The 43,849-nt window shown below is 70.4% G+C and carries 45 protein-coding genes; 35 read left to right on the top strand and 10 right to left on the bottom strand.

Annotated elements, in window-relative coordinates:
• The 3 genes from ACZ58N_RS37715 to ACZ58N_RS37705 form a co-directional block, all read left to right on the top strand.
• A partial coding sequence (locus ACZ58N_RS37715) for a hypothetical protein (protein ID WP_471169799.1) occupies positions 1 to 251 on the top strand: 251 nt, incomplete at its 5' end.
• A gap of 940 nt (positions 252 to 1,191) precedes the next feature.
• Positions 1,192 to 1,908: a hypothetical protein gene (locus tag ACZ58N_RS37710; protein ID WP_319198739.1), complete on the top strand. Its 717-nt coding sequence runs from the start codon at positions 1,192 to 1,194 to the stop codon at positions 1,906 to 1,908.
• Positions 1,905 to 2,378, top strand: coding sequence for a MarR family transcriptional regulator (locus ACZ58N_RS37705; RefSeq protein ID WP_471169796.1), 474 nt, complete (start codon positions 1,905 to 1,907; stop codon positions 2,376 to 2,378). The genes ACZ58N_RS37710 and ACZ58N_RS37705 overlap by 4 nt, the downstream gene beginning before the upstream one ends.
• A 109-nt stretch (positions 2,379 to 2,487) precedes the next feature.
• On the opposite strand, the gene tpg is transcribed toward ACZ58N_RS37705, so the two are convergent.
• The 6 genes from tpg to ACZ58N_RS37675 all read right to left on the bottom strand — a co-directional run bounded on the left by tpg (position 2,488) and on the right by ACZ58N_RS37675 (position 9,494).
• Positions 2,488 to 3,045, bottom strand: a complete 558-nt coding sequence (tpg, locus tag ACZ58N_RS37700) for a telomere-protecting terminal protein Tpg (protein ID WP_471169793.1) — start codon at positions 3,043 to 3,045, stop codon at positions 2,488 to 2,490.
• 3 nt (positions 3,046 to 3,048) lie between these two features.
• Positions 3,049 to 5,274 (bottom strand): telomere-associated protein Tap, encoded by a 2,226-nt coding sequence (tap, locus tag ACZ58N_RS37695; RefSeq protein ID WP_471169805.1) that lies wholly within the window; start codon positions 5,272 to 5,274, stop codon positions 3,049 to 3,051.
• A 120-nt stretch (positions 5,275 to 5,394) separates the two neighbouring features.
• Positions 5,395 to 6,312, bottom strand: coding sequence for a ParB/RepB/Spo0J family partition protein (locus ACZ58N_RS37690; RefSeq protein WP_471169790.1), 918 nt, complete (start codon positions 6,310 to 6,312; stop codon positions 5,395 to 5,397).
• Positions 6,309 to 7,577 (bottom strand): ParA family protein, encoded by a 1,269-nt coding sequence (locus ACZ58N_RS37685; RefSeq protein WP_471169788.1) that lies wholly within the window; start codon positions 7,575 to 7,577, stop codon positions 6,309 to 6,311. The genes ACZ58N_RS37690 and ACZ58N_RS37685 overlap by 4 nt, the downstream gene beginning before the upstream one ends.
• Before the next feature lie 157 nt (positions 7,578 to 7,734).
• Entirely contained in the window at positions 7,735 to 8,433 is a 699-nt protein-coding gene (locus ACZ58N_RS37680; RefSeq protein ID WP_471169785.1) for a ScbR family autoregulator-binding transcription factor, read from the bottom strand.
• Between the two features lie 284 nt (positions 8,434 to 8,717).
• On the bottom strand, positions 8,718 to 9,494 hold the full coding sequence (locus ACZ58N_RS37675; RefSeq protein ID WP_471169782.1) for an SDR family NAD(P)-dependent oxidoreductase: 777 nt from the start codon (positions 9,492 to 9,494) through the stop codon (positions 8,718 to 8,720).
• Positions 9,495 to 9,696: 202 nt separating this feature from the next.
• Between ACZ58N_RS37675 and ACZ58N_RS37670 the strand changes: the two genes are divergently transcribed.
• From ACZ58N_RS37670 to ACZ58N_RS37645, 6 genes are all read left to right on the top strand, one after another.
• Positions 9,697 to 10,302, top strand: a complete 606-nt coding sequence (locus tag ACZ58N_RS37670) for a ScbR family autoregulator-binding transcription factor (RefSeq protein WP_471169779.1) — start codon at positions 9,697 to 9,699, stop codon at positions 10,300 to 10,302.
• A gap of 245 nt (positions 10,303 to 10,547) precedes the next feature.
• Positions 10,548 to 11,390 (top strand): AfsR/SARP family transcriptional regulator, encoded by an 843-nt coding sequence (locus tag ACZ58N_RS37665; protein ID WP_471169776.1) that lies wholly within the window; start codon positions 10,548 to 10,550, stop codon positions 11,388 to 11,390.
• A 70-nt stretch (positions 11,391 to 11,460) separates the two neighbouring features.
• Positions 11,461 to 12,180, top strand: coding sequence for a ScbR family autoregulator-binding transcription factor (locus ACZ58N_RS37660; RefSeq protein ID WP_471169774.1), 720 nt, complete (start codon positions 11,461 to 11,463; stop codon positions 12,178 to 12,180).
• Positions 12,181 to 12,282: 102 nt separating this feature from the next.
• A complete protein-coding gene (locus ACZ58N_RS37655; protein WP_471169771.1) occupies positions 12,283 to 13,104 on the top strand; it encodes an AfsR/SARP family transcriptional regulator in 822 nt (273 codons plus the stop codon).
• Between the two features lie 70 nt (positions 13,105 to 13,174).
• Complete coding sequence (locus ACZ58N_RS37650) at positions 13,175 to 14,371, top strand: epoxide hydrolase family protein (RefSeq protein WP_471169769.1); 1,197 nt, start codon at positions 13,175 to 13,177, stop codon at positions 14,369 to 14,371.
• Between the two features lie 42 nt (positions 14,372 to 14,413).
• The gene (locus tag ACZ58N_RS37645) at positions 14,414 to 14,917 is read left to right on the top strand and encodes a DinB family protein (protein WP_471169766.1); all 504 of its coding nucleotides are present in this window, start codon (positions 14,414 to 14,416) and stop codon (positions 14,915 to 14,917) included.
• A 33-nt stretch (positions 14,918 to 14,950) separates the two neighbouring features.
• Here ACZ58N_RS37645 and ACZ58N_RS37640 read toward each other — a convergent pair whose 3' ends face one another.
• A complete protein-coding gene (locus ACZ58N_RS37640) occupies positions 14,951 to 15,493 on the bottom strand; it encodes a flavoprotein (protein WP_471169763.1) in 543 nt (180 codons plus the stop codon).
• 127 nt (positions 15,494 to 15,620) lie between these two features.
• Between ACZ58N_RS37640 and ACZ58N_RS37635 the strand changes: the two genes are divergently transcribed.
• Both ACZ58N_RS37635 and ACZ58N_RS37630 read left to right on the top strand, forming a co-directional pair.
• Positions 15,621 to 16,454, top strand: coding sequence for an NmrA family NAD(P)-binding protein (locus ACZ58N_RS37635; RefSeq protein ID WP_471169761.1), 834 nt, complete (start codon positions 15,621 to 15,623; stop codon positions 16,452 to 16,454).
• A 40-nt stretch (positions 16,455 to 16,494) separates the two neighbouring features.
• Positions 16,495 to 17,481, top strand: coding sequence for an AraC family transcriptional regulator (locus tag ACZ58N_RS37630; RefSeq protein ID WP_471169760.1), 987 nt, complete (start codon positions 16,495 to 16,497; stop codon positions 17,479 to 17,481).
• A 16-nt stretch (positions 17,482 to 17,497) separates the two neighbouring features.
• On the opposite strand, the gene ACZ58N_RS37625 is transcribed toward ACZ58N_RS37630, so the two are convergent.
• The gene (locus ACZ58N_RS37625; protein ID WP_471169758.1) at positions 17,498 to 17,971 is read right to left on the bottom strand and encodes a GNAT family N-acetyltransferase; all 474 of its coding nucleotides are present in this window, start codon (positions 17,969 to 17,971) and stop codon (positions 17,498 to 17,500) included.
• A gap of 95 nt (positions 17,972 to 18,066) precedes the next feature.
• Here ACZ58N_RS37625 and ACZ58N_RS37620 point away from each other — a divergent pair, with 95 nt between their 5' ends.
• Positions 18,067 to 18,984 carry an NAD-dependent epimerase/dehydratase family protein gene (locus tag ACZ58N_RS37620; RefSeq protein ID WP_471169756.1) on the top strand — a complete coding sequence of 306 codons (918 nt, stop codon included), beginning with the start codon at positions 18,067 to 18,069 and terminating at the stop codon, positions 18,982 to 18,984.
• 22 nt (positions 18,985 to 19,006) lie between these two features.
• Here ACZ58N_RS37620 and ACZ58N_RS37615 read toward each other — a convergent pair whose 3' ends face one another.
• On the bottom strand, positions 19,007 to 19,999 hold the full coding sequence (locus ACZ58N_RS37615) for a ScbA/BarX family gamma-butyrolactone biosynthesis protein (RefSeq protein WP_471169753.1): 993 nt from the start codon (positions 19,997 to 19,999) through the stop codon (positions 19,007 to 19,009).
• 524 nt (positions 20,000 to 20,523) lie between these two features.
• Between ACZ58N_RS37615 and ACZ58N_RS37610 the strand changes: the two genes are divergently transcribed.
• The 6 genes from ACZ58N_RS37610 (at position 20,524) to ACZ58N_RS37585 (ending at position 25,740) form a co-directional block, all read left to right on the top strand.
• On the top strand, positions 20,524 to 21,189 hold the full coding sequence (locus tag ACZ58N_RS37610) for a ScbR family autoregulator-binding transcription factor (protein ID WP_471169750.1): 666 nt from the start codon (positions 20,524 to 20,526) through the stop codon (positions 21,187 to 21,189).
• A gap of 105 nt (positions 21,190 to 21,294) precedes the next feature.
• Positions 21,295 to 21,963 carry a ScbR family autoregulator-binding transcription factor gene (locus tag ACZ58N_RS37605; protein ID WP_471169748.1) on the top strand — a complete coding sequence of 223 codons (669 nt, stop codon included), beginning with the start codon at positions 21,295 to 21,297 and terminating at the stop codon, positions 21,961 to 21,963.
• Between the two features lie 281 nt (positions 21,964 to 22,244).
• A complete protein-coding gene (locus ACZ58N_RS37600; protein ID WP_471169802.1) occupies positions 22,245 to 23,066 on the top strand; it encodes an AfsR/SARP family transcriptional regulator in 822 nt (273 codons plus the stop codon).
• Positions 23,067 to 23,414: 348 nt separating this feature from the next.
• The gene (locus ACZ58N_RS37595; protein WP_471169745.1) at positions 23,415 to 24,236 is read left to right on the top strand and encodes an AfsR/SARP family transcriptional regulator; all 822 of its coding nucleotides are present in this window, start codon (positions 23,415 to 23,417) and stop codon (positions 24,234 to 24,236) included.
• 144 nt (positions 24,237 to 24,380) lie between these two features.
• Positions 24,381 to 24,644, top strand: a complete 264-nt coding sequence (locus tag ACZ58N_RS37590) for an acyl carrier protein (protein WP_471169742.1) — start codon at positions 24,381 to 24,383, stop codon at positions 24,642 to 24,644.
• Positions 24,645 to 24,774: 130 nt separating this feature from the next.
• Positions 24,775 to 25,740 carry an SRPBCC family protein gene (locus ACZ58N_RS37585; RefSeq protein ID WP_471169740.1) on the top strand — a complete coding sequence of 322 codons (966 nt, stop codon included), beginning with the start codon at positions 24,775 to 24,777 and terminating at the stop codon, positions 25,738 to 25,740.
• A gap of 77 nt (positions 25,741 to 25,817) precedes the next feature.
• Here the strand turns inward: ACZ58N_RS37585 and ACZ58N_RS37580 are convergent, their stop codons facing one another.
• Positions 25,818 to 26,453 (bottom strand): ScbR family autoregulator-binding transcription factor, encoded by a 636-nt coding sequence (locus ACZ58N_RS37580; RefSeq protein ID WP_471169737.1) that lies wholly within the window; start codon positions 26,451 to 26,453, stop codon positions 25,818 to 25,820.
• 231 nt (positions 26,454 to 26,684) lie between these two features.
• On the opposite strand from ACZ58N_RS37580, the gene ACZ58N_RS37575 reads away from it, so the two are divergent.
• The 17 genes from ACZ58N_RS37575 (at position 26,685) to ACZ58N_RS37495 (ending at position 43,649) form a co-directional block, all read left to right on the top strand.
• Positions 26,685 to 27,455 carry a response regulator transcription factor gene (locus ACZ58N_RS37575; protein WP_471169735.1) on the top strand — a complete coding sequence of 257 codons (771 nt, stop codon included), beginning with the start codon at positions 26,685 to 26,687 and terminating at the stop codon, positions 27,453 to 27,455.
• A 120-nt stretch (positions 27,456 to 27,575) separates the two neighbouring features.
• Positions 27,576 to 28,436: a hypothetical protein gene (locus ACZ58N_RS37570; protein ID WP_471169732.1), complete on the top strand. Its 861-nt coding sequence runs from the start codon at positions 27,576 to 27,578 to the stop codon at positions 28,434 to 28,436.
• A gap of 10 nt (positions 28,437 to 28,446) precedes the next feature.
• Complete coding sequence (locus ACZ58N_RS37565; protein WP_471169730.1) at positions 28,447 to 28,644, top strand: hypothetical protein; 198 nt, start codon at positions 28,447 to 28,449, stop codon at positions 28,642 to 28,644.
• Positions 28,645 to 28,735: 91 nt separating this feature from the next.
• Positions 28,736 to 30,205, top strand: coding sequence for an FAD-dependent monooxygenase (locus tag ACZ58N_RS37560; RefSeq protein ID WP_471169727.1), 1,470 nt, complete (start codon positions 28,736 to 28,738; stop codon positions 30,203 to 30,205).
• An 80-nt stretch (positions 30,206 to 30,285) separates the two neighbouring features.
• Complete coding sequence (locus ACZ58N_RS37555) at positions 30,286 to 30,933, top strand: TetR/AcrR family transcriptional regulator C-terminal domain-containing protein (protein WP_471169724.1); 648 nt, start codon at positions 30,286 to 30,288, stop codon at positions 30,931 to 30,933.
• Between the two features lie 31 nt (positions 30,934 to 30,964).
• Positions 30,965 to 31,297 (top strand): TcmI family type II polyketide cyclase, encoded by a 333-nt coding sequence (locus tag ACZ58N_RS37550; protein WP_471169721.1) that lies wholly within the window; start codon positions 30,965 to 30,967, stop codon positions 31,295 to 31,297.
• Between the two features lie 37 nt (positions 31,298 to 31,334).
• Entirely contained in the window at positions 31,335 to 32,603 is a 1,269-nt protein-coding gene (locus tag ACZ58N_RS37545) for a beta-ketoacyl-[acyl-carrier-protein] synthase family protein (protein WP_471169718.1), read from the top strand.
• Entirely contained in the window at positions 32,600 to 33,817 is a 1,218-nt protein-coding gene (locus tag ACZ58N_RS37540) for a ketosynthase chain-length factor (protein WP_471169716.1), read from the top strand. The genes ACZ58N_RS37545 and ACZ58N_RS37540 overlap by 4 nt, the downstream gene beginning before the upstream one ends.
• Before the next feature lie 92 nt (positions 33,818 to 33,909).
• Positions 33,910 to 34,179, top strand: a complete 270-nt coding sequence (locus ACZ58N_RS37535; RefSeq protein WP_471169715.1) for an acyl carrier protein — start codon at positions 33,910 to 33,912, stop codon at positions 34,177 to 34,179.
• 91 nt (positions 34,180 to 34,270) lie between these two features.
• A complete protein-coding gene (fabG, locus tag ACZ58N_RS37530) occupies positions 34,271 to 35,056 on the top strand; it encodes a 3-oxoacyl-ACP reductase FabG (RefSeq protein ID WP_471169712.1) in 786 nt (261 codons plus the stop codon).
• A gap of 152 nt (positions 35,057 to 35,208) precedes the next feature.
• Positions 35,209 to 36,153 (top strand): aromatase/cyclase, encoded by a 945-nt coding sequence (locus ACZ58N_RS37525; protein ID WP_471169710.1) that lies wholly within the window; start codon positions 35,209 to 35,211, stop codon positions 36,151 to 36,153.
• Positions 36,154 to 36,155: 2 nt separating this feature from the next.
• On the top strand, positions 36,156 to 38,507 hold the full coding sequence (locus ACZ58N_RS37520; protein ID WP_471169707.1) for an SDR family oxidoreductase: 2,352 nt from the start codon (positions 36,156 to 36,158) through the stop codon (positions 38,505 to 38,507).
• Positions 38,508 to 38,788: 281 nt separating this feature from the next.
• Positions 38,789 to 40,300: an MFS transporter gene (locus ACZ58N_RS37515; protein WP_471169704.1), complete on the top strand. Its 1,512-nt coding sequence runs from the start codon at positions 38,789 to 38,791 to the stop codon at positions 40,298 to 40,300.
• On the top strand, positions 40,297 to 40,674 hold the full coding sequence (locus ACZ58N_RS37510) for an acyl carrier protein (protein WP_471169701.1): 378 nt from the start codon (positions 40,297 to 40,299) through the stop codon (positions 40,672 to 40,674). The genes ACZ58N_RS37515 and ACZ58N_RS37510 overlap by 4 nt, the downstream gene beginning before the upstream one ends.
• On the top strand, positions 40,671 to 41,498 hold the full coding sequence (locus tag ACZ58N_RS37505) for a 4'-phosphopantetheinyl transferase family protein (protein WP_471169698.1): 828 nt from the start codon (positions 40,671 to 40,673) through the stop codon (positions 41,496 to 41,498). The genes ACZ58N_RS37510 and ACZ58N_RS37505 overlap by 4 nt, the downstream gene beginning before the upstream one ends.
• A 22-nt stretch (positions 41,499 to 41,520) precedes the next feature.
• On the top strand, positions 41,521 to 42,471 hold the full coding sequence (locus ACZ58N_RS37500; protein WP_471169696.1) for an ACP S-malonyltransferase: 951 nt from the start codon (positions 41,521 to 41,523) through the stop codon (positions 42,469 to 42,471).
• A gap of 365 nt (positions 42,472 to 42,836) precedes the next feature.
• A complete protein-coding gene (locus ACZ58N_RS37495; RefSeq protein WP_471169693.1) occupies positions 42,837 to 43,649 on the top strand; it encodes an AfsR/SARP family transcriptional regulator in 813 nt (270 codons plus the stop codon).
• Positions 43,650 to 43,849: the final 200 nt, after the last annotated feature.

The following is a 43,849-nucleotide window of genomic DNA, read 5'->3' as shown; positions in this document are numbered from 1 at the left end:
CGAAGGAAGCGGCTCTTCGCGCTGCGCGCGAAGGAAGCGGCTCTTCGCGCTGCGCGCGAAGGAAGCGGCTCTTCGCGCTGCGCGCGAAGGAAGCGATGCACCTCGCTGCGCTCGGTGTGCTCGGCTGCGCCGAGCAGGAAGGACCCAGAGTGCTGCGCACTCCCCTGTGCTGCGCGCTGGGGAAGGGATGCCGATGCGCTCTGCGCATCGGGGAAGGGATATTCAGCGCTGCGCGCTGCGGAACAGATTGAGGGGGTTCCTAGGCGCTGTGGGCGTAGGACAGAACCGCTTTGCTGCCGCGGGTCCTTTGGGCCTGGTCCTTCGCTTCGCTTCGGACTGGTTCGGGGTTTGCGCTGAAGGGCTCGTTGTGAGGGCCTGAGTGATGTTTGTTCAGGTGACGGCTGCTTGGCCTTTGTTGGGGTGTGTTTTGCGTGTCAGAAGAGGACCTTTTTGCTGCGCTCAGAGGACTTCTGGGCTTCGCGCAGGTGGGGGTGAGGCTTGGGGTTGTGCGCCAAGGAGGGAGGCCGGCTTGGTTTCGCGAGGGTTGGGTTGGAAGGAAAGGCCAGGTCAGGTCGGGTGTGGTGGTGAATGTAGAGGTGCTTGAAGAGGTCTTGAGGAGGGGTGGATGGGTGTTAACGCCGTTAATGCTTTGGGTGGGTGTGATTCAAAGTGATGCGGGGATAGAGATAGGAATGAGTCAGATCCAGCGTGGTTATGGACAGACTGTCCGGCCTTGGTCGAAGGGGGTAGAAGTTGATGGGGCGTCAGGAAAGTGGGTGGACATGCGCTTGGGGACGGCGTTCAGTGCGCGCAGCGCGGTAGGGGACGGCCTATAGAAGGTACGGAGATGTGTTTGCGCAGGTCAGAGGGGGTACGGGGGGAAAGTTATGTCCCCTCAGGAGGGACATAACTCGGGGGATGTGTCGCTGGTAGGGGGACAGAACGACAGCAAAACGTCAGTGCGGCTGACGTTTTTTGGGCTAAAACGTCAGGATGGCTGACGTTCTTCCGGAGATGTGTCTGTTAACCGGGTGGAAGGGCGGCTGCGTTGGGTGGGGGCGGCCGGAGGGGGGTTGCCGAGGGCCATGGCCGAGATGTGTCCCTCCTGAGGGGACACAAGACACGCCGAACGTCAACGAGCGTGACATTAGTGTCACCCTTGTTGACATACTCTCTCTGCAGATCAACGAAGTGGAGAGCATCCTCGTGTCATCAGAGCCACAGCGCCGCCGGCCGAGTCCGTCGCGCGCGCCGCGTCCTGATCTCCCCGTTGATGACGCGATTTCGGCGTGGAGTCAGCCGCTGGCTCCGGTCAAGGACCTGGACAGTCTTGCCAGGCGGTATCCGAGCCGGAAGCTCACGCTGGACGGCGAGCGCAAGCCGCTGGAGTTCTACGGGACGCAGAGTCAGCCAAATGCGTTTTCGATGGACAGCCTGGAGTTCTTCCTGGTCATCGCGCAGTACTTCCGTGAAGCGCTGCCGTTGAGGCTGATCCTGCTGCTCATTGCTTGCCAGCGGGCGGGGGGGCGGATTCCACTTACCCAGGAGGAGATGGCTACGATCCTTGACGTCAGTCGGACAAAGACGTCGGAGGCGCTGCACACCGTCATGTCTCATGGGATCGTCTTCAAGGTGCGGCGGGGTGTGTACCAGTTCAACCCGCCCTACAGTTACCGGGTGGCTGAGTTCATCCCGGGTACGGAGACGGCGGGTGAGTTCGTGAAGGTGGAGCAGCACAGCACCATCTCGCAGATTCGCAGCGATACGAGCCTGCCCGACCTGGTGCGGTTCCCGTCGCTGGACCACATGCGGCAGGCAATCGAGGAACTGCGGGCCGAACGGTCCAAAGAGCGCGCTGCACGTCGGCTGAGCCGGGTGCAGCGCAAGGAAGAAGGGACAGCTCAGTGAGCACCTTGCGATTCGCTGCGGTCAACGCCGACGGGCTTCTCTCCGACCTCGACCTTCCGCCTGCGGCGTACCGCGTGCTGCTGAAGCTGCGTTCGCTGAGCGAGCCCGGGGGCCGGATCCTCATCGATCAGGCCACCATCGGCGGGCTCCTGGAGCTGAGCAGGCCCAGCGTGAACGCCGCGCTTCGGAGCCTGGAGCTCGCGAGACTGGTGCGGAAGGTCAGGAACGGGGTCTACCAGATCAATCCGATGCTGGCGGGTTACAACTCGTTCGAGGACGCGGTGGCGGCCGTGAACGAGATGCCGCCGGAGGAGCGACTGGACGCGCGCGGGTACGTGGCCAGCTATCACGAGGCCGTGGCGGCCTATCAGGACCAGCTCGCGGAGCAGCGCAAGAAGAGGGCGGCTCAGGCGGCGGCGAAGAAGGCTGCGGAGTCGAAGCGGCGGAGGACGTTGCACGCCGTGGGGTAGTGGTGTCGTTGGGGGCGCCTGAGGGCCCCTCAGGCGCCTTGGAGGGCCCCGGGTATATCCCGGGGCCCTCCTGGTTTTTCAGGGGCGGAGAGAGGCGCGTGGGGCTTCGTCAGAAGGCGAAGTCGACGTAGTCGATGTCGGTGAACTCCACGAGGAGGGACGTGGCGCGGGCGCCGTTGTCCTTGAAGTAGATCTCCTGGAGTGCCTCGGCCGTGATGTGGCGCAGTTGGGCCTCGGTGGCGCCGGCGTCCTGGGCCGCGAAGAGGCGGCTCGCGTACTCCGGGGGGAGGTGCTGGGTGATGCGGCGCATGCGGCCGTCGTCGGTGGTGCCGGGGGCCGCGGTGAAGCCGAACCGGGCGCGGGTCTCGATGACGACGCCGGTGGTCCGTGCGGCCTGGTCGCGGGCGCGCTTGCGGACCAGCGGTTGCCAGCGGCGGCGTACCTCCGCCTCCAGGCGGGCGGCCAGTTCGGGCTTCGGCTGCTTGATCTGGTTCTTGACGTAGCGCTCGACGGTGCGTTGGGAGATGCCGAGCGCCGCGGCGACTGCCTTGGTGCTCTTGAGTTGCTTGACCAGGAAGCGGACCTGGGCGCCCGCGGACTTGGGGATCGGGCGGGTGAAGTGCGGTTCGTCGGCCTTGGTGAGGCTGTCGGAGATGTCGTCGGGCATGGGTTACTCGCCGTCTGCTGCTGCGTCGTGGCCCTTGATGTGGCGGGCGGGATTGAGGCCTTCGTCGAGCATCTGCACGGCCCACAGGAGGGGCTGGGTGCCTTCGTGCTTGACCATGCCGGGGCTGACGCCGAGGCGGAAGCCGCCGGGGACGGGCTTGCCCTCGGGGGTGTGGGGGAGGAAGTCCAGGGGGTCGGGGCCGTCGGAGAGGTAGACCGCGCAGTCCGAGAGGACCGCCACGGGGTACAGGTCCGCCGCCGTGGCGAGTTTCTGCATCTTGCGGTGCATGTTCACGCGGGCCGTGGAGATGACGGCCGCGCGGATGTCGGGGCGCCAGGTGGGGCGTTCCAGGGCGGGCCAGGTCTCGCCCGGGCGGTAGCCGGCGCCCTGGGGGCGTTCGCGGAGCTTGCCGATGCCGCCCTTGACCGTCGCCTTGATGGCCGACAGGACGGCGGTGGAGGTGTTGGGGTGTTCCTTGTGCGTGGTCATGGCGCGGAGGAACTCGGGCGGGGTGAGGGCCGGAGTGACTCCGAGGTCGGCCATGGTCGCCAGGTAGGCGTCGCGGAGCCGGGTGTACCAGGCGTCGAGGTAGGGGCCGCTGTCGGGGCGGATCCAGGCCTCGGTGGGACGGACGTCGAGACCGAGTTCCTGGGCGTAGGCGAGGGTCGGGGTCGCGTACCAGGCGGGGCCGGTGGGAGGAGTGCCGTGAGGGGTGAAGGGGTTGGGGAGGCGGGGGTCGAGCGGGAACGACGAGAGGTCCGCCAGCCAGCATCCGGGGGTCTTGGGGTCGAAGCGCGGGGTGGTGGTGTGGGTCGCCGGGCCGAGGCCGACCAGGAGGCGGTTCGCGGCCGCCGCGAAGGCCATGTTCACATCGATGCCGACCGCGTGGGTCCGGGCGCACTCGGCGTCGGTGAGGAGCTCCGGGTCGCGGATCCAGTCGTAGGCCTCCTCGTCGAGGACCTCGGCGGGAGTGCGTTGGTGGGCGCGGGGGTAGAGCGCGGCGACGACCGGGTGTTCGTCGGGGGCCTCGGGCGGCGCGGGGTCGACGGGTCGGGTGAGGGAGCCGGCGACGGGGGCGGAGACCCAGGTGTTGGTCGCCTGGTCGCGGGCGGCCCGGGTGGGCGGACGCAGGGCCGTCATCAGTTCCAGGCCCGTGACGGCGGTCGAGCCGCGGGGGGTCAGGACGCGGGCGGCGTAGGTGGTGAGGAGTTCGGCGAGTTCGGGCGCGGGGAGCTCCGAGGTGTCCTCGCCCCAGGCGCGGGGGTCCAGGGCGCCCCAGGGGAGGACCGCGAGCTGTACGCATTGGCGGCCGCTGCCGGGAGTGGCGGGCCGGTAGATGCGCGGCCAGGGGCCGAAGCCGCGGCGGGTGAGTTGCCACTTGGCCTTCGTGAGTTGCTTCACGACGGGGTGGTTGTCGGGGAGGCGCAGGGCGCGGCGGTCTTCGAGGGTGAGGGGGAGACCGAGGGCCTCGGTGGCGGCGGCGGTGAGGACGAGGAGGGGGTCGCCGTCCTTGCCGTTGCGGTGGAGGCGGGGTGCGCGGAGGTCGGCGTCGGGGCCGAGGGCCCAGGTGACGAGGTCCGGCAGCCCGGAGGTGGGGTGGGGGAGGACGAGGCCTCCGGTGGCGTGGGCCCGGCCGGTGCCGTCCAGGACGGCGAGGGGGCCGTGGCCTTCGACGAGGAGGGGGACGCGGGGCCCGGGGGTGGTGGGTGCGGGGTGCCGGGGGGTGGCCCGTTGGGGGGCGGGTGCCTGCCGGTGCGTGGGGGTGGTGGAAGGCCCGGCCGTCGGGGGAACGGCGTTAACGCCGTTAATGCCGGGCGGGCTCGGGGGGTGGCCGGTGGGGGTGGGGGCCGGGGTGTTAACGGCGTTAACGCTGTCGGTGGGAGTGGGCGCCGGGGCGTTAACGGCGTTAACGCCGTTAACGGTGGGCGGGGCCGGGGCCGGGGGCTGGGCTGCGGGGGCGTTAACGGCGTTAACGGGGTGGAGGGCGGACAGGCCTTCGAGGAGGCGGGCGTAGGCGGCGCGCTTCGGGGGGCGGGGGGCCGTGCGGCCGGTTTCCCAGGAGGTGATCGTTTCGCGGCGGACGGACAGGGCCTTGGCGATCTGGTCCTGGCTGAGGCCGGCGGCCTCGCGCAGACGCTTGCGTTCGTCGGGGTCGGGCAGGCCGTCCTGCGCCGCCGCCTCTTCGAGCAGGGCGTCGACCGCCGCGAAGAGGGCGGACTGTTCGTTCATCTCGCTCATCACTACCTCCGGATGCAGCCTATGCGAACCGCACGGTTGAACGCACACGAAACGCACGTGGGGGCGTTAACGGCGTTAATGCCGTCACCGCCCCCGGCGTGGGTGCCCGACTCAGATCCGCTGCATCAGCAACTCGGTGACGGCCTTCAGGTCGTCCGGGGTGAGGTGGGCGGTGAGGGCGTCCGCGATGGTCTCCGGGGAGTGGGTGGAGATCGAGATGCGGGGGGAGGGTGCGGGAGCGGGGGAGGGGGGCGTCGTGCCGGCGTTAACGGCGTTAACGCCGTTAACGGTCGGCGGCGCCGGGCGGGTGCGCTGCCGAGGAGGGTTGACGGCGTTGATGGTGTCGGCCGCGGCGGCCTGTTCCTCCTGGGGGAGGCGGCCGATGCGGCGGGCGGGCTCGACCTTGAGCTCTCCCGTCTCCACCTTTTCCTGAAGGGTGGGGGTGAGGTTGAGCAGGGTCAGGCGCTGCGAGACCCAGGCCGCCGTCTTGCCGAGCCGCTTGGCCACCTGGGCCTGCGAGCCGTGGACCTCGACGAGTTCCTGGAGGGCGCGGGCCTGGTCCATGGGGGCCACGTCGACCCGGTGGACGTTGGCGATCAGCGCCGATTCGAGGATGTCCGCCGCGGACGCGGACAGGGAGTCGTTCACGTGGATGTGCATCGTCTTGAGGCCCGCGAGGTGGGCGGCGGCCAGCCGGCGGTTGCCGTCGATGACCACGTACGGGGCACGGCCCAGGCCGTCGGTCCGGCCCGGGTGCGCTTCCATGAACGCCATGCGGGTGGAGACCGCGAGGGGCTGGAGCTGGCCGCGGACCGTGAGGGACTGGGCGAGCTCGTCGAGGTCCGTGAGGTCCTCGCGGAGGTTGAAGGGATTGTGGGCGAGGGCCTCGATGGGCACCTCGGACGGGGGGACGACCCCGGAGGTCGGGGCGCCCGTGGCCTCGGCGATGGCCGCGCGGCGGGAGCTGACGCCGACCGGCTGGGCGCGGGCGAAGGAAGCCGAGACTCCGAGTTTGTCGGCCTTGCTCATGAGATCTCCCTGGCGAGCGCGCGCAGGGCGACGGCCTGTTCGCCCTTGGGTGCGTAGACGAACAGTGGCTGCTTCACACGTACGGCTTCGCGCTGTTCCTTGAGGTCGGGGACGATCGCCACGACCCGCGGATCCTTTATGTCCATCCAGGCCTGCAGTGAGGACGTGGCGATGTAGCCGCGGCGACCGTCGTAGAGGTTCACGACGAGGCCGAGGTAGTCGATGTCGAGGCTGAGGTCGTCGCGCAGATCGTTGATCTGGGAGGTGAGCAGGTCGTAGGCGTCGGCGGAGGAGTCCTCGGCCTGTACGACGATCAGCGCGCCGGAGGCGCCCGGCTGTTCGGTGTCGCGGCGACGGCCGTAGTAGATCGCGGCGTCCATGCTGAGGCCGAGGCTGGGCGGGCAGTCGATGAGGATGACGTCGTAGTCCGCCTCGACGGGGGAGAGGGCGCGTTCGAGGGCGGCCTCGCGGGCGCGGACGGTGGAGAGGCGGACGTCGAGGAGGAACGCGTCCGTGCAGGCGGGCAGGACGTGGAGCCGGTCGCCGAAGCGGTCGTCGGGGATGGCGACGATCAGGTCGGAGAGCGGGCCCTTGGCCTCACCGGCCATGTGGCAGGTCAGGCTGTCACCGCCGATGGGGAGGGTCTGCCGGCCGAGTTGCTTGGTGAGGTGGCCCTGCGGGTCGAAGTCGACGATCAGGACGCGCATGCCCAGGCCGGGGAGGTCTTCGAGGTCCAGGGTCGTGCTGGTGGGTGGCGGCTGCTCGGTGTGCTCCAGGTCGTCCACCGGGGCGAGGCGCGCGAGCTGGCGGGCGATGCGGACCGGGTGGAGGGTCTCGGGATCCTCGGCCAGGGCCTCCGCGGTGCCCGCGGTGATGGCCGTCTTGCCGACGCCGCCCTTCTGGTTGCACACCACGATGCGGCGTACGACCGCGGGCCGCTTCACCGTGGGGGCCGGGTTCATCTCCAGCCAGAGGCGCACTGCTTGCGCGAGTCCCTGGGTGAGCGAGACGCCGCGGTCCTTGGAACCCGAGCGGAACGACTCCCACTGGCCGGCGGGCAGCCAGGTGGAGAAGGACTCGGCGCCGGACGTGTCGACGGGGGAGGGGGCGGACGCGAGGGCGCTCCAGTTGGCGATGCCCTGGTGGACCGCGTCCTGGATGTCGATCCGCAGTTGGGCGGTGCGGATCTTCAGTTCCTGGCGGAGCCACGGGGGGAGCTTGGAGACGACCTTCTCTCGGTCGCTCTGGGACGAGGGCGAAGTCATGAGGGGGACTTTACTAACGTTCTTGAGTGTTGGTGAGCGCCACGCCTGAGTTTTGCTAACGAAGCGGGCGGAGGCACGCCAGGGCGACCCCGCACCCGCCGTGGCGAGCACCCCCGTGGATCACCACGGCGTGTGCGGAGCCGCCCTGGGCGTACCGTCAGCCGGCCGTGACCGCTTCGGAGTTCCGGGAGGCGCTGTGCTGGGCGTACCGGGACGGCAGCCCGAGTTGGAGCCGGCAGGTGGGCGAGCCCGACGGGTCGAAGAGGGAGATGCGGTCCGCGGGCACGATGCCCGGCAGGAGGTGCTTCCACAGGTCGACGACCCGGGTGTGCAGGTCCTCGCGGGAGGTGCGGACGTACGAGGTGACCTGGATGCCGGTGAACGAACCGACGATCAGTGTCGAGAGGTCGTACGTGTTGAGCGCGGGCAGGACGTCGCCCCGTTCCTGGGCCGGGGTCAGGCACTGGTGACAGGTGTCGATCCAGGCGTTGTAGGGCGACGGGTCAGGGTGCGTGAACGAGCCGAACTCGATGACGAGGCGGATGCCGGCGCGGATGCGGACGTTGGTGCGCAGCCCGAACGCCATCCGGTGCGTCAGGTCGATGGCCGTTTGCAGACCCGGATCCACGATCGCGGGGACGTCCGAGGACACCTGGAACTGCTCGTCCATCAGGGTGCGTGCCAGGGCTTCCTTGGACTGGAAGTGGAAGTACAGGGCGCCCTTGGTGACTCCGGCGTACTTCACCACGTCGCTGAGGCTGGTGCCCCCGAACCCGCCCTGGTCGAAGGCGATGGCCGCGCCGTCGAGGATCGCCTGTCGTGTGATCTCGGCCCGTTCTTGCCTGACCCTCGCCACGTGGGTGTCTCCTGTTGTCGGTTCCGTTCGGTGGTTCGGGATCAATGTAGTGGGCGTCGTTCAAAGAAAACCAGTCGCCAAGTACTTTTTCGAGGGCCGGGCGAGGGTCTTTCACATGTTCTTTGACGTATTGGGGTGTTACAGATTGGTGGAACAATCCGCCGGGCGGGCGGCCGGGTGTTAACGGCGTTAAGTGAGAGGGAGGGTTCCGGTTAACGGCGTTAACGCCGACGGGCCCTGGCGGAGGTGGCCGTCGGCGGCGTCCGCGCCGCCGACGGCGGAGGTCAGCGGGTGGTCCAGCCGCCGTCCACCGAGAGGGTGGCGCCGACGACGAAGGAGGCTCGGTCGCTGCAGAGCCAGGCTGCGGCTTCGGCGATCTCCGAGGGTTCCGCGATGCGGGGGAGGACGGCCGCGTTGAGGAGGACCTGCTCCATGTCCGGGTTCTGCTGGAGCCAGAAGTCGATCAGTTCGCTGCGGGTGGTGCCCGGCGCGATCGCGTTGATGCGGATGTTCTGGGCCGCGTATTCGGAGGCCGCTGCCTTGGTCAGTCCGATGACCGCGTGCTTCGAGGCGATGTAAGGGGAGGTGGCCGGGGTCGCGACCAGGCCCGCCGTGCTGCTGTTGTTGACGATGACGCCGCCCCCGGTCTCCAGCATGGCGCGGATCTCATGGCGCATGCAGTGCCAGACCCCGCGGACGTTGGTGTCCATGATGGTGTCGTAGTCCTCCTCGGGGAGGAGGTGCATGGGGGCGGGGACCGTGGACGTACCCGCGTTGTTGAAGGCGGCGTTCAGTCGGCCGAAGGAGGCGATGGCCGTCTCGACGGCCTTGGCGACGTCCTCGGAACGTGAGACGTCCCCGACGACGTAGCGGGCCTGGTGGCCGTCGGCCCGCAGCTCGTCCGTGAGCGCGGCCAGTTCCTTCTCCCGGCGGGCCATGAGGGTGACCGACGCACCCTCCCTGCAGAACACGCGAGCGGCTGCCGCCCCGATGCCGGCGCTCGCGCCGGTGATGAGAGCGGACCGGCCCGCCAAGCTTCCCGTGTTGTCCTTCGTCTTCATCACGCGAACCTAACACGCCGCCACTGATCGAAGTGATCCCTGGTCAGAAGGTATTTCATACCCGATGACCTGTTGTACGCAGACGGGCTCAGGCGAGAGTCCGGCCCGCCTCCGGCGCCCCCGCCGACTGTGGCCGCCAGGATCTTGTACCCCTGTCCTGGGGGAACGCCGCGTATGCGGCGAATGCGGTGTGGAGCCCCCCATGGTCAAGCAGGAGCGTGCGGCACGCACGCGGGAGTCCCTCGTGCGCGCCGCCGCGGAGGCGTTCATCGAGGGCGGCTTCGCAGCCACCTCGATCGCGGGGATCAGCGGGAGGGCCGGAGTGACGTCCGGCGCCCTGCACTTCCACTTCAGCGGCAAGGACGAACTGGCCCGGACCGTCGAGGGGCGGGCCGCCGCAGCGCTGCGGGCGGCCGCCCGCACGGCAGGGGGGCCGCAGGCGCGGGCCGACGATCCGCTGAGCCTGCTGGTCGATTCGACCTACACCCTGATGGCGCTGCTCGCCGGGGACGTCGTCGTACGGGCCGGCTTCGCGCTGTCCGCCGACGTGACCCGCCGGAGCCGGCTCGACCTCCGCGGACAGTGGCAGGAGTGGACGCGCGGACTGATCGAGGCCGCCGGACGAAAAGGGCTGCTCGCCGAGGGAGTCACCCCGCAGGACGCGACGCCCGCGGTGGTGGCCTCGGTCGTCGGTTTGCAGGTGTTGGGCGCGGTGGACCCCGAGTGGCTGGCGGTCGACACCCTCACCCGCGTCTGGTCCGTGGTCCTGCCGGGCATCGCAGCCGAGCGTCCAGAAGAAGAGCCCTAAACAGACTGTGCGGTTTGATTTATGGGCCCTTTGAGGTGTTAGATGGGCGTGCTCGGATTCGGTCGCATGCTCTCGAGGGGACTGGCGGAACAGCTACTTTCCGGTAAAAGAGCAGTTCGGGGCCTACTTGTAGCGGATCCGGAATGCCTGTGTGCTAAAAACAGCGCGACCGGTTTTGTATTGACAAACCGCTGGGACTGTTTTCTACTGACTCTTGCGACTCATCCAAGGACAGGGGAGTACGAGTGGACATCGATGTACTGGGCGCGCTGGCCGTGCGGGAGAACGAAACCTCCATCACGCCGACCGCCCCCAAGCCCCGGCAGGTCCTGGCCCTCCTGGCCCTCCATGCCGACCAGGTCGTGCCGGTCCCGGCGCTGATCGAGGAGCTGTGGGGCGCCGAACCGCCGCGCAGCGCCCGCACGACCCTGCAGACGTACGTGCTCCAGCTGCGCGCCCTCATCGCGACCGCCCTGGAGAACACCGACGGCACGCGGACCGCGAAGGACGTGCTCGTCACCCTGCCCGGCGGCTACCTGCTCAACAGCGGCGGCGGGACCAGCGACGTGCGGGAGTTCGACCGGCTGGCCGGATTGGGCTACCGGGCGATGGACGCGGGCGACGCGGCCGGTGCGGCGCGGTTGCTGCGCGAGGCCCTCTCCCTGTGGTCGGGGCCGGCCTTCGCCGACGTCCACGGCGGCGTGCAGCTCGACATGGAGACGCGCCGGCTGGAGGAGACCCGCCTGTGCGCCCTCGACCAGCGCATCGAGGCGGACATGAAGCTGGGTCGGCACCGGGAACTGCTCGCGGAACTGACCGTTCTGGTGAGCCGCTACCGCACGCACGAGAACCTGCACGGTCAGTTCATGCTCGCCCTGCACCGTTCGGGACGACGCGGCGAGGCGCTCGACGTGTACAAGCGGCTGCGCACCACGCTCGTACGGGACCTGGGCCTGGAACCGTCCCCGGCGCTGCGCCGGTTGCAGCGCTCGATCCTGATGGCGGGACCGGAGGCCGTCGCCACGGCGCCTGCGGTGGCCGTGGCGGGTGGCACGGGCACCAAGGCGCAACGACTCGTGCGGGCTTGATTCGATGCCGGTGGCGACCGCCACCGGCACGGGGGAGTGGACGCAGCGGGGGGCGGAAGGAGACGGAGCGGTGCAGGAGAGGTCGGAGCGGACCCGTAGGCGGTTGGTATGCGCCGGGGCCGAGATGTTCCACCGCAACGGATACGCCAACGCGACGCTCGGCGAGATCGCGGGCGCGGCCGGAGTGACGAAGGGGGCGCTGTACTTCCACTTCGCCTCCAAGGACGAGCTGGCCGACGCCGTGCAGCGGCGCGGATGCGGGCTGTTGCACGACGCGGTGCGCGGACTACGCGAGAACGGCGCCTCCCCCCTGCAGGCGTTGATCGACACGACGCACTGGTTGGCGCGGATGCTGCACGAGGATCCCGCGATCCCGGCGAGCTTCCGCATCACCAAGGAATGCGCGGGCCAGCACGTGAACTCGGTGGACTTCCACGATGCCTGGCTGAGCGTGGTGAGCGAGCTGCTGCGCAAGGCCCGGGACGTCGGGGAACTGCCAGTGGACGAGCCGCCCGCCGGAGCCGACGACGAGATGCCGACCATGGACCGCTGGGAGAGCGCCGAGGCCCTGGTGGCCGCCGCGCTCTGCGGGATCGAGGTGCTGGCGGGAACCGGGCTCTCCCACGGGGAGCTGCAGCGCAAGGTGGCCGCCCTGTGGGGGCTGTTGCTGCCGAGCCTGGTGGGGGAGCGGGGGGTCAGGGAGTACCGGACGGGAGCCGTCGGCGCGCACACCCGTGCGCCGGGGGCGGAGCGACGCCGTGAGTTCCAGGGGTCCGGCGCGCAGGCATGACCGCGGCCGTACGCGCGGCAGCGGCCATTGGGTGATTGTTTTCGCAGGTCGAAGTAGTCGGAAGCGATCGAGGCGACTCGACGGAGTACGGGAGGGGAAACCGTGAAGATTCAGGTTCTGGGTCCGTTGAGTGCCGAGGTCAACGGAGACTCGATCGTGCCGACGGCCGGGAAGCCGCGGCAGATCCTGGCGCTCCTGTCGCTGTACCCCGGGCGGGTCATGCCGGTGCCGACCCTCATGGAGGAGATCTGGGGGCAGAACCTGCCGCAGAGCGCGCTGACAACCCTGCAGACGTACGTCCTCCAACTACGCCGCAGGCTCGGGACGGCCATGGGGCCGGGTCGGCCGGGGGCCGCGAAGGAAGTGCTCACGACACGGCACGGCGGATACCTGCTCCAGGTACCACCCGAGTCCGTGGACGTGCACGGGTACGAGACGCTGATCGTGCGCGGCCAGGCCGCGTTCGACGCCGGCGACGACGAGGGCTCGGCGGCGCTGCTGCGGGAGGCGCTCGCGCTGTGGCAGGGGCCCGCCCTGGTCGACGTACGGGTGGGACCGGTGCTGGAGATCGAGGTGCTGCGGCTGGAGGAGAGCCGACTGGTCACGATGGAACGGCGCATCGACGTCGACCTGCGGCTGGGGCGGCACACCGAACTCCTCGCGGAGCTGACCGAGCTGACCGCACGGCACCCGCAGCACGAGGGGATGCACTCCCAGATGATGGTCGCGCTGTACCGCTCCGGCCGGCAGGCGGCGGCGCTCGACGTGTTCCGCAGGCTGCGGCAGCGGCTCATCGGGGACCTGGGGGTCGAGCCCTCGCCGCAGTTGCAGCGGCTGCACCAGGCGATCCTGGCGGTCGACCCGGCCCTGGACGTGGTGGCGGGACCGAAGCGGGGATCGACCTTCGACCTGTACGCGGCCTGACCGGGCCGCCGGCACCGGCCGCCGCAGGGGGGCGGCCGGTGCCGGCGGCCCGGGGTGGCATCGTGGAGGCATGGAAGATCTTGGTGAGGCCCTCGTTTCGTTTCGGCTCGACGTGCCGCCGGAGGAACTCGACGACCTCGCGGCGCGGTTGGGGCGGGTGCGGTGGCCCGACGAGCTCGACGGGGTCGGATGGGACTACGGCATCCCGTCGGAGCGGATGCGCGAGCTCGTCCGGTACTGGCGCGAGGAGTACGACTGGCGGGCCGCCGAGGCGCGGTTGAACGAATGGCCGCAGTTCACCACCGTCATCGACGGGGCCCGGGTGCACTTCGCGCACCTGCCTTCCCCCGAACCGGACGCCACGCCGCTGCTGATGACCCACGGCTGGCCCGGATCGTTCGTGGAGTTCCAGCGGGTCGCGGGCCCGCTGACGGATCCGCGGGCGCACGGCGGTGACCCGGCGGACGCCTTCCACCTGGTGCTGCCCAGCATCCCCGGCTTCACGCTGTCCGGGCCGACCACGGAGCGGGGCTGGGAGTTCAAACGGGTCGCCCGGGCGTTCGCCGTGCTGATGGAACGGCTCGGGTACGGGACGTACGGGGTGCAGGGCGGCGACTGGGGAGCCGCGATCTCGCGCGAGCTCGGCCGCATCCGGCCCGAGCGGGTCATCGGCGTACACCTCAACCTGCTCCCCGGAGCCGGCGCCACCGACGAGCCCACGGAGACGGAACTGGCCCCACTGAGCCCCGCCGAACGGGAACGCACCCTGGCCTCCTGGGAGCGGTACCGCGTGTGGGCGAAGGAGCGGCAGGGCTACGCCGACATCCAGGCGACCCGGCCGCAGACCCTCGCCTACGCGCTGAACGACTCCCCGACGGGGCTGCTCGCCTGGATCGGGGAGAAGTTCACCGAGTGGAGCGACCCGCGGTGCCCCGTCGACCGGGACCTGATGCTCACCAACGTGACGCTGTACTGGCTCACCGGGACGGCCGGCTCCGCCGCCCGGATCTACTACGAGCGGGCCCACGCGGACTGGTTCGGGCAGCCGCCCGAGGTGTCCGCCACCCCGACCGCGCTCGCGGACTTCCCCCAGGACAACTTCGTGCCGCTGCGGCACATCGCCGCGCGCACCGACTCCGTCGTGCGCTGGACCTCGTACGACCGGGGCGGGCACTTCCCCGCCATGGAAGTGCCCGAACTGCTCGTCGGCGACGTCCGCGCCTTCTTCCGGGAGCTCGCCGCCCCCGGCCGGACGTCCGGCATGTGAAAAGTCGCCGGGGCGGGTCCGGACAGCTGTGATGATCGCCCGATGAACGACGAACAGCGAACCCGCCCCGTACTGATCGGCGACGAACGGGAGACCCTCACCAGCGTCCTGCAATGGCAGCGGGACACCCTGATGATGAAGTGCGCGGGACTGTCCGCCGAGCAGCTGCGGCGCAAGGCCGCGCCGCCGTCCGGGCTCAGCCTGCTCGGGCTGGTGCGCCACCTCGCGGAGGTCGAAAGGGGCTGGTTCCGCAACGTCGTGGGCGGCGAGGACGTCCGAGGGTATTTTCCGCAGGACGAGGCCGGGGAGCGGACGGAGTTCCGGGTCGAGGAAGCGGACCCGCAGGAATCCTTCAGGATCTGGGAGGACACCTGCGAGCGCTCCCGGAAGATCGTCGCCGCGCGATCCCTCGACGCACAGGGCCGGTACGGCGATGAGGGCTACTCCCTGCGCTACGTCCTCGCGCACATGATCGAGGAGTACGCCCGGCACAACGGGCACGCCGACCTGTTGCGCGAGGCGATCGACGGGAGCACCGGCGAGTAGCGGACGCCACGCCGGGCCCGCCGGCCGGTCCGGTCAGGCGGGCGCGGTGCCCGTACGGTCCACGGCGTCGAGCGCCACCTGCCACGGGAAGTGCGGCGGGGCGTCGGGACCGGCCGGACCCGGTACGAACCCGCCCTCGCCGTACAGGACTTCGGCACCCGCTGCGCGCAGTACCGTCAGGGACTGCTCGAACTGCGGGTGCGCGGCGAGCGCGGCGTTCGTGCAGGGCATGGCCACCACCGGGACGCCCTTGCCGAGGGCCTCGGCCGCGACGCCCACCGTGAAGCGGTCGGTGAGACCGAGGGCCCAGGCGTTGACCGAGTTGAAGGTGGCGGGCGCGAACAGCAGAGCGTCCGCGGCCGGCCACACGTCGGGCTCGCCGGGCATCTTGTACTGCCAGCGCACCGGGTTGCCGGTCAGTGCGGCGAGACCGTCGAGGCTGCCGGCCACCCACTGCGCCGCCGTCGGGGTCAGGCCGAGGCACACGTCCCAACCGCGCGACTGGGCGTCCTCGATCACGTGGGCCACATCGAACACGGGCGGGGCGGCGGAACAGAACAGATAGAGGGTCCTCATACGGTCATGTGATCACATTCTTTGCCCCGGGCTGTCGTTGAGGGGCGAACGTGGACGTGGACGCACGCGTATGCGGATGAGCTTTTCAGCGATGTTCCGTCGCACGGCCCGGCGGTTGACTGAGGGCATGACGAACAACGAGAACGAGACGACGCAGAAGCTCACCCTGGTCATCGGGGGCAACGGCAAGACCGGCCGGCGGGTCGCGGACAGGTTGACGCACCTGGGTCGGCCGGTCCGGATCGGGTCGCGCACCGGTGAGCCCGCCTTCCACTGGCACGAGCCCGCCACCTGGGGGCCGGCGCTGGAGGGCGTCGACCGGGTGTACGTCACCTACTACCCCGACCTGGCCTTTCCCGGCGCCGCCGAGCAGATCGGCGCGTTCGCCGAGCGGGCCGTGGCGGCCGGGGCCGGACGGCTGGTGCTGCTGTCCGGGCGCGGGGAGGAGGCCGCCGAGCGCAGCGAGCACCTGCTGAAGGCCTCCGGCGGGGACTGGACCGTCGTCCGCGCCAGCTGGTTCAACCAGAACTTCGACGAGAGCTTCTTCCTGGACCCCGTGCGGCACGGGGAGATCGCCCTGCCGACCGCCGACGCCGTCGAGCCCTTCGTGGACGCCGACGACATCGCCGACGTGGTGGTGGCCGCGCTCACCGACGACCGGCACATCGGCAGGACGTACGAACTGTCCGGGCCGCGCCTGCTCGGCTTCTCCGACGTCGCCGCCGAACTGTCGAAGGCCACCGGCCGGGACATCGCCTACGTGCCGGTCTCGGACGCCGACTACCGCGCGGTGCTGCGCGAGCAGGACCTGCCCGAGGACTTCGCCGACCTGTTCGCGCTGATCCTCGACGGACGCAACGCGCACCTCGTCCACGGGGTGCGGGAGGTTCTCGGGCGGGAGCCCAAGGACTTCGCCGACTACGCCCGCGAGGCCGCCGCCACCGGCGTCTGGAACGTCTGAGAGGGGTCCGGCGGCCGTCCGGTACGGGAAGGATGGGGTCATGGACATGCTGACCGGACTGCTCGAAGGGCCCAAGGCGCGCGGCGCCCACCTGCAGAAGTCCGTCTTCGACCCGCCCTGGTCGCTGCGGGTCGAGGACCGGGCGCCGCTCTCGGTGATGACACCCGTACGGGGCACGGCCTGGCTGGTGCCCGACGAGGGCGAGCCGGTCCTGATCGGCCCCGGTGACGTGGCCGTAGTACGGGGCCCCGTGCCGTACACCGTGGCGGACGCCCCTGGCACCCCGGTGCAGGTCACCGTGGGCCCGGACCAGCGGTGCAGTACGGGGACCGGGGAGGACGTCACCGACACCATGGCGCTGGGGGTCCGCACCTGGGGGGCGCGGACAGCCGACGCCGGATCGGTGGTGTTGTTGAGCGGCACCTACCAGGCGCCCGGCGAGATCGGCAGGCGGCTGCTGGGGGCCCTGCCCACGGTGCTGGTCCGGCCGGCGGGCACCGCGGACGCCACCCTGATCACATTGCTGGCCGCGGAGGTGTCCCGGGACGAGCCCGGTCAGGAGATCGTCCTCGACCGGCTGCTCGACCTGCTGCTGATCGGGGTCCTGCGGGCCTGGCTCGCCGCGCCCGGCTCGGGGGCGCCCGCCTGGTACCGGGCACAGGGCGATCCCGTCGTGGGGGCGGCGTTGCGGCTGCTGCACGCGAATCCCGCGCACGGTTGGACGGTGGAGGAACTCGCCCGCAAGGCCGGGGTGTCACGTGCCTCGATGGCCCGCCGTTTCACGCAGCTCGTCGGGGAGCCACCGGTCGCCTACCTGACGGGGTGGCGGATCGCCCTGGCCGCCGACCTGCTGCGCGAGCCGGACGCCACGGTCGCGACGGTGGCCCGCAGAGTGGGGTACGGGACGCCCTTCGCCCTGTCGGCGGCCTTCAAGCGGGTACGGGGCGTCAGCCCGCAGGAGTTCCGGGCCGGGACGGCTCCGCCCTCCACGGGGGTGGGGGTGGGACGCACCGTCGTACTGCCGTAGGGCCCTTCCGGTGCCCTCAGGGGAGGGGGAGGACGGCGACCGTCTGGTCGCCGCTGACCTCGCCCGTCGGTCGGAAGCCCAGGCGCAGGTAGAACGGCTCCGGGCTGCCCTGAGCGCGGCTCCAGCAGACGTGGGCCTCGGCGGCACCGCGCGTCCGCAGTTCCTGGAGAACGGCGCCCACCGCGAAGCGGCCGTAGCCCTTGCCCTGGTGGCCGGCGGCGATGTTGAGCCGCCAGATGCCGGACCGGCGTTCGTCCGGGTCCTTCGCGGGATTCCACACGATGTCGACGAAGGCCATGACGAACCCCACCATGTCGTCGCCGTCGACGATGGCCCGCGGCCAGGCCACGGGTCCGTGGACGTACGCCTCCGCCAGCGACTTCACGACGGGGGAGACGAGGTGTTCCTGGGCCGGGGCGACGCGTACCGCGCACACCGCCTCGAAGTTCTCCTCCGTGACGGGTATCAGTCGCAGTGATGAGCTGATCATGTTCCAAGCGTACGGTCCGATCACCGGGGCATAAGCTGATCACGGACGACCATGGAACGGGCGGGAGGCAGCAGTTGACGCCGGAGCGGATCCTCGTGACGGGAAGCGCCGGCTTCGTCGGTTCGCACGTGACGGCCCTGCTGTCGGAGAACGGCGGCCCCGCGCTCCGGCTCCTGACCCACCACCGGAGCCCACCCGTCGGCGCGGCCGGCGCCGAGGTCGTGATCGGTGACCTCACCGATCCTGCCTCCTTGCGCGGGATCTGCGAGGGCGTCACCACCGTCCTGCACCTCGCGGCCCGTATCGGGGGGACCGAGGAGGAGTGCCGGGCGGTCAACGTGGAAGGGACCCGCGCGCTGCTGGCGGAGGCCGCGCGGGCCGGGGTACGGCGCTTCGTGCACCTGGGCACCGCCGCCGTGTACCGGGACGTGCCGCACCGGGGCGAGGCCGAGGGACAGTTGGAGGAACGGCCTTCCTCCCCCACGAGCGTCACGCGGCTGGAGGGCGAGCGGCTGGTCCTCGCGGCGGGCGGAACCGTCCTGCGCCCGCACCTGGTCTACGGGTGTGGCGACATCTGGCTTGTTCCCGCTCTGGTGGGGCTGATGGACGCGCTGCCGAACTGGGTGGACGGCGGCCGAGCGCGCATCTCGATGATTTCCGCGGATGCGCTCGCGGGGGCCGTCGTGGCTCTGACTCGGCTGCCCGAGCTGCCCCGCGGGCAGGTGCTGCACGCGAGTCATCCGGAGCCGGTCACGTGTCGCGAGCTGATCACCACCGTGGGGCGGGCATTCGGAATCGCCCTGCCGGAAGGCGACGTCACCCTCGACGAGGCGCTGGAACGAACGGGGGCGGCCGGTGATCCGGTCACCCGGCGCAGGCTGTCCCTGCTGACCACCGATCACTGGTACGACAGCGGCGCGCTGTGGAAGCTGGTGGATGCCCCACCCGGTCCGCGAATGCCGGAGGGATTCGGGGCGTACGCCCCCTGGTACCGGGAGGGGTTGGGGCCGTGAGCCGTGCGGGAGGCGGCGTCCGTCAGTGGTCCGCGACGGTACCGGTGACGGTGGCCTCGAAGGTCTTCACGTCGCCCTGGCGGCCGGTGACCTGGACCACGCGGACGGTCGGGTCCGATGAATGGGCGACCTCGGTCTCGATCCAGCAGGGGATCTCGAGCTCGGCGTAGTTGTGGAAGAAGGTCTCGATGCCCGTGGGCAGGAACGGTTCCCCCTCCAGGACGCCGCAGGCCGCCTGACGGGCCGCCTCGATCAGCACCATGCCCGGCTGGTGGTCGTTGGGGTGCTCGAAGAGGACCGGATGCCCGAAGTGGGGGTTGAGCAACCAGCGGCCCGGCCGGTCGCCGGGAGAGAGCACCACGTCGGTCGGGAAGACCCGGCCGGCGGATGCGGCGGGAATCGGGGCAGGGCGCGGCACGTCCCACAGCGAGGACGAGGAGGCTGCCGCGTACGTGCCCCGCAGTCTTCGGTAGACCGCCGGTGAGACGCAGCTGAAGAGCCCCGTACCGGTGGCGGCGACCCGGTTTCCGCGCCGGACGGTCACCTCGATGAACCCCGAGAAGCGGTTGCCCTGCCAGGCGAAGTCCCGGCAGACCACGATGAGTTCGAGGTCGCTCGGGTGGGGGCCGATGAGCAGCTCGGACGGCTCGGTCTTGAACCCGAGACTCCAGACCAGGGCGTTGTGCGTCAGCGGTACGCCGTATTCCGCGTGGGCCAGCAGGAGAGCCGACTGACGGATGGTCTCCGCTGCCTGCACGGGGTCGTGGCTGAGACCGTCGGAGGTCGTGAAGAAGCTGTGGGCGCGGGGCCACTGGGCGGTGACGCGGAAGACCTCGTCCCCCAGGCGCTCGTAGCCCGTCAGGAACACTTCGGCTATCGCGCTCCGGTGGACGTACTCCCGGGGAACGGTGCTCGTGAGCGGCTGGATGTCGTTGCAGCGCGTCGTCCACCGACCGCCCCCCGTAAGCGGGTTGGCCGGTGCGGCGATGTTGTTCTCGAACGTGAGCAGGGTCATGGACCTCTCCGCAGAGTCGAGGTGACGGACTGAACGAGCACTCTGAAGACGTAAGATACGTACTCTCCGGTTTTATTTGCAAGGAAAGAGCGCCTTCCGCTTATCGAACGCGCCCCCGTCGCATCGCCGGGAAGGGTCGTTCGGCAAGGCGCACCGCCGCCTCGACTGTAGGCGCCACAGGCGTAACTGCGGGGTAGGAGGCCTACCAGAGGGGGTCGGGGGAGGGGGTTGAAATGAGCCAAGTCCGGATCAGAAAGAACCGACCGAGCGGTTGTTTCCTTTGATCACCCTGGGTAATGGCCTGCTGAGGGGTTGATACCGACTTCCCGCATCCGTCGGAAACCCGCCCGCCGTGTGCCGTTCGGGCTGCACTTGTATGAAGGCCCGCACGCGTAGGCGCTATGGTTTGCGGGTTGATAAAATACGGACCTTCTGGTTGGTTTCAATGGGGGGAGGGGGCCTCTAGGAGCCCGTCCGTAGTCACCCTTTGTATCGGAGGCATCGTGGCACGTCAGGAGCGTGCAGTGCGCACGCGTCGTGTGATCTTGGAAGCGGCAGCCGCAGTCTTCGACGAGCGGGGATACGAGGCCGCCACCATCGCTGACATCCTGGCCAAGGCCGGAGTCACCAAGGGTGCGCTGTACTTCCACTTCGCCTCGAAGCAGGAGCTCGCCCGCGGCATCCTCGACGAGCAGTACACCGAGGGAACCGTTCCTCCACGTGAGGTCAAGCTCCAGGAGCTCTACGACCTGGGTATGGTGCTGGCCTACCGCGTGCGCCACAACCCCATGCTCAGCGCTGGTACCAGGCTCTCCCTCGGGCCCGACATGCGCGAGATCTTCGGCGGAGGTTCCGTACCCGGCTGGATCCAGGTGACCGAGGGAGTGATCCTGCAGGCCAAGGCGCAAGGGGAGCTTCTTCCCCACGTGGACACCGCGGAAGCGGCCTGGGCCCTTTCCGCCGGCTGGGCGGGTGTGCAGATCTACTCGCAGACCCTGACCGACCGTGCCGACATCGAGTACCGGGTCTCTGTTTTCTATCAACACTTCTACCCCAGCATCGCGGTTCCCGCGGTGCTCGCCCGGTTGGATCTATCGCCCGACCGCGGGTCACAGGTGGCGGCCGAGATCAGGGCGCTCGACGCGGCGGCGGCCGAGGCGGACACCGCGACGGAGCCCGCCCGGACCTGAGTCGCGCTCAAGCGCGACTCAGATTTCCTTCGATGATCACCACACACCATGGGCGGACATTCGTGGTCCCCGGCAAACCGCTAGGGCGGTTTGTGGGAGGCCCTCATGGTCAAGCAGGAACGTGCAGCCCGTACGCGAGACACTCTGGTCCGTGCCGCCGCCGAGGTGTTCGCCGAGGAGGGCTTCGGCACGGCCTCCATCTCGGCCATCAGCAAGCGCGCCGGCGTCAGTACCGGCGGGCTGCACTTCCACTTCGGCAGCAAGGGCGCGCTGGCCGAAGCCGTGGCCGAGCGGGCGTCGGAGAAGCTGCGCGCCATCACGGTGGCCCGACGCTCCGGCGGCGACGTCCTCCAGGTACTGATCGATTCCAGCCATGATCTGATGGCGCTGCTGGAGCGGGATCCCGTGGTCAACGCCGGGTTCGGGTTGTCCGCGGGCGGCGGGGTGGCTCCTGCGGCCGTCCGCGTCGGCGGAGCCGGGTGGGACTTGCGCACGCAGTGGCAGCGGTGGGTCGAGGCCACGTTCCGTACCGCCGACCAGGAGGGCCGGCTGGCCGAGGGGGTGTCCCCGCAGGCGGCGGCCGCCGCCGTGGTGGCGGCGATGGTCGGTTTCGGGGTTCTCGGGACCGGTAGGTTCCCTCGCGTCGGCCCCTCCCCGCTCGCCCGGTACTGGGCCCTGATGCTGCCGCGGCTCGCCGCGCCCGGTTCGCTCGACAAGCTGACGCCCGGTGGTTCGGGTGCTCCCCTCGGCGCTGTACCCCGTAGATCAAGTTGACCCCACCGATCGGACCAGATGGTTGGTTCTGGCGGCCCGAATCCCCTCGGAGAACCCTCCGAGGGGATTTTTTTCTGTGGCTCCGGAGGGCTCGATTGTGGCTCCACGGCTCCCTCTGAGAGTGAAAATCCCAGCTCAGAGGCGATCTGGGGTGTTGTGTCCGGTGATGACGAGAGAGAAACGGCATAGCCGGTTTGGTATTGACAAACCGGCTCAGCTGTTTTTTGCTCATTCCAGCGAAAGTCAAGGGCTCATCCATGGACGAAGCAGGGGAGTACGACGTGGACATCGATGTACTGGGTGCACTGGACGTGCGGGAGAACGGGACCTCCATCACGCCGACCGCCGCCAAGCCGCGTCAGGTGCTGGCCCTCCTGGCCCTCCATGCCGACCAGGTCGTGCCGGTCTCGGCGTTGATCGAGGAGCTGTGGGGCGCCGAGCCGCCGCGCAGCGCCCGCACGACCCTGCAGACGTACGTCCTTCAGCTCCGCTCCCTCATCGCCACGGCGCTCAAGGACACCGACGGCAGTCGGACCCCCAAGGACGTGCTCGTCACCCTGCCCGGCGGCTACCTGCTCAACAGCGCCGGCGGGACCAGCGATGTCCGCGAATTCGACCGGCTGGCCGGATTGGGCTACCGGGCGATGGACGCGGGCGACGCGGCCGGTGCGGCGCGGTTGCTGCGCGAGGCCCTCTCCCTGTGGTCGGGGCCGGCCTTCGCCGACGTCCACGGCGGCGTGCAGCTCGACATGGAGACGCGCCGGCTGGAGGAGACCCGCCTGTGCGCCCTCGACCAGCGCATCGAGGCGGACCTCAAGCTCGGCCGACACCGGGAACTGCTCGCCGAGTTGACGGTCCTGACCAGCCGTTACCGCATCCACGAGAACCTGCACGGTCAGTTCATGCTCGCCCTGCACCGCTCCGGCCGTCGCGGCGAAGCCCTCAGTGTCTACCAGCGGCTGCGCGCCACGCTCGTGCGCGAGCTCGGCATCGAGCCGTCCGCCGCCCTGCGAAGCCTCCAGCGGTCGATCCTGATGACCGGTCCCGAAAACCCGGCCGCGGTCCCGGCGGCAGCCCGAAAGCGGCTGGCGCAGGTGGGTTGATTCACCAGGAGAATCATCAGGAGGGTCAGCGGGAGAAGAGCACGGCCCGCATGATTGTGCAGATACCTTTCGAAACTCTTCGGAAGGCTGGGAGAAAAGGCTTGGCAGGGCAATTCCCAACTTTTTCCGGAAGCGGTCCCAACTGTTATTCAGCCTCTTCAGTGAGGCTTGGTGGAGCCAACCGGAATCATGTGCGCGAAATCCGTCGGATGTTCGTCCGCTGCGGAGCCCTGCTCGATGTCGGCTTGAGATTTCGATGATGCGGCGGTGGGACGACATACCGTCACGTCGGTCGAATGCTGAAAACCGAGAGTGCGTCGACGAAATACGGAGGGGAGACGGGAGACCGTGAAGATTCAGGTTCTGGGTCCGTTGAGTGCCGAGGTCAACGGGGCATCGATCGTTCCCACGGCGGGCAAGCCGCGTCAGATCCTGGCGCTTCTCGCGCTCTACCCGGGCCGAGTGATGCCCGTGCCGACGCTCATGGAGGAGATCTGGGGGACCAAGCTGCCCGACAGTGCCCTCACCACCCTGCAGACGTACATCCTCCAGCTCCGCCGCCGGCTGGGCACCGCGATGGGGCCGGGCGCCCCGGGCACGGCCAAGGACGTGCTCGCCACCCGGCACGGCGGCTACCTGCTCCAGATCCCGCCGGAGTCCGTGGACATCCACGCGTACGACACCCTCGTCGCCGGCGGCCAGCAGGCCTTCGACGACGGTGACGACGAACGCGCGGCGGACCTGCTGCGCAAGGCGCTCGCCCTGTGGCAGGGCCCCGCCCTGGTCGACGTGCGGGTGGGGCCGATCCTGGAGATCGAGGTGTTGCGGCTCGCGGAGAGTCGCCTCGTCACGACCGAGCGGCGCATCGACGTCGACCTCAGGCTCGGCCGGCACAGCGAACTCCTCGCCGAACTGACCGAGTTGATGGCCCGCAACCCGCAGCACGAGGGCCTCCACTCGCAGGCGATGGTCGCCCTGTACCGTTCGGGGCGGCAGGCCACCGCGCTGGACGTGTACCGCCGGCTCCGGGCCCGGCTGATCGGCGAGCTCGGTGTCGAGCCCTCGCAGCAACTCCAGCGCCTGCACCAGGCGATGCTGCGCGTCGACCCGGCGCTGGACGTGGCGGCCGGACCGCGCCGCAGTTCGACCTTCGACCTCTACGCGGCCTGAGCGGTCGTTCCGGACGGGCGGGGGCGGGCCGCGAAGCTCCAGCAGCGCTGTGCCCGCGATTGAGGAACCCTCCACCGGGCCCCGCCAGGCTCGCGGCGCGCCGGTATGCGCACCCGCACCGGCGGACGAGGAGAAGGGCACACCATGGACCGGCTGGAACTCACCGATCTGACCCGCATCCTGCGGGTTTGGGGAGGCGAGGACGAGTGCGTCGAGCTGAACGAGGAAGTCCAGGACCTCTACTGGGAAGAGCTGGGCTACGACAGCCTCTGTGTCCTCCAGACCACCGGCTCGGTGGAGCGGCGCTTCGAGGTCCTCCTCGACGGCGAACTCCTCGAACTGGCCGACACCCCTCGCCGGTTCCTCGCCCTGGTCAACGCCGTGCTGAGCAGCCGGGCGGGAGTCTGACCGGCGTCGGCCCCCTCCCGCGGCGGTACGAGGAGCGCTGCGCCCGGCTCCTGCGGGGCTCCACCCGCGCTCGACGCGGGATCCGGCGAACGAGGACATGCTCTGCGTCAAGCGTTGAGAGAGGTGTCTGATGTCTGTCGAGCGAGCACACCGGATGTCACACGCGGTCGACGCGGCCGCGCCCGCCGCAGTCCTGTACGCGCTGGTGGCCGACACCACCCAGTGGCCGCTGTTCCTACCGGACAGCATTCACGTGGAACGTCTCGACTTCGACGGGACCACGGACCGCCATTACCAGTGGGCCTTCGTCGACGGGGCCCCGCAGCCGTCGCTGTGGCGGCGCACCCTGGACGCGCGGCGGCGGCGGGTCGAATTCCGCGAGGAGCGGTCCGGGGGACCCGTCACCACGACGGGCGGGAGCTGGAGCGTGGAGGAACTCGCTCCCGGCTGGTCCCGGCTGACATGGGAACAGGACGTGATCGTCACCACCGAGCGGCCGGCGGATGCCGAGCGGCTGCTGGCGTCCGCCCGGGCGGACGGGTGTACGGCCCTGAACCGGCTGCGGATCGCGGCGGAGGGCTGGCGGCGCCTGGACGGGACGGCCCTCTCCTTCGAAGAGTCCGTACGCGTCCAGGGACCGGCGGAACCGGTCTACGAGTTCCTGTACGGGGTGGCCTCCTGGCCGGGCCGGGTGCCGCACGTCGTACGCGCCGAGGTGACCGAGGACAGCCCCGGCGTCCAGCGCACGACGCTGGTCAACCTGGCCGGTGACGGAGCCGCCTACACGACCGAGTCCGTGCGGGTGTGCTTCCCGGCGGCCGGGCGGATCCTCTTCAAACAGCTCCGCCCGCACGCCCTGCTGAGCGCGCACACCGGCGAATGGTCGGTGGAGCCCGACGCGACCGGAGTCAACGTGGTCGCCCGGCACGACGTCCTGTTGGACGAGCGGGCGGTGGAGCGGGTGCTCGGCCCGGACGCGGACCTCGCGCGGGCCCGCCGGTACGTCCGCGATGCGCTCGGCGCCGAGAGCAGGGCCACGCTCGGCCCGGCACAGCAGCACGCGCGGGAATCGGTCAGGTCGCTGCGGTCGGTCTGACGTGCGCACGGCCCCGGTGCTCCCGCCGGGGCCGTCGCGTTCCCGATCCGGTCCCGTGCGTCACCGGGACGGGCCCGTCAGCACGCCCGACAGCCGGCGCCCGGGGCGTCGCGGGCGGGACGGGCGCCGGGCAGGGCGGTGGGGGCCGCCAGGCACGGCATGACCACCCGCCAGAAGCCGGTCACGGTCCGGTGGGCGAGCCACCGCGGGTCGTCCCGGCCCAGCACCGCGAATCCGTAGGTCGCGGCGACCACCGTGGACGCCGCGCTCAGGTCCGAGACGCCGGGGATCAGCTCGCCCTCCTCCTGGGCCTCGGTCAGCAATCGGCGGACGTACGCGTGCCAATCGCCGAGCAGGGCGAGGGCCGGGGCGTACGCGGGTTCCCGGGCGAGCTGGAGGCCGGTCCGCGCCACCACGTCGCGCAGGAGCACCCCGGCCAGGGCGTGCGTGCTGTCGGCCAGAGCCTGTAGGGCCGAGGTCCGCTGTGCGTACACCTCGTGAGCGGTGGTGCGCAGGATCCGGGCGGCCGCGGTCTCGACGGCCGCACCGACCGCTGCCTTGTTCTCGAAGTGGAAGTGCAGGGCACCCGGGCTCACTCCGGCTCCGCCACTGATCATGCTCAGCGTCGCGTCCGCGTACCCGCGCTGCCCGAACACCGTCGCCGCTGATTCGATCAGCGCCCGACGGGTTCGGACAGCGCGTTCTTGTCTCATCACGCATTGCTCCTGTATCGGATTCCCACCCACATTAAACCGCCCCGTTGGTATTACACACCATGGTGGAGGGTCGATTCGGTCGAGGTAGTAGGGATTTCGGTCAGCCATTGGTCCGTTTTGGGAATGAATGTCAGGCAGGTGGCGGGTGCTTGCGGCCTTTGACAAACCGACGAAGCGGTTTGTATCTTCTTGACGTTGGCTCAACCGAGCTTGAGGGGAGGGGGGCAGATGAACCAGCGTTCCTACGCTGTGCTGGAACCTCACACAGCCGCTGCGGGAGTGAACAGCGGGTTCTCGCTTGCGGAGGGCTTGAGAGCGCCACAGAGCACTCAGGTCCAGTCGGCTCTGTGGCGGATCCTCATCGTCGAGAGCGACGCCGTCGAGGCCGAGACATTGGCCCGCGGTCTGCGCCGCCACGGACACGAGGTCGACATCGTCGCCACCGGCAGTGAGGCGCTGCGCAGCTACGCCGACGCCGACCTGGTGCTCCTCGACCTCGAACTGCCCGACCTGGACGGTTTGGAGGTCTGCCGGGGCATCCGTTCCGCACACGAGATCCCGGTGATCGCCGTCACCGCCAGGGGCAGCGAGCTGGACCGGGTCCTGGGCCTGCAGGCCGGCGCGGACGACTACCTGGCCAAGCCCTACGGCTTCCGTGAGCTGATGGCCCGGATGGAAGCGGTCATGCGCCGGTCACGGCCGGCCAGGCCCGTCGCCGCCACCATCACCTGCGGGCCGCTGCGGATCGACGCGGGGACGCGGCAGGTGACCCTGAACGGGGAGCCGGTCGAGACCACCCGCAAGGAGTTCGACATGCTCTACCTCCTCGCCTCCCATCCTGACACCGTCATCCCCCGCAAGATGCTGATGCAGCAGGTTTGGGGCGACTCCTGGTCCCGCCGCACGGTCGACACGCACGTCAGCACGCTGCGCAACAAGATCGGGGCCGGCTGGATCATCACCATCCGCGGAGTCGGTTTCCGTTTCGGCCAGGGCTGAGCCGGCTCCCGATCCGGAGCCCGCACCGGGATCCCGGTTCGGCGCGAGACGCGGACCAGAACCGCCCCGCGGCGCGCGGGCGGACGACGAGCAGGGCCGAGGCAAGCCAAGGGGGAGAACATGACCGTGACGGCGCTGTGCCACGGAGAGGGCTGCCGCGGCGACCGTTCCGACGGACGCGGCCGACGGCGTACGGTCCAGGGTAGCCGGCTGTGCCGGTCCTGCAGGGACCACTTCGGCGTGGGTCTGGCCGAACTGGCCCACCTCTACGAGGAGTGTGGGCGGGTGCTCGGCGGTGGAGCCCCGGGCAGCCTGCGCGAACGAACCACGGGCGGTGACCACCCCGGTCTGCCCTTCAACGCGGCGGCGGCCGACGTGCGCGCCCGGATGGTGTCCGTACTCGGATCCTGGAGCGGCCTGGTCGCACAACAGCGGGGTTGTGCCTCCCCGCCGCGCAACGTCGCCGCACTCACCGCGTTCCTGCTGCGCAACGCCGACTGGCTCGCGGCCCATCCGGCGGTGTCCGAGGTCACCGAGGAGGTGGCCCGCCTGGTCCGGGCGGGACGCCGCGCCGCCTTTCCCGACCCGACGCGGACCATCAGGCTCGGCGCGTGCCCCGAACCCGACTGCTCGGGCGCCCTGGCCCTCGCCGTGCGCGACCGGGTCCGGCCCACCGGTCCGGCGATCGCGTGCGACGCCGACGCGGGCCACCGCTGGACCAGCGAACGTTGGAGCGAGCTGAGCGACTCCATGGAGCCGGCGCGTCCGGCAGGGACCACCGGCGCCGCCGCGGTGGCGGCCGTCCCCACCGAACGCTGGCTGACCGCCGCCGACATCGCGCGGCTGTGGCACGCCCCGACGGGCACCGTCTACCGGCTGGCGAGCGAAGAGCGGTGGCGCAGGCGCAACCGTGCGGGGCGCACGTACTACAGCGAGACCGACGTTCGTGCCTGCTTCAGCCGCCGGGCCGGGCGCAGTTGACCTTCCGCGCGTGACCGACCTTCGACACGCCGCCGTCCCCTACGGCGCGTACGCGGACGTGCGGGAGCGCCGCACGCTCGGCATCGCGCGCGCGAGCACGCATGGCGTTCGCAGGGCCCGGATCGAGCCGCCTGACCTGCGCTTGACCTTCGCTTGGCCCTGCTTCGACTCAGCGGACCAGCTCTTGTGGAACCTGACCGAGTCCTGAATCCGCCGCCATTGAATGCCCTCCCGTCTCCGAAGAACCTTGTAGTCAAGATCCGGTGCACTGTCCCCGGAGGCGAATTCGAGGAGACCTGATGGACGCCCCTGTGATCGTCGTCGGCGCGGGTCCGGCGGGCATGATGCTCGCCGGTGAACTGCGGCTGGCGGGAGTCGCCGTCGTCGTCCTGGAACGCCTGGAACAGCGTACGGGCGAATCACGCGGCCTCGGTTTCACCGCGCGCACGCTGGAGACCTTCGACCAGCGCGGCATCCTCGCGCGCTTCGGAGACGTGGAGACGAGCACGCTCGGGCACTTCGGCGGCCTGCCCCTCGACTTCGGGGTGCTCGACGGCGCCTGCCAGGCGGCGAAGAGCGTGCCCCAGTCCGTCACCGAGACCCACCTGGAGGACTGGGCCACCGGCCTGGGCGCCGACATCCGCCGAGGTCACCAGGTCGTCTCCGTCCACGACGACGGGGACGGGGTCGATGTCGTCGTGGACGGTCCCGCCGGCCGGCACACCCTGCGCGCGGCCTACCTGGTGGGCTGCGACGGCGGCCGCAGCACCGTGCGCAAGGCGGCCGGCTTCGACTTCCCCGGCACGGCCGCCACCATGGAGATGTACCTCGCCGACATCAAGGGCATCGAACTGAAGCCCCGCATGATCGGCGAGACCCTGCCGGGCGGCATGGTGATGGTGGGCCCGCTCCCCGGCGGCACCACCCGCATCGTGGTCTGCGAGCGCGGCACACCGCCGCGCAGGCGCGAGAGCCCGCCCTCCTTCGACGAGGTCGCCGCCGCCTGGCAGCGGCTGACCGGGGACGACATATCGGCCGCCGAGCCGGTGTGGGTCAGCGCCTTCGGCGACGCGACCCGGCAGGTCACCGAGTACCGGCGCGGCCGGGTGATCCTCGCGGGCGACTCCGCGCACATCCACCTGCCCGCCGGCGGCCAGGGCATGAACACCGGCATCCAGGACTCGGTCAACCTCGGTTGGAAGCTCGCCGCGGTGGTGCGGGGCACGGCCCCGTCGAGCCTGCTCGACACCTACCACCGCGAACGGCACGCGGTCGGCAAGCGGCTGCTGATGAACACCCGGGCCCAAGGGCTGCTGTTCCTGAGCGGCGCCGAGGTGCAACCGCTGCGGGACTCGCTGCGCGAGCTGATGGCGTACGACGACGTGGCACGCCACCTCGCGGCCATGGTGAGCGGGCTGGAGATCGTCTACGACGTGGGTACGGGAAGCCACCCGCTCCTCGGCCGGCGCCTGCCGCGCCTGGAGCTGAAGACCGGAGCGGGCGACCGGATCCCCAGTCCCCACCTGCTGCACCCCGCCCGCGGCGTGCTGCTCGACCTGAACGACAACCCGCAGGTCCGCCGACGTGCCGCGGCCTGGGCCGACCGGATCGACATCGTCACCGCCCAACCATCCACGGGTTCCGCACCCGAGGGCCTCGAAGACACCGCCGCCCTCCTGGTGCGGCCAGACGGCTACGTGGCCTGGGCCGCGCCGGGCAGCCACCACGACCTGCCGATGGCACTCCAACGATGGTTCGGACCCGCCTGAGTCGCTGACCGGTCCGACTACCGGCAGGCCGCTCCCGCGGCCGTCGCCGGGCGAGCACATCACGAGGAGGAAACCCCCGCATGACAACGCCACGGGCAACGATCGAGCGCCCCCCGTCGAGAACGGCCGAGGAGCGTCGGAGCATTGTTCGCGCCGCGCGGACGGTGCTGGCCCGCGAAGGATGGACGCGCTGCACCCGCGAGGCGACAGCGGCCGAGGCGAGAACCTCACCGGGTGTCGTGGAAGAGCACTTCCCGGACCAGGAAGAGCTGCTGCTGAGCGTGCTCCTGGACAGCTCCGCCTCCGTCGCCGCCGCCCTCGCGGCCGTCGCCGAGAGCCACCTGGAGGAGATCACCGAACTGGAACGCGGTCTCGCCGAACTCGGCAGGGCGTGGCTGGCTCCGCTGGAGGCGTTCCGCGAGCACTTCGCCATCGTGCGGCACGTCAGCGCCGAGGTTGCCCGGCTGCCGATCGAGGCCGTCGAGAAGTGGCAGGCCACCGGCCCGCGGCAGGCCCGTCGGGAGCTGGCCCTGCGGTTGCGGCGGGTCGCCGCCCGCGGCCTGCTCGACATCGCCGACGCCGACCAGGCGGCGGAACGTTTCATCTTGCTGGTTCCCTCCGGAGTCGTCCAGCGCTCCTTCCTTGGCGCGCTGCCCCTGGCGAAGGCCGAGTCCGATGCCCTGATCGCCGACGGTGTGGCGGACTTCATCCGCCTCTACCGGCCCTGACCCACGCACGTTCGAGGAAGAGAGACACCCGATGCAGCACAGCAATCTGATCGTGGCCCGCATGGACAACATGTCGAGCGACCAAGTGGCCCAGCTCTTCACCGAGTTCGACAAGACCGACATGCCGGAGCGGATGGGGACCCTGCGGCGCCGTCTGTTCATGTACAAGGGCCTCTACTTCCACCTCCAGGACTTCGCCGAGGACGACGGCGGCCAGCGCATCCAGGAGTCCCGTACCGACCCGCGCTTCATGAAGATCAGTCACGACCTGCTCCCGTTCATCCAGCCCTACGACCCGGCGACCTGGCGCAGCCCTGCCGACGCCATGGCCACCCGCTTCTACGACTGGACGGCATCGGAATGAGGTGCGACCACGCCGACAGGAGGGGAGGGCCGTGCCGGTGGCTCGCCGGGTAGTGATCACAGGGCTGGGGGTGCTGGCACCGGGAGGCATCGGGACCGGGAACTTCTGGAGCCTGCTGAGTTCGGGGCGTACCGCGACGCGCGGGATCACGCTCTTCGACTCCTCAGCGTTCCGCTCGCGGGTTGCGGCCGAGGTCGACTTCGAGCCCGCACTGCACGGACTGACCGCCGAGGAACAGCGCCGCATGGACCGCGCCGCCCAGTTCGCGGTGGTGTCGGCGCGCGAAGCGCTCACCGACAGCGGCCTCGACCTCGCCGGTTTCGACCCGCACCGCACCGGGGTCTGCATCGGCACCGGCGTCGGGGCGGTCGGCAGCCTCGACAGGGCGTACCGCGTGGCCAGTGGTGACGGCCGACTCGACGCGATCGCCCACACCTCCGTGCCGGCCGCGCTGTACGGGCACTTCGTGCCCAGTTCCTTCGCGACCGAAGTGGCCTGGGCCATCGGTGCCGAGGGGCCGTCCACGGTCGTCTCCACCGGTTGCACCTCCGGTATCGATTCCGTCGCCCACGCGGCGGATCTGATCCGGGAGGGCAGCGCCGACATCATGATCAGTGGTGCGACCGATGCCCCCATCTCACCGATCACCCTCGCGTGCTTCGATGCGATCAAGGCGACGACCTCGCTCAACGACGAGCCGGAGACCGCATCCCGGCCCTTCGACGCCTCCCGCAAGGGCTTCGTCCTGGGGGAGGGCGCCGCGGTCTTCGTACTTGAGGAACTCGACAGCGCCCGCCGACGCGGGGCGCGCATCTACGCGGAGATCGCGGGCTACGCCTCGCGGTCCAGCGCCTTTCACATGACCGGGCTGCGCCCCGACGGCCGTGAGATGGCGGAAGCCATCACGGTGGCGCTGGACGAGGCCCGGCTGAACCCCGAGGACGTCGACTACGTCAACGCGCACGGCTCCGGAACCAAGCAGAACGACCGGCACGAGACGGCCGCGTACCGGCTGGCCCTCGGCCGGCACGCGTACGCGACCCCGGTGAGTTCCGTCAAATCGATGATCGGGCACTCGCTGGGATCGGTCGGCTCCATCGAGATCGCCGCCTCGGTGCTCGCGATGGAGCACCACGTCGTGCCGCCCACGGCGAACCTGCACACCGCCGACCCCGAGTGCGACCTCGACTACGTGCCGCTCACCGCGCGCGAACACCGGACCGACGCCGTCCTCACGGTCAGCAGCGGTTTCGGAGGGTTCCAGAGCGCGATGGTGCTGGCCAGGCCCGACAGGAGGACCACATGAGCGCCAGGACCCTGGTCACCGGCATGGGTGTGGCCGCCCCCAACGGGCTGGGGGTGGAGGACTACTGGGCGGCGACCCGCGTCGGCAAGAACGCGATTGGGCCCGTCACCCGCTTCGACGCGACCTCCTACCCGGCACGGTTGGCCGGTGAGATCCACGGCTTCGACGCCAAGGAGCACCTGCCGGGGCGGCTCGTGCCGCAGACCGACCGGGTCACGCAGCTCGCCCTCGTCGCCGCCGACTGCGCGTTCGCCGACGCCGGCCTGAGACCGGGCGACATCGACCCGTACGACATGGGCGTGGTCACCGCCTCCTCCTCCGGAGGCACCGAGTTCGGGCAGAACGAGCTGCGCAACCTGTGGGGCCGAGGCGCCCGACACGTCAGCGCCTACCAGTCCTTCGCCTGGTTCCACGCGGTCAACAGCGGACAGATCTCCATCCGCAACGAACTGCGCGGTCCCACCGGAGTCCTCGTCAGCGATCAGGCAGGCGGCCTCGACGCCCTCGCGGAGGCCCGGCGTCAAATCCGCAAGGGGGCGAAGCTGATGGCCACCGGCGGCTTCGACGCTTCCATCTGTTCCTGGGGGTGGGCGGCGCGGCTCGCCGAGGGCCTGCTGACGCACTCCGACCGGCCCGAGCGCGCCTACCTCCCCTTCGACGAGGACGCGGCCGGCCAGGTACCGGGAGAGGGCGGGGCCTTGCTCGTCCTGGAGGACGAGCAGAGCGTCCGGTCCCGCGGCGCGCACACAGTCCACGGCGAGCTCGCGGGCTATGGTGCGACGCTCGATCCCCTGCCCGGCAGCGACCGCGAACCCGGCCTGCGCCGTGCCATCGACATCGCGATGACGGACGCGGACTGTCATCCGGCAGAGGTCGACGTGGTGTTCGCCGACGCGGCGGGCACCAAGCGGCTGGACCGCGAGGAGGCCGACGCCATCACCGCGGTCTTCGGTCCGCGCGGGGTCCCGGTCACCGCTCCCAAGACGATGACCGGCCGGCTGGGCGCGGGCGCCGCGCCGGTGGACGTCGTCTCGGCATTGCTCGCCATGCGCGAGGGCCTCATCCCGCCGACCACGAACGTGGAGCTGTCACCCGCGTACGACCTCGATCTGGTGACCGTGCGTCCCCGGACCGCCTCGGTGCGGACCGTGCTCGTGCTAGCCCGCGGCCGCGGCGGCTTCAACTCCGCGGTCGTCCTGCGCGCCGTCGACTGAAGGCCTCGGGCGTCACGCCCGGGCGGCGATCGGCGCCCCCAAGCCCCGCAGCCCGAAATCCCCGGGTGCGGTAAACCGATGAAGGGATCACCTTGTCAAAGCAGGAATTCACCTTCGACGATCTCAAGCGCATCCTCCTGGACGGCGCCGGAGCCGATGAGGAAGTCGACCTGGACGGCGATGTCCTCGACCGCGACTTCGATTCGCTCGGCTACGAGTCGCTGGCGCTGCTGGAAACCGGCGGCCGCATCGAGCGCGAGTTCGGAATCACGCTCGACGACGACGTCTTCACCGACAACAACACGCCGCGGTCACTGGTCGCGTCCATCAACGAGAGCCTCAAGGCGCTCGTCGACGCCTAGGCCGACAGAGCCTGGAGCGCCGTGGCGGCCGCCCCGACACGGCGGCCGCCACTTCCTACCCCGTAAGCCCATGCTTTTGGAGAAGAGACACATGTCGGATCAGGACAAGAGGGTCGCCGTCATCACCGGTGCCACCAGTGGGATCGGGCTGGCGGTCGCCCGGCTCCTCGCCGGGCAGGAACACCGGGTGTTCATCGGTGCGCGCAGCGCCGTCGCCGTCGCCGAGACGGTCAAGCAGTTGCAGGACGAGGGCCTCGATGTGGACGGCGCCGTCGTCGATGTTCGTTCCACGGATGAGGTCCGTGCGTGGATACAGGCCGCTGTGGATCGGTTCGGGACGGTGGATGTCGTGGTGAACAACGCCGGCCGTTCGGGTGGGGGTGTCACGGCTGACATTCCCGAGGAGTTGTGGCACGACGTGATCGACACGAACCTCAACAGTGTCTTCCGTGTCACGCAGGAGGCGTTGACGACGGGTGGGCTGCGGGGCAAGAGCCGTGGTCGGATCATCAACATCGCTTCCACGGCCGGTAAGCAGGGTGTGGTGTTGGGCGCGCCGTACTCGGCGTCCAAGCACGGGGTGGTCGGTTTCACGAAGGCGTTGGGCAATGAGCTCGCTCCCACGGGCATCACGGTCAACGCGGTGTGCCCCGGCTATGTCGAGACGCCGATGGCGCAGCGTGTGCGTCAGGGTTACGCGGCTGCCTACAACGCCAGCGAGGACGCCATCCTGGAGAAGTTCCAGGCCAAGATTCCGCTCGGCCGGTATTCCACTCCCGAGGAGGTCGCCGGTCTCGTGGGTTACCTGGCCTCGGACACCGCGGCGTCGATCACCTCGCAGGCCCTCAACGTCTGCGGCGGACTCGGCAACTTCTGATCGGCCGGAGCACGTTCCGATGCGGCCGGAGCACTCCCGATCCCACCGGAGCGCGCCCGGATCCCGCCGGAACGTGCCCGGATCCCGCCGCATCAAGCCCATACGCGCCGCACGGCGAACCGAACCGTCCCGAATTCCGAGGAGTCATGAGCATGTCGCAGCCGAGCCTGCGCGAGGTGGAGCACGAGATCACGATCTCCGCTCCGGCCGACGCCGTCTACCGGTTGATCGCCGAGGTCCGCAACTGGCCCCGGATCTTCCCGCCGACCATCTACGTCGACCACGTACCCGAGGGTGACAACGAGGAACGCATCCGGATCTGGGCCACCGCCAACGGCGAGGCCAAGAACTGGACCTCCCGCCGCACCCTGGATCCCGAAGGCCTGCGGATCACCTTCCGCCAGGAGATCCCGGCACCGCCCGTAGCGGCGATGGGCGGCACCTGGATCATCGAGGCGCTGTCCGGCGAGGAGTCCCGGGTCCGGCTCCTGCACGACTACCGGGCCATCGACGACGACCCGGCGAGCCTGGCCTGGATCGACGAGGCCGTGGACCGCAACTCGCGCTCCGAACTGGCGGCGCTCAAGTCGAACGTCGAGACCGCCCACGCCGCCGAGGACCTGACGTTCTCCTTCGAGGACACCGTCCAGATCCAGGGCTCCGCCAAGGACGTGTACGACTTCATCAACGAGGCCGACAAGTGGCACGAGCGGCTCCCGCACGTCGCCACCGTCCGGTTGACGGAGGACACCCCGGGGTTGCAGGAACTGGAGATGGACACCCGTGCGAAGGACGGTTCGGTGCACACCACCAAGTCCTACCGGGTCACGTTCCCGCACGAGCGGATCGCCTACAAGCAGACCACGTTGCCGGGGTTGATGACCCTGCACACCGGTTACTGGACGTTCGTCGAGAACGACGGGGGCGTGGCCGCCTCCTCGCAGCACACCGTCACCATCAACACCGAGAACATCACCACCGTCCTCGGCCCGCAAGCAACCGTCGAGGACGCCAAGCAGTACGTCCACACGGCCCTGAGCACCAACAGCCGAGCCACCCTCGGCCACGCCAAGAACCACGCCGAGAACAAGGGCTGACCATGGCTGGGGACTACACCGAGACTCAGGTGATCGTGGTCGGCGCGGGCCCCGTGGGGCTGCTGCTCGCCGGGGAACTGCGCCTGTCGGGCGTGGACGTGGTGGTCCTCGAAAAACTCACCGCGCCGACCACCGAATCGCGGGCGTCCACGCTCCACGCCCGCACCATGGAGATCCTCGACAGCCGGGGACTGCTGGAGCGACTGGGCGACATCCCGCAAGAAACCGTCGGGCACTTCGGGGGCATCGGCCTCGACCTCGGGCTCCCCGGCCCCTACCCGGGCCAGTGGAAGCTCCCGCAGACCCGACTGGAGGAAGCCCTCGAACAGTGGGCGGTGGACCTGGGCGCGGACGTCCGGCGCGGCCACGAAGTCACCGCCCTGACCGGGACCGGGGACGCGGCCGTCGCCGAGGTGCGCGGCCCGGACGGGACGAGCCTGTCCTTCCGGGCCGCGTACCTGGTCGGTTGCGACGGCGAGAACAGCGCCGTGCGCCGACTCGGCGGCTTCGCCTTTCCCGGGACCGACGCCGGCCGCACCCTGCTGCGCGCCGACGTCGAGGGCATCGACATCCCCGGCCGCCGCTTCGAGCGGCTGGAGGACGGCCTCGCCATCGCGGCCCGTCGACCCGACGGCGTGACCCGGGTCATGGTCCACGAGTTCGGGGCCGCACCCACCGGCACCGCACCGACCTTCGCCGAGATCGCCGACGCCTGGAAGCGCATCACGGGCGAGGACATCAGCGGCGGCACCCCGCTGTGGGTGAACTCCTTCGACGACGCGTCCCGGCAGGTCGCGGACTACCGCAAGGGCCGGCTCCTCCTCGCCGGGGACGCGGCGCACCAACAACTGCCCATCGGCGGCCAGTCCCTCAACCTCGGTCTCCAGGACGCCTTCAACCTGGGGTGGAAGCTGGCCGCGACCCTGGCGGGTGGCGGCGGGGAGGCCCTGCTCGACAGCTACCACCGCGAACGCCACCCGGTCGGTCAGGCCGTGCAGAGCAACGTCCGGACCCAGGCGCTGCTCCTGCTCTCGGGCCACGAGGTCGACGCGCTCCGGGACGTCCTCGCGGAACTGACCGGCCACCAGGACGTACGCACCCACCTGGCGGGCGCGGTGTCCGGCCTGGACGTCCGCTACGAGGTCGGTCCGGGCTCCGGACCGCTCCTAGGCCTGCGGGCACCCCTGCGGAACGCCGTCGGCGACGAGGCGGGCGACAAGGGCGGCACCACCACCACCTTCGAACTGCTGCGCTCGGGACGGGGACTGCTGCTCCTCGCGCCGGGCGACGACGCCCGCCGGGAGGAACTGCGTACGGCCGCCGCACCCTGGTCCGACCGGGTCCGTACGGCGACGGCCATCGCCCTGGACGGCGCGGCCGACACCGGCGCCCTCCTGGTCCGGCCGGACGGCCACGTCGTATGGGCGGACGGCGCCGACCGCGATGACCCCGACGGGGACGGCGGTGTCACCGGGGCCCTGGAGCGGTGGTTCGGGTCCGCACGGCCCCGGGAGACCGTACGGCCGGCAGCGGCACGGGCCCTGCGGGTGGTGCCCTCGACGGCACGGGCCGAGGAGAACCGGAGGAGCGGCATGGACAGACTCACGGGCCGGACCGCGCTCGTCACAGGCTCCAGTCGCGGCATGGGACGGGCGACCGCCCGCCGCCTCGCCCAGGAAGGCGCCCTCGTCGCCGTCCACTGCAACAGTGACGAGGCGGCCGCCCACGAGGTCGTCGCCGAGGTGGAACGCGACGGCGGTCGCGCGTTCGCGATCCGCGGCGAACTCGGTGTCGACGGCGATGTGACGAACCTCTTCACCGCCCTGGAACAGGGGCTGCTGGACCGGACGGGCCGTACGGACCTGCACATCCTCGTCAACAACGCGGGCGTGATGGGTGGTGTCGGCGCGGCCGACGTCACCCCCGAGCAGTTCGACCGGATCTACGCGGTCAACGCGAGGGCTCCGTTCTTCCTCATCCAGCGGGCCCTGCGCAACATGCCCGACGGGGGCCGGATCATCAACATCTCCTCGGGCCTGACCCGGTTCGCGAACCCGGACGAGATCGCGTACGCGATGAGCAAGGGCGCTTTGGAGCAGCTCGCTCTGCACTTCGCGAAGGTCCTGGGGCCGCGCCGCATCACCATCAACTCGGTGGCGCCCGGAATCACCCGCAACGGCAACCCGGTCTTCGACATCCCGGGGGCCGTGGAGCAGATGGCCGCGCTGTCCGCCTTCAACCGCGTCGGCGAGCCGGAGGACGTCGCCGACGTGGTCGTCTTCCTCGCGACCGACGAGGCACGGTGGATCACCGGCTCCTTCGTCGACGCCACCGGTGGCACCTTGCTCGGCTGAGCAAGGCCGATGCCGGGGCCAGGGCCGACGCCAAGGCTTACGCCCGGGCTTAGGCCAGGGTCAGGGCCGGTGCCAAGGCTCACGCCAGGGTCAGGGCCGGCGCCAAGGCTCACGCCAAGGCCGACGCCGTCCCCCAACCCGCCGGCGCACATCCACGCCGCCGCGCCGGCGACGGCGGGGCCGGCCGGGGAACCCTCCCCGGCCGCCCGGCCACTCCTCCTGATCCCCCCCCGTCCTCCCGCCTCCGCGGAACCTTGGTGAAAGCGAGCGTGCCGCCTCCGATGACTTCTTCGGTCGGCGCCGCGAGAACCGGCGCCGCGAGAACCGGGGTCCGTTGGGCCCTGGTGTTCGTGCTCGCCGCGAACATGCTGGTCGACGCCCTGGAAGTGTCGGCAACGCTGGTGGCCCTGCCGTCCGTCGGCCGCGGCCTCAATCTGTCCGTCACCCCGCTCCACTGGCTCGTCAGTGGATTCGCCGCCGGCTTCGGCGGGTTCCTGCTCCACGGCCGCCGACTGGTCGAGCGCCTGGGGCGGCGCATGGTCTACCTCGCCGCCCTGCTCGTCTTCGCCGCCGCGTCGCTGGCCGGAGCCGTGACGGACAGCGCGGCGCTGCTCGTCGCCACCCGCGTGGTGAAGGGCTGTTGCGTCGCGCTTACCGCGCCCACCGGGCTCGCCATCATCATGACCAGCGTCCCCGAGGGCGCCTCCCGGCGCCGGGCGGTGTCCCTCTACTCCTTCCTCGGCGCGACCGGCTTCTGCGCCGGCCTGTTGCTCTCGGGACTGCTCACCGGGGTCGGCTGGCGCTGGGCCCTCGCGTTCCCCGCGCCCGTGGCGCTGCTGCTGCTGATCGCCGGTCTGTGGCTGATCCCCCGCGACGAGCCCGCCCCGGGGGTGACTTCGGGGCGGGCACGGTACGCGCTGGTGGCTGCCCTCGCGCTGACCGTCGCGCTGCTGCTGGCGGCGGACGCCGCCGCGGCGGCCGTCGGCCCCGACCCGGACACCGCGCGGGTGGCCCTCCCCCTGGCGGGCGTCCTGCTCCTCGGGGCCCTGCTCGTACGGGCCGAGCGGCTCGCCGCCCACCCCGTGGTTCCCCGCGAGCTGCTGCGGTACGGGCCGCTGGTGCGCTCCGCGGCCGGGGCCGCCGCGCTGAACGGCTCGTACGTGGCCTTCCTCCTTGTGGCAGCCCTGGACCTCGACCGCGCCGGTCGGAGCCCGTGGGAGACGGCCCTCGTCTTCCTGCCGGCCGGAGCCCCGCTCGCGCTGACCGCACTCTGCTCGGCCCGGATCGCGGCCCTGCTGGGGCCGGCGAGGGCGGTCGCCGCGGGCGCCGCGGCGGCCCCGCTGGGCTACGTGCTCTACCCGCGTGACGGGGCGGACGGCGCGGGGTACTTCGACCTGCTGCCCGCCATGGGCTGCGTCGGCCTGGCCTTCGTCCTCGCCTTCACCGCCCTGCACCTGCGGGCGACCGGCGGGATCCCGCCGCAGCGGCAGGCGGCGGCCGGAGGGTTCTACCAGGCCTGCGTCCAACTGGGCGCGGTCCTGACGCCGGCCGCCGCGGCCGCTCTCCACGGCTCCGGCCGCGCCGCGGCGCTCTGGCTGGTCACGGCCGTGGGCCTGGCCGGCGCGTGCGTCGCCCTGGACGGGCTGAGGCCTCCCGCCGGGCGGAGCCGGCCCACCGAGGGCGTTGAACACGACCACCGCATTCACGAATCGCACGGGGCGGACACCGCGGCCCCGCGCCTCGCCACGGGCGGACGGGGACACCCGTCCGCCCCGGACAGGGAAGCATCATGACAACACTTCAGATGTCGAACACCTATGAAACGGACACCGGCGTGGTGCGGATGACCCCGCCGGACGTCGCCGTACTGGACGTCGTCGGACTGGGCGAGCGCACCAGCATCCTGGAGCGGTACGTGCGCGAGGAACTCGGCCGGATCCTCGGGATCGAGCCGCACCTCGTCGACACGACGGGCCGCCCCATGGGCTGCCTGGGAATCGGCTCGATCTCCGGCATAGAACTCCAGTACCGGATGGAGTCCACCTTGGGCGTCGACGTGAACCTCCAGCGGCTGCTGCTCGCCAACAGCGCGCAGGAACTCATCGACTGCCTCGCGGGGCAGTTCGGGCCGGAGGCCCACCTGCACGGTGCGCCGGTGCCGGCATGACGGCCGCCACCCTCCTCCCGGTCGCGCGCCCCGAGGTCAACCACCTGGACCTGCCGGACCCCGACTTCACCCTGTCCGGCGACCGGGTCGACCTGTGGCTGGTCCGCCGCCCCACCGGAGCCGACGCCGAAGCCCTGGCGATCGGGGAGCTCGACGACGACGAACGCCGGAAGGCCGACGCGTTCATCCGCAAGGCGGACGGCCTGCTCTACGCGGCCGCCCACGTGGCGGTGCGCCGGCTGCTCGGCCGCTACACCGAGGCCCGGCCGCAGGACGTGCGGTTCATGCGGGAGCCCTGCCCGGGCTGCGGCGAACCCCACGGCCGCCCGGCCATGTCCCCGCCGCCACCGCCGTTGCACTATTCGCTCTCGCACAGCGGGACGGTCGCGCTCGTGGGGGTCGGCACGGTGCCCCTCGGCGTCGACGTGGAGAAGCTCCCCGGAGCGGAAACCGTCGACATCTGCTCCAGGGCCCTCCAGGCGGACGAGCAGCGGGAGATCGCCGAGACCCCGGCGGGGGAGGAGCGCCGTCAGCTCTTCGGACAGATCTGGACGCGCAAGGAGGCCTTCCTCAAGGGCCTCGGGACGGGGCTGAGCCGTTCGCCGTCCCTGGACTACCTCGGCGCCGACCACGGCCGTCATCCGGACGGCTGGGCCGTGGCCGGCATTCCCGTCGACTCCCTGCACGCGGCCTCCGTCGCCGTGGCGGGCGCCGACCTCAGGACGGTCGACGTCCGGTGGGTGCCCGACGCGTGGCTCGCGTCCGAAGGCTCCGTGCGCGGGGCGTCCGACTCATGGGCGGCCCGCTCCGCCACCACCAGCTGACCGCGAATAAGGACGTGACCGGATGATCCGTACCGCCTTCGTCTTTCCGGGGCAGGGCTCCGAGTGTGCCGGGATGGGCAGGGAGTTGCTCGCCCTGCGTCCGGATGTGGCAGACAGTTATTTCCGGGTGGCGGATGACCTGTTGGGGTTTCCGTTGGGGCGGTCGTGTGTGGAGGGTTCGGCTCGGGATCTGGAGGATCCGGCGGTGGCGCAGCCGGCGGTGTTCCTGACGAGTTTGGTGGCGTTGGAGGTGTTGCGTGGTGAGGGGGTGGTGCCGGATGCGGTGGCCGGTCACAGCCTGGGGGAGTACGCGGCGTTGGTTGCCGCGGGTGTGTTGGAGTGGACGGAGGCGTTGTGGTTGGTGCGTCTGCGGGGTGAGTTGGTGGCCACCGTCGGGGATCGGGTCGGGAGTGCCACGGTCGCGGTGATCGGTTCGCATCGTACGGATGTGACGCGGATGTGTGCCGAGGCGCGGGCGGCGACCGGTCGTGTCGTTCAGGTGGCCGGTGAGAACGAGCCGAGGCAGACGGTCGTGTCGGGAGAGGCCGAGGCGGTCGCCCACGTCGTCGCGGCGGCTCGGCTGACCGGGGCACGGGTGGAACGGCTGCGGACCGGGGGACCGTTCCATTCCAGCCTGCTGGGAGAAGCCGAGGCGGAATTCACCGAGACGTTGATCGCCACCGAGTTCCATGCTCCGAGGGTTCCGCTGGTTTCCGGCGTGACCGGGGACTGGGTGACGAGCGCCACGGAGGCGGTCGTCACCCTGCGCAGCCAGCTCACCAGCCCCGTCCGGTGGACCGGGGCCGTCGAGTCGCTCGCGGCCTCCGGCGCGGAACGGTTCGTGGAGGTGGGGCCGGGGCGGGTGCTCGGAGGCCTGATCCGGCGCATCCTGCCGGGCGCACACGTACACGCCACGAACACCTCGGCGGGGTTGGCCCGGGCGGTGGACTCACTCACCGACACGACCGTGTGACTGTCAAGCGCGTGGCTCACCCCCCGGGGCAACACGTCGTTCCCAGGTCGGGAAAGGGTCGGATGACACCTTAATCGGTTCACGTCGCCGTGCCTCGGAAGCGGAAGTCGGACGAAGACGGCCGCCTCGTCGGATAAACCCGACGAGGCGGCCGTCTTTTTTCGTTCCTGACATCTTGAGAAGTAACTTGCGGAGTTACCGCGACGTCCTGACGCAAATTGACGGCAGCATGACATCTGGCTGGTTGACGTGCATATTACCCGTACAACAGACTCTTAGTAATCCAGGCGGACGCCTCTCGCATTCCACCACCCGGCGACGACCGTTCGGAAATGCAGCTGTCTTGCTGACGAGGAGTTATTTTAATGCGTTTCAATCTCATGGGCCCATTCGAGATCGTCACCGATGACGGCAATACATTCCGGCCCGGAACCCCGAAGGTTTGCCAGACGCTCGCTCTGCTGCTCACCCGCCCCAACGAGATCGTCACGGCCGACGCACTCATCCAGGAGCTGTGGGGCGAGAAGCCTCCGCGCAGCGCGGTCACGACGCTGCAGACGTACGTCTACCACGCACGCCGCATGTTCGCGAACGAGAACCTGGTGCCCGCGGGACGCACCCTGATCGTCACCAGCCCGCCCGGCTACGCCATCCAGGTCGACGCCTCCGAGATAGACATCTGCGTGTTCGAGCAACTCGTCGCCCGCGGCCGCGACGAACTGGGCGGCGGCGACGCCTCCGCGGCGCTCCACACGATCGGCCGCGCGCTCGACCTGTGGCGCGGCCCGGCGCTGTCGAACTTCCCGGCCGGAGACGTCCTCACCGGGCACATCGTGCACCTTGAGGAACTGCGCATCCGGGCCTTCGAGATCCGCATCGCGGCCGAGGACCAACTCGGCAGGCACCGCGAATCCATCCCCGAGCTGCGCCGCCTCATCAACGACTACCCGCTCAACGAGTGGTTCCACGGCCAGCTCATCGCGGCGCTCGGTACGGCGGGCCGGCGCGCGGAAGCCCTCCAGGCCTACCAGAACGTGCGACGCCTGCTGGCCGACGAACTCGGCCTGGAGCCCTCGCTGGAACTCAAGCAACTGCAGATCGGGCTCCTGAACCCGGCACGCCGGCTGACCCCCGCCCAGCCCGCACGCGAGCAGATCGCGGTGCGGTCGGCCGTCTGAGGACGGCCCTCCGGCAGGGCGCGGCTCCGAGGAACACACGAGGGACCGCACGCCGAAAGGGGAGTGGGGGGGGGGGGTTTGGGCCCCCCCCCCCCCCCCCCTCCCCCCTTCCCCCCCCCCCCCTCGGCCACGTTTGGCAACCCCTCCGGCGAGAGAAGGAGCGCCCTTTCTCTTTTTTTTCTCTCTCTCCCATTTCTCTT

This window comes from Streptomyces sp. NPDC040432, from assembly GCF_055595445.1.
This window is presented reverse-complemented; position numbering and strand designations above follow the sequence as displayed.

Coding starts and splice junctions, on each gene's coding strand:
- tpg (WP_471169793.1), bottom strand. CDS start 3,045: ATGCCCGACGACATCTCCGACAGCCTCACCAAGGCCGACGAACCGCAC.
- tap (WP_471169805.1), bottom strand. CDS start 5,274: ATGAACGAACAGTCCGCCCTCTTCGCGGCGGTCGACGCCCTGCTCGAA.
- ACZ58N_RS37690 (WP_471169790.1), bottom strand. CDS start 6,312: ATGAGCAAGGCCGACAAACTCGGAGTCTCGGCTTCCTTCGCCCGCGCC.
- ACZ58N_RS37685 (WP_471169788.1), bottom strand. CDS start 7,577: ATGACTTCGCCCTCGTCCCAGAGCGACCGAGAGAAGGTCGTCTCCAAG.
- ACZ58N_RS37675 (WP_471169782.1), bottom strand. CDS start 9,494: ATGAAGACGAAGGACAACACGGGAAGCTTGGCGGGCCGGTCCGCTCTC.
- ACZ58N_RS37670 (WP_471169779.1), top strand. CDS start 9,697: ATGGTCAAGCAGGAGCGTGCGGCACGCACGCGGGAGTCCCTCGTGCGC.
- ACZ58N_RS37650 (WP_471169769.1), top strand. CDS start 13,175: ATGGAAGATCTTGGTGAGGCCCTCGTTTCGTTTCGGCTCGACGTGCCG.
- ACZ58N_RS37645 (WP_471169766.1), top strand. CDS start 14,414: ATGAACGACGAACAGCGAACCCGCCCCGTACTGATCGGCGACGAACGG.
- ACZ58N_RS37640 (WP_471169763.1), bottom strand. CDS start 15,493: ATGAGGACCCTCTATCTGTTCTGTTCCGCCGCCCCGCCCGTGTTCGAT.
- ACZ58N_RS37635 (WP_471169761.1), top strand. CDS start 15,621: ATGACGAACAACGAGAACGAGACGACGCAGAAGCTCACCCTGGTCATC.
- ACZ58N_RS37630 (WP_471169760.1), top strand. CDS start 16,495: ATGGACATGCTGACCGGACTGCTCGAAGGGCCCAAGGCGCGCGGCGCC.
- ACZ58N_RS37625 (WP_471169758.1), bottom strand. CDS start 17,971: ATGATCAGCTCATCACTGCGACTGATACCCGTCACGGAGGAGAACTTC.
- ACZ58N_RS37615 (WP_471169753.1), bottom strand. CDS start 19,999: ATGACCCTGCTCACGTTCGAGAACAACATCGCCGCACCGGCCAACCCG.
- ACZ58N_RS37605 (WP_471169748.1), top strand. CDS start 21,295: ATGGTCAAGCAGGAACGTGCAGCCCGTACGCGAGACACTCTGGTCCGT.
- ACZ58N_RS37590 (WP_471169742.1), top strand. CDS start 24,381: ATGGACCGGCTGGAACTCACCGATCTGACCCGCATCCTGCGGGTTTGG.
- ACZ58N_RS37585 (WP_471169740.1), top strand. CDS start 24,775: ATGTCTGTCGAGCGAGCACACCGGATGTCACACGCGGTCGACGCGGCC.
- ACZ58N_RS37580 (WP_471169737.1), bottom strand. CDS start 26,453: ATGAGACAAGAACGCGCTGTCCGAACCCGTCGGGCGCTGATCGAATCA.
- ACZ58N_RS37575 (WP_471169735.1), top strand. CDS start 26,685: ATGAACCAGCGTTCCTACGCTGTGCTGGAACCTCACACAGCCGCTGCG.
- ACZ58N_RS37570 (WP_471169732.1), top strand. CDS start 27,576: ATGACCGTGACGGCGCTGTGCCACGGAGAGGGCTGCCGCGGCGACCGT.
- ACZ58N_RS37560 (WP_471169727.1), top strand. CDS start 28,736: ATGGACGCCCCTGTGATCGTCGTCGGCGCGGGTCCGGCGGGCATGATG.
- ACZ58N_RS37555 (WP_471169724.1), top strand. CDS start 30,286: ATGACAACGCCACGGGCAACGATCGAGCGCCCCCCGTCGAGAACGGCC.
- ACZ58N_RS37550 (WP_471169721.1), top strand. CDS start 30,965: ATGCAGCACAGCAATCTGATCGTGGCCCGCATGGACAACATGTCGAGC.
- ACZ58N_RS37540 (WP_471169716.1), top strand. CDS start 32,600: ATGAGCGCCAGGACCCTGGTCACCGGCATGGGTGTGGCCGCCCCCAAC.
- fabG (WP_471169712.1), top strand. CDS start 34,271: ATGTCGGATCAGGACAAGAGGGTCGCCGTCATCACCGGTGCCACCAGT.
- ACZ58N_RS37525 (WP_471169710.1), top strand. CDS start 35,209: ATGTCGCAGCCGAGCCTGCGCGAGGTGGAGCACGAGATCACGATCTCC.
- ACZ58N_RS37520 (WP_471169707.1), top strand. CDS start 36,156: ATGGCTGGGGACTACACCGAGACTCAGGTGATCGTGGTCGGCGCGGGC.
- ACZ58N_RS37515 (WP_471169704.1), top strand. CDS start 38,789: ATGACTTCTTCGGTCGGCGCCGCGAGAACCGGCGCCGCGAGAACCGGG.
- ACZ58N_RS37510 (WP_471169701.1), top strand. CDS start 40,297: ATGACAACACTTCAGATGTCGAACACCTATGAAACGGACACCGGCGTG.
- ACZ58N_RS37505 (WP_471169698.1), top strand. CDS start 40,671: ATGACGGCCGCCACCCTCCTCCCGGTCGCGCGCCCCGAGGTCAACCAC.
- ACZ58N_RS37500 (WP_471169696.1), top strand. CDS start 41,521: ATGATCCGTACCGCCTTCGTCTTTCCGGGGCAGGGCTCCGAGTGTGCC.
- ACZ58N_RS37495 (WP_471169693.1), top strand. CDS start 42,837: ATGCGTTTCAATCTCATGGGCCCATTCGAGATCGTCACCGATGACGGC.